The sequence below is a fragment of the Camelimonas lactis genome, from assembly GCF_004342915.1.
Taxonomy (GTDB): domain Bacteria; phylum Pseudomonadota; class Alphaproteobacteria; order Rhizobiales; family Beijerinckiaceae; genus Camelimonas; species Camelimonas lactis.
Genome location: NZ_SLWL01000005.1, coordinates 114,995 through 171,559, shown reverse-complemented (window position 1 = coordinate 171,559; position 56,565 = coordinate 114,995). Strand labels below are relative to the sequence as shown.

Annotated in this window: 52 protein-coding genes (1 of these 52 running past the window's edge); 28 read left to right on the top strand and 24 right to left on the bottom strand. The window is 66.8% G+C overall.

Features of this window, described 5'->3' with window-relative positions:
- Both clpA and EV666_RS08105 read left to right on the top strand, forming a co-directional pair.
- Positions 1-914: the 3' portion of an ATP-dependent Clp protease ATP-binding subunit ClpA gene (gene clpA, locus EV666_RS08110; protein ID WP_132005820.1), read on the top strand. It extends 1,663 nt beyond the left edge of the window; only the last 914 of its 2,577 coding nucleotides appear in the window; the start codon falls outside the window, past its left edge; it ends in the stop codon at positions 912-914.
- Positions 915-1,170: 256 nt separating this feature from the next.
- Positions 1,171-1,368, top strand: a complete 198-nt coding sequence (locus tag EV666_RS08105) for a hypothetical protein (RefSeq protein WP_132005817.1) — start codon at positions 1,171-1,173, stop codon at positions 1,366-1,368.
- Between the two features lie 294 nt (positions 1,369-1,662).
- Here the strand turns inward: EV666_RS08105 and EV666_RS08100 are convergent, their stop codons facing one another.
- From EV666_RS08100 to EV666_RS08090, 3 genes are all read right to left on the bottom strand, one after another.
- A complete protein-coding gene (locus EV666_RS08100; RefSeq protein ID WP_132005814.1) occupies positions 1,663-2,088 on the bottom strand; it encodes an HIT family protein in 426 nt (141 codons plus the stop codon).
- A gap of 113 nt (positions 2,089-2,201) precedes the next feature.
- Positions 2,202-3,398: a GNAT family N-acetyltransferase gene (locus tag EV666_RS08095; protein WP_132005811.1), complete on the bottom strand. Its 1,197-nt coding sequence runs from the start codon at positions 3,396-3,398 to the stop codon at positions 2,202-2,204.
- Positions 3,399-3,403: 5 nt separating this feature from the next.
- The gene (locus tag EV666_RS08090) at positions 3,404-3,874 is read right to left on the bottom strand and encodes a RidA family protein (RefSeq protein ID WP_132005808.1); all 471 of its coding nucleotides are present in this window, start codon (positions 3,872-3,874) and stop codon (positions 3,404-3,406) included.
- Between the two features lie 489 nt (positions 3,875-4,363).
- On the opposite strand from EV666_RS08090, the gene EV666_RS08085 reads away from it, so the two are divergent.
- On the top strand, positions 4,364-5,275 hold the full coding sequence (locus EV666_RS08085; RefSeq protein WP_132005805.1) for a cell envelope integrity EipB family protein: 912 nt from the start codon (positions 4,364-4,366) through the stop codon (positions 5,273-5,275).
- Between the two features lie 155 nt (positions 5,276-5,430).
- On the top strand, positions 5,431-5,805 hold the full coding sequence (locus EV666_RS08080) for a hypothetical protein (protein WP_132005802.1): 375 nt from the start codon (positions 5,431-5,433) through the stop codon (positions 5,803-5,805).
- A 2-nt stretch (positions 5,806-5,807) separates the two neighbouring features.
- Here the strand turns inward: EV666_RS08080 and EV666_RS08075 are convergent, their stop codons facing one another.
- Positions 5,808-7,121 (bottom strand): DNA polymerase IV, encoded by a 1,314-nt coding sequence (locus tag EV666_RS08075; protein WP_132005799.1) that lies wholly within the window; start codon positions 7,119-7,121, stop codon positions 5,808-5,810.
- Between the two features lie 35 nt (positions 7,122-7,156).
- Positions 7,157-7,477, bottom strand: coding sequence for a DUF3572 domain-containing protein (locus tag EV666_RS08070; protein WP_132005796.1), 321 nt, complete (start codon positions 7,475-7,477; stop codon positions 7,157-7,159).
- A 178-nt stretch (positions 7,478-7,655) separates the two neighbouring features.
- Between EV666_RS08070 and EV666_RS08065 the strand changes: the two genes are divergently transcribed.
- A complete protein-coding gene (locus tag EV666_RS08065; RefSeq protein WP_132005793.1) occupies positions 7,656-8,027 on the top strand; it encodes a response regulator in 372 nt (123 codons plus the stop codon).
- Positions 8,028-8,260: 233 nt separating this feature from the next.
- Here the strand turns inward: EV666_RS08065 and EV666_RS08060 are convergent, their stop codons facing one another.
- Positions 8,261-8,686 (bottom strand): lysozyme inhibitor LprI family protein, encoded by a 426-nt coding sequence (locus EV666_RS08060; RefSeq protein WP_165909933.1) that lies wholly within the window; start codon positions 8,684-8,686, stop codon positions 8,261-8,263.
- A 212-nt stretch (positions 8,687-8,898) separates the two neighbouring features.
- Here EV666_RS08060 and EV666_RS08055 point away from each other — a divergent pair, with 212 nt between their 5' ends.
- Positions 8,899-9,114: a hypothetical protein gene (locus EV666_RS08055; RefSeq protein ID WP_132005787.1), complete on the top strand. Its 216-nt coding sequence runs from the start codon at positions 8,899-8,901 to the stop codon at positions 9,112-9,114.
- A gap of 185 nt (positions 9,115-9,299) precedes the next feature.
- Here EV666_RS08055 and EV666_RS08050 read toward each other — a convergent pair whose 3' ends face one another.
- From EV666_RS08050 to EV666_RS08005, 10 genes are all read right to left on the bottom strand, one after another.
- Positions 9,300-9,656 (bottom strand): YARHG domain-containing protein, encoded by a 357-nt coding sequence (locus EV666_RS08050; RefSeq protein ID WP_376885822.1) that lies wholly within the window; start codon positions 9,654-9,656, stop codon positions 9,300-9,302.
- A gap of 332 nt (positions 9,657-9,988) precedes the next feature.
- Positions 9,989-10,156, bottom strand: a complete 168-nt coding sequence (rpmG, locus tag EV666_RS08045) for a 50S ribosomal protein L33 (RefSeq protein ID WP_132005784.1) — start codon at positions 10,154-10,156, stop codon at positions 9,989-9,991.
- 226 nt (positions 10,157-10,382) lie between these two features.
- Entirely contained in the window at positions 10,383-11,585 is a 1,203-nt protein-coding gene (locus EV666_RS08040; RefSeq protein ID WP_245514292.1) for an MFS transporter, read from the bottom strand.
- A complete protein-coding gene (locus EV666_RS08035; RefSeq protein ID WP_132005781.1) occupies positions 11,582-12,337 on the bottom strand; it encodes an NUDIX hydrolase in 756 nt (251 codons plus the stop codon). The genes EV666_RS08040 and EV666_RS08035 overlap by 4 nt, the downstream gene beginning before the upstream one ends.
- A 73-nt stretch (positions 12,338-12,410) precedes the next feature.
- Entirely contained in the window at positions 12,411-12,866 is a 456-nt protein-coding gene (locus EV666_RS08030; RefSeq protein WP_132005778.1) for a DUF983 domain-containing protein, read from the bottom strand.
- A gap of 242 nt (positions 12,867-13,108) precedes the next feature.
- Positions 13,109-15,466, bottom strand: a complete 2,358-nt coding sequence (gene rnr / locus EV666_RS08025; RefSeq protein ID WP_245514301.1) for a ribonuclease R — start codon at positions 15,464-15,466, stop codon at positions 13,109-13,111.
- A 360-nt stretch (positions 15,467-15,826) separates the two neighbouring features.
- Positions 15,827-16,399 carry a hypothetical protein gene (locus EV666_RS08020; protein ID WP_132005775.1) on the bottom strand — a complete coding sequence of 191 codons (573 nt, stop codon included), beginning with the start codon at positions 16,397-16,399 and terminating at the stop codon, positions 15,827-15,829.
- A gap of 61 nt (positions 16,400-16,460) precedes the next feature.
- A complete protein-coding gene (locus tag EV666_RS08015; protein ID WP_165909932.1) occupies positions 16,461-17,447 on the bottom strand; it encodes an aliphatic sulfonate ABC transporter substrate-binding protein in 987 nt (328 codons plus the stop codon).
- Positions 17,448-17,697: 250 nt separating this feature from the next.
- The gene (topA, locus tag EV666_RS08010; protein ID WP_132005769.1) at positions 17,698-20,484 is read right to left on the bottom strand and encodes a type I DNA topoisomerase; all 2,787 of its coding nucleotides are present in this window, start codon (positions 20,482-20,484) and stop codon (positions 17,698-17,700) included.
- Between the two features lie 286 nt (positions 20,485-20,770).
- Positions 20,771-22,492, bottom strand: a complete 1,722-nt coding sequence (locus EV666_RS08005; RefSeq protein WP_132005766.1) for an acyl-CoA dehydrogenase family protein — start codon at positions 22,490-22,492, stop codon at positions 20,771-20,773.
- A gap of 414 nt (positions 22,493-22,906) precedes the next feature.
- Between EV666_RS08005 and EV666_RS08000 the strand changes: the two genes are divergently transcribed.
- The 4 genes from EV666_RS08000 (at position 22,907) to dprA (ending at position 27,302) form a co-directional block, all read left to right on the top strand.
- Positions 22,907-23,857 carry an aspartate carbamoyltransferase catalytic subunit gene (locus EV666_RS08000; RefSeq protein ID WP_132005763.1) on the top strand — a complete coding sequence of 317 codons (951 nt, stop codon included), beginning with the start codon at positions 22,907-22,909 and terminating at the stop codon, positions 23,855-23,857.
- An 82-nt stretch (positions 23,858-23,939) separates the two neighbouring features.
- Positions 23,940-25,226, top strand: a complete 1,287-nt coding sequence (gene pyrC / locus EV666_RS07995) for a dihydroorotase (protein ID WP_132005999.1) — start codon at positions 23,940-23,942, stop codon at positions 25,224-25,226.
- Positions 25,227-25,328: 102 nt separating this feature from the next.
- Positions 25,329-25,952, top strand: a complete 624-nt coding sequence (plsY, locus tag EV666_RS07990; protein WP_132005760.1) for a glycerol-3-phosphate 1-O-acyltransferase PlsY — start codon at positions 25,329-25,331, stop codon at positions 25,950-25,952.
- A 39-nt stretch (positions 25,953-25,991) separates the two neighbouring features.
- Complete coding sequence (gene dprA, locus EV666_RS07985; RefSeq protein ID WP_132005757.1) at positions 25,992-27,302, top strand: DNA-processing protein DprA; 1,311 nt, start codon at positions 25,992-25,994, stop codon at positions 27,300-27,302.
- A gap of 348 nt (positions 27,303-27,650) precedes the next feature.
- Here dprA and EV666_RS07980 read toward each other — a convergent pair whose 3' ends face one another.
- Positions 27,651-27,866 (bottom strand): hypothetical protein, encoded by a 216-nt coding sequence (locus EV666_RS07980; protein WP_132005754.1) that lies wholly within the window; start codon positions 27,864-27,866, stop codon positions 27,651-27,653.
- Positions 27,867-27,970: 104 nt separating this feature from the next.
- On the bottom strand, positions 27,971-28,483 hold the full coding sequence (ruvX, locus tag EV666_RS07975; protein ID WP_132005751.1) for a Holliday junction resolvase RuvX: 513 nt from the start codon (positions 28,481-28,483) through the stop codon (positions 27,971-27,973).
- A gap of 630 nt (positions 28,484-29,113) precedes the next feature.
- On the opposite strand from ruvX, the gene EV666_RS07970 reads away from it, so the two are divergent.
- From EV666_RS07970 to EV666_RS07940, 7 genes are all read left to right on the top strand, one after another.
- Complete coding sequence (locus EV666_RS07970) at positions 29,114-29,812, top strand: metal-dependent hydrolase (RefSeq protein WP_132005748.1); 699 nt, start codon at positions 29,114-29,116, stop codon at positions 29,810-29,812.
- A 301-nt stretch (positions 29,813-30,113) separates the two neighbouring features.
- On the top strand, positions 30,114-30,401 hold the full coding sequence (gene gatC, locus EV666_RS07965) for an Asp-tRNA(Asn)/Glu-tRNA(Gln) amidotransferase subunit GatC (protein WP_132005745.1): 288 nt from the start codon (positions 30,114-30,116) through the stop codon (positions 30,399-30,401).
- A 108-nt stretch (positions 30,402-30,509) separates the two neighbouring features.
- Positions 30,510-31,991: an Asp-tRNA(Asn)/Glu-tRNA(Gln) amidotransferase subunit GatA gene (gene gatA / locus EV666_RS07960; protein WP_132005742.1), complete on the top strand. Its 1,482-nt coding sequence runs from the start codon at positions 30,510-30,512 to the stop codon at positions 31,989-31,991.
- Between the two features lie 46 nt (positions 31,992-32,037).
- Positions 32,038-32,670 (top strand): 7-carboxy-7-deazaguanine synthase, encoded by a 633-nt coding sequence (gene queE / locus EV666_RS07955; protein ID WP_132005739.1) that lies wholly within the window; start codon positions 32,038-32,040, stop codon positions 32,668-32,670.
- Positions 32,670-33,047 carry a 6-pyruvoyl trahydropterin synthase family protein gene (locus tag EV666_RS07950; protein WP_132005736.1) on the top strand — a complete coding sequence of 126 codons (378 nt, stop codon included), beginning with the start codon at positions 32,670-32,672 and terminating at the stop codon, positions 33,045-33,047. The genes queE and EV666_RS07950 overlap by 1 nt, the downstream gene beginning before the upstream one ends.
- A 57-nt stretch (positions 33,048-33,104) precedes the next feature.
- Complete coding sequence (gene gatB / locus EV666_RS07945; protein WP_132005733.1) at positions 33,105-34,589, top strand: Asp-tRNA(Asn)/Glu-tRNA(Gln) amidotransferase subunit GatB; 1,485 nt, start codon at positions 33,105-33,107, stop codon at positions 34,587-34,589.
- A 410-nt stretch (positions 34,590-34,999) separates the two neighbouring features.
- On the top strand, positions 35,000-35,743 hold the full coding sequence (locus EV666_RS07940) for a glutathione S-transferase N-terminal domain-containing protein (RefSeq protein WP_132005730.1): 744 nt from the start codon (positions 35,000-35,002) through the stop codon (positions 35,741-35,743).
- 28 nt (positions 35,744-35,771) lie between these two features.
- On the opposite strand, the gene EV666_RS07935 is transcribed toward EV666_RS07940, so the two are convergent.
- Positions 35,772-36,470 carry a TetR/AcrR family transcriptional regulator gene (locus tag EV666_RS07935; RefSeq protein WP_165909931.1) on the bottom strand — a complete coding sequence of 233 codons (699 nt, stop codon included), beginning with the start codon at positions 36,468-36,470 and terminating at the stop codon, positions 35,772-35,774.
- A gap of 181 nt (positions 36,471-36,651) precedes the next feature.
- Between EV666_RS07935 and EV666_RS07930 the strand changes: the two genes are divergently transcribed.
- Together EV666_RS07930 and EV666_RS07925 are read left to right on the top strand one after the other, a co-directional pair.
- Positions 36,652-37,815: an HlyD family secretion protein gene (locus EV666_RS07930; protein WP_245514291.1), complete on the top strand. Its 1,164-nt coding sequence runs from the start codon at positions 36,652-36,654 to the stop codon at positions 37,813-37,815.
- Between the two features lie 139 nt (positions 37,816-37,954).
- Positions 37,955-39,547: a DHA2 family efflux MFS transporter permease subunit gene (locus EV666_RS07925; protein WP_132005721.1), complete on the top strand. Its 1,593-nt coding sequence runs from the start codon at positions 37,955-37,957 to the stop codon at positions 39,545-39,547.
- 184 nt (positions 39,548-39,731) lie between these two features.
- On the opposite strand, the gene EV666_RS07920 is transcribed toward EV666_RS07925, so the two are convergent.
- Positions 39,732-40,229, bottom strand: coding sequence for a CinA family protein (locus tag EV666_RS07920; RefSeq protein WP_132005718.1), 498 nt, complete (start codon positions 40,227-40,229; stop codon positions 39,732-39,734).
- A gap of 100 nt (positions 40,230-40,329) precedes the next feature.
- The gene (locus tag EV666_RS07915) at positions 40,330-41,589 is read right to left on the bottom strand and encodes a bifunctional 2-C-methyl-D-erythritol 4-phosphate cytidylyltransferase/2-C-methyl-D-erythritol 2,4-cyclodiphosphate synthase (protein WP_132005996.1); all 1,260 of its coding nucleotides are present in this window, start codon (positions 41,587-41,589) and stop codon (positions 40,330-40,332) included.
- A gap of 174 nt (positions 41,590-41,763) precedes the next feature.
- On the opposite strand from EV666_RS07915, the gene dusB reads away from it, so the two are divergent.
- The 7 genes from dusB to hflX all read left to right on the top strand — a co-directional run bounded on the left by dusB (position 41,764) and on the right by hflX (position 52,346).
- Positions 41,764-42,795 carry a tRNA dihydrouridine synthase DusB gene (gene dusB, locus EV666_RS07910; protein ID WP_132005715.1) on the top strand — a complete coding sequence of 344 codons (1,032 nt, stop codon included), beginning with the start codon at positions 41,764-41,766 and terminating at the stop codon, positions 42,793-42,795.
- Entirely contained in the window at positions 42,792-43,949 is a 1,158-nt protein-coding gene (locus tag EV666_RS07905; RefSeq protein ID WP_207906360.1) for a two-component system sensor histidine kinase NtrB, read from the top strand. The genes dusB and EV666_RS07905 overlap by 4 nt, the downstream gene beginning before the upstream one ends.
- Before the next feature lie 4 nt (positions 43,950-43,953).
- Positions 43,954-45,453, top strand: a complete 1,500-nt coding sequence (gene ntrC / locus EV666_RS07900) for a nitrogen regulation protein NR(I) (protein ID WP_132005712.1) — start codon at positions 43,954-43,956, stop codon at positions 45,451-45,453.
- A 310-nt stretch (positions 45,454-45,763) separates the two neighbouring features.
- Entirely contained in the window at positions 45,764-48,019 is a 2,256-nt protein-coding gene (locus EV666_RS07895; RefSeq protein ID WP_245514290.1) for a sensor histidine kinase NtrY-like, read from the top strand.
- The gene (gene ntrX / locus EV666_RS07890) at positions 48,016-49,386 is read left to right on the top strand and encodes a nitrogen assimilation response regulator NtrX (protein ID WP_132005709.1); all 1,371 of its coding nucleotides are present in this window, start codon (positions 48,016-48,018) and stop codon (positions 49,384-49,386) included. The genes EV666_RS07895 and ntrX overlap by 4 nt, the downstream gene beginning before the upstream one ends.
- A 529-nt stretch (positions 49,387-49,915) precedes the next feature.
- A complete protein-coding gene (hfq, locus tag EV666_RS07885; protein WP_132005706.1) occupies positions 49,916-50,167 on the top strand; it encodes an RNA chaperone Hfq in 252 nt (83 codons plus the stop codon).
- A gap of 670 nt (positions 50,168-50,837) precedes the next feature.
- The gene (gene hflX, locus EV666_RS07880; RefSeq protein WP_449252253.1) at positions 50,838-52,346 is read left to right on the top strand and encodes a GTPase HflX; all 1,509 of its coding nucleotides are present in this window, start codon (positions 50,838-50,840) and stop codon (positions 52,344-52,346) included.
- 109 nt (positions 52,347-52,455) lie between these two features.
- On the opposite strand, the gene EV666_RS07875 is transcribed toward hflX, so the two are convergent.
- Both EV666_RS07875 and EV666_RS07870 read right to left on the bottom strand, forming a co-directional pair.
- Complete coding sequence (locus EV666_RS07875; protein WP_132005701.1) at positions 52,456-54,561, bottom strand: M3 family metallopeptidase; 2,106 nt, start codon at positions 54,559-54,561, stop codon at positions 52,456-52,458.
- A gap of 186 nt (positions 54,562-54,747) precedes the next feature.
- Positions 54,748-55,080, bottom strand: coding sequence for a hypothetical protein (locus EV666_RS07870; RefSeq protein WP_132005698.1), 333 nt, complete (start codon positions 55,078-55,080; stop codon positions 54,748-54,750).
- Here EV666_RS07870 and EV666_RS07865 point away from each other — a divergent pair.
- Both EV666_RS07865 and EV666_RS07860 read left to right on the top strand, forming a co-directional pair.
- Positions 55,079-55,282, top strand: a complete 204-nt coding sequence (locus EV666_RS07865; protein WP_132005695.1) for a hypothetical protein — start codon at positions 55,079-55,081, stop codon at positions 55,280-55,282. The genes EV666_RS07870 and EV666_RS07865 overlap by 2 nt on opposite strands.
- Before the next feature lie 173 nt (positions 55,283-55,455).
- Complete coding sequence (locus tag EV666_RS07860) at positions 55,456-55,809, top strand: hypothetical protein (protein ID WP_132005692.1); 354 nt, start codon at positions 55,456-55,458, stop codon at positions 55,807-55,809.
- A gap of 281 nt (positions 55,810-56,090) precedes the next feature.
- Here EV666_RS07860 and EV666_RS07855 read toward each other — a convergent pair whose 3' ends face one another.
- Entirely contained in the window at positions 56,091-56,534 is a 444-nt protein-coding gene (locus EV666_RS07855) for a MarR family winged helix-turn-helix transcriptional regulator (RefSeq protein ID WP_245514288.1), read from the bottom strand.
- Positions 56,535-56,565: the final 31 nt, after the last annotated feature.

The window sequence follows — 56,565 nt, the reverse complement described above, 5'->3', positions numbered from 1 at the left end:
GGTTTGACCAGGGCGGCCTGTTGACCGACGGCGTCGACCAGAACCCCCATTGCGTGCTGCTGCTCGACGAGATCGAGAAGGCGCATCCGGACCTGTTCAACATCCTGTTGCAGGTGATGGATCACGGCAAACTCACCGACCACAACGGCAAGCAGGTCGACTTCCGCAACGTCATCATCATCATGACCACCAATGCGGGCGCCGCCGACATGGCCCGCGCCGCATTCGGGTTCACCCGCGCCCGGCGCGAGGGCGACGACCAGGAAGCCATCAACCGGCTGTTCACGCCGGAATTTCGCAACCGTCTCGACGCCATCATCTCGTTTGGTCATCTGCCGAAGGAGGTTGTGTCGAAGGTGGTCGACAAGTTCATCATGCAGCTGGAAGCCCAGCTTGCGGACCGCAAGGTGGCGATCGAGCTGTCGGATGGCGCGCGGGCCTGGCTGGTGGATCATGGCTATGACGACGCCATGGGCGCGCGGCCGATGGGCCGCCTGATCCAGACCGCCATCAAGACGCCGCTGGCGGATGAGGTGCTGTTTGGCCGGTTGAAGGACGGCGGCGCGGTGCGCGTCGTGGTGAAGCCAGGGGACGACGGCGGACCGGACGTTCTCGGTTTCGAATACCCGCCGCTCAAGCCGGAGCCGCGCAAGGAGCCCGAACAGGAAGTCCAGCCGGAAACGGTGGCGGAGGAGGTGGCGGCCGCAAGCGCCACCGAGCCTGGCGACGACGGCGCGTCCCCGGATAGCGGCGGTGATGACGGTGGTTCGGCGCCAGCCCCGCGCCGCGGCGCCGCGCGCGCCGCCAGGGTCAGCGGCGCGGCTGCCGGCGACAGCAAGGCGGCCGCGCCGCGCCGGCGGGGCCGTGTCGGCTCCAGGGGAACAAAGGCGACGCCGAAGAAGGATGGCGACTGAGCAGGATGCGGCGCTGGCGTAACGCCGGCGCCGACGCCCGGTTTCGGGGCGGGACGTCGCTCCCTTGCGTGAAGTTTTTTGCAGCTTGCATGCGCCAGCCTCTTCCATTTGCCGTCAACCTGCTCCAGGCATGGCGGATGCGAACGGTCGCGCCCTTGCCGTGACCGGTTGGCTTTTGTTGTTTGGCAGGAGGCGTGCTCCACCGTTCAGACTGCGGTCGTGAACGTTACGCTTCGTGTGCAGATCTGTCGGGGGAATGATGGGCGCCTGGAATGAAGCGCGTCGCGAGCGCCGTCGCAGACGCAAGCGGTTCGAAGAAATCCTCGGCTGGATCGTGGCGCCGCCGCTGCTGATCGGCGTCTGGCTGGCCGGAACCTATCTCTACACAGCTTTCGAGGAGCCGATCGGCCAGGTCATCCAGGCGGTGCAGACGATCCTCAACAAATATCATTGACGCGGCCGCGAGCCAGGCGACGGGCCCTGGACTTCGCAGGTCTTATCAGGGCCGCCCTGGCCGCAAGTGTGTCGCAGACATGCAGTCCTGCGTCGGGAATCTGGCGTAAGACATTAATTTAACAGGGTATTTGTTGATTGCTGTGGCCAGGCGGGATGCGCGCCGGGCCATGATGCGCAGGAAAACGCAGAACCTGCGCAAGGCGCATCTTCCCGTGGGAGGGCTGGCGCTTCAGGAGCACGGGGGACGCGCGGCATCCCGCCAGTCAACGCCGCCCGGCCGTCAGGGGCCCTGTCAGCCGTCGAGGGCCTTGCGCAGTTGCGCGGCCTGGGCGGCGAGCAGGTCGGGCTTGGCCACCTCCTGGGCGGCGGGGCGCAGCGGCACGCCGTTCCAGCGCGGCAACACGTGGAAGTGGGTGTGGAACACCACCTGGCCGCCGGCCGCTTCATTGGCCTGCAGGATGGTAATGCCATCGGCCTTGAATGTCTCACGCGCCGCCAGCGCCACCTTCTTGATGGTGCGGGCCACGGCGGCGAGGTCTTCCGGCTCCATGTCCAGAATGTTGCGGGACGGCGCCTTGGGAATCACCAGCACATGGCCATCGGCGCGCGGCATGATGTCCATGAAGGCGTAGGTCAGTTCATCCTCATAGACCTTGTGGCTGGGCAGTTGCCCCTTGAGGATTGCCGCGAAAATGTTCTTGGGATCGTAAGCCGCCATGATGCCCCCAGCAGAAGCGCTCCCGCGTTCATGGCGGGCGCTCCAGGTCGTTGGCTGGCAGATGTGGCAAGCATCGCAGGCCCGGTCAAGCGTATCCGGCTTTTCCGCCGGTTTCAGTCGCCGTGGCGGAAGGGCAGCATGCTCTCCAGTTCCGCCTTTGCGGCGTCCACATAACGGCCTTCACGCTCCAGGAATTCGGCGATCGCCCGCTTCAGACCCGGATGGGCGATGTCGTGGGCAGAGAAGGTGGCGACCGGCCGGTAGCCGCGCGCCAGCTTGTGTTCGCCCTGGGCGCCAGCCTCCACGCGGGCAAGGCCGTGGCTGATGGCGTAATCGATGGCCTGGTAATAGCAGACCTCGAAATGCAGGAAGGGATGGTCCTCGATGCAACCCCAGTGGCGGCCATAGATGGCGTCCGGGCCAAGGAAATTGATGGCCCCGGCGATATAGCGGCCGTCGCGGCGCGCCATCACCAGCAACACCCTGTCGGCCATGCTGGCGGCGATGCGGCGGTAGAAATCCCGCGTGAGGTAGGGACGGCCCCATTTGCGCGACCCGGTGTCCTGGTAAAAGGTGAAAAAGGCCTCCCAGGCATCGGCCGTAATGTCGGCGCCGGTGAGCTGGACGATGGTGACGCCGTCCGCCAGGGCGTCGCGCCGTTCTCGGCGGATCGCCTTGCGCTTGCGCGCCGCCAGACCGCCGAGAAAATCGTCGAAGCTGGCGTACCCCTCATTGAACCAGTGAAACTGCTGATCGCGGCGCAACAAAAAGCCGTTATCGCCGAGCAGGCGCCATTCGTCATGCAACGGAAAGGTGACGTGGACGGATGAGGCCCCCGTCTGGCGTCGCAGGGCCACAAGACCTTTTATCAACGCGGATCGCGCAGCGGGGGCGTGTGTCCCTGGGCGCGCCAGCAGGCGCGGGCCGGTCACCGGCGTGAATGGCGCGCACACCTGCAATTTGGGGTAATAGGCGCCGCCGGCCCGCTCGAACGCATCGGCCCAGCCGTGATCGAAGACATATTCGCCCTGTGAATGGGATTTGAGATAGCAGGGCGCGGCCGCCAGCAGGCTCTGCCCGGCTCCTTCCACCACCAGGTGCAACGGCAGCCAGCCGGTTTCTGCGCTGGCGGAGCCGGATTGCTCCAGCGCATTGAGAAAGGCGTGACTGACGAAGGGATTATCGCCGCCGGCGCAGGCATCCCACGCCGCCGCGTCAATATCCGCCATGGCGGAGGCGACGCGCACCGTGAAGTCGCCGCCGCCGGCGCCGCCGGTCGCTTTCCCGTGTTCCGCTGGCGGTTGGACCATGACAGTCACCGGACCTCGAACATGCCCTCGACCTCCACCACGGCGGACAGCGGCAGCGACGCCACGCCGACGGTGGAGCGGGCGTGCCGGCCGGCGTCGCCAAGCGCTTCCACCATGAAATCGGAGGCGCCGTTCATGACGCCGGCCAGGGCGTCGAAGTCTGGCGCGGCGTTGATAAAGCCGCCGAGGCGCAGGCAGCGCAAAGTCCGGTCGAGGTCGCCGATGCAGGCGCGCAATTGGGCCAGTACGTTAATGGCGCACAGGCGCGCCGCGCTGGCGGCGTCGGCCGCGCTGACGCCGGCGCCGACGCGGCCCACATGTTGCGGGGCAATCTTGCCTTCGGGCCCAAGGCAAAGCTGGCCTGAAATAATGACAAGCGATCCGGCGCGAACAAAGGGCGTGTAATTGGCGATAGGCGCCGCCGGCGCCGGCAGGGTAACGCCGAGCGCCGCAAGACGCTGTTCAACCTTGCTCATGGTCATCTGAAACTCGCTCCATCGGTCACCGGTCCTTTGCCCGGCCTGACGCCTGATCACCATGCGGGCGCGGCTTGCACGCCCCGGGGGCAAGGCGCCGTTTCGGGGGCGCCGAAGCCTGGCGCGGCGGGATCTGGCGGCATGAATCCAGATTATGCCCGGTTTGTATGATTTGCCGTATCGTCAGCTGGTCCGCGCCTGCAGAAGAGCGGGGGCTGGCCGGCGCCGATCCGGTTCTGGCGCCGGGGGGCTTCGGGCGCGCCGGATGTCAGTTTGCGTCAGGAAAACACGTCAGATCAATGGCTGGAGCACGAATCCGCTTCCATATGAACGGGTCCTTGCGCCAGCCTCGCCAGGTGAACGGTTTCCCGCCTTCCGCGCCAGGGGTATACGGGCGCAGGGGCTGCGTTCGACGCAAGGGCCCGGCCCGGGAGACGGGCGCAGGGGACAGTGCGGTCCGGTTCTGGCCATGCCTATCATGGAGCATTCATGAGCACGAAACACGTTGCGGCCATCTCCTCGCGCGCCGCCCGGGCGCCCGGCGTCAGGGCGACCGGTCTGGGATTGCTGGTCCTGGCGCTGGCCGGAAGCGGCGCCTTTGCCGCCGCGCCAGCTGGCGGCGGGGCTCCCATGCCGCTGGCGCCGCATCGGGCTGTTTATGATCTTACCCTCGCCGACAGCAGCGGCAGCCGCGCTGTCACCGGCGTCAGCGGCCGCATTGCCTATGAGTTCTCTGGCGACGCCTGCGCCGGCTACAGCCTGGATTTCCGCCAGCTGGCGATTCTGGAGCGTCAGGAAGGGGAGGCCCAGCAGATCGACATCCGCTCCGCCACCCACGAGGACGCCGATGGCTCCAGCTTCCGTTTCCGCCAGGATACGGCGCGCGGCGATGCGGACGAGCGGGTGCAGGGCGTGGCGAAGCGCAATGGCGCGGCCGACGACGCCGGCATTTCCGTCAACCTGACCAGGCCCGAGCGCAAGACTTTCGAGGCGGCCGGGCCGATCGCCTTTCCCTCGGGGCACCTGCAACGCATCATCGCCGCGGCGCGGGCCGGCGAAAGCACGCTGGCTGTGAAGCTGTATGACGCGGCGGAGGATGGGGCCAAGGTGTTCGACACCTTCGTCGTCATCGGCAAAAAGGCGCCCGCTTCGCCAGACCGGCCGATTGAGGCCGCGGCGCGCAAGGCCGGTCTGGACAAGGTGGACCGCTGGCCGGTCAGCGTGTCCTACTACACGCCCGGTAGTGGCGAACGCACGCCGATCTACGCCATCGCCTTCGATCTTTATGAGAACGGCGTCAGCGGCTCCATGCGCATGAACTACGGCGATTTTTCCATCCGCGGCGAATTGCGCGACCTGGAGCAGCGTGGGACCGGCGCCTGCGCCAATGGCAGGAAGTAGGGGACGGGCCTGGATGACGGCGTTTCGTCAGACGCCGTCGTCGGTTCCGGGAAAAGCGGCCACGCGCCAGCGCGGGGAATGATGCGAAGGGGGCAGGCTCCATTCGACGCCAGGGGATCCTCGTTCAGGAAATTTTCATTCGGGGGAGGCCGTTCTTGGGGGGGCAGATCAGCAAGCCATGCAACGCACTATACGCGGGCGCATCGCTCAATGCGCAAGGCGCCGCCTTTGCGACGGCGCCGGCCGTGGACCGGATGCGCAGGCGCATGGGCGGCCTGTGGGTTGGCGGCCGCCTCCATATCGACAACGCGGCCATCGGTTTTGAAGCCAACGGCCTGAACCGGATGTTGCAGGAGAATATCGCGCCTGTCCGCATTCCTCTCTCCAGCATTGACGCGGTGGAGCTGGAAGGCGGCTGGGTGACGAAGATCGTCGCCGTAAGCCACCAGGGCGGCGTTTTCCGCTTCAGATGTTTTGGGGCGCGGGCGGTGGCGGAGGCCCTGCGCGCCGCGCTTGCCTCGAAACCCTGACCTCAGGGCCGCTTGTGGCGCAGGCTGATGCCGCGAAACACCGCCTTGTCGCCAAAGCGGCTGCGCAGGGCGTCGATGGCGTGCTCGGCGCTGGCGTCGCGGCGCGCCGTCTGGTCGGCGAGGTCGCCCTGGTCCGCATCCTCGCCCGGTTTCAGATCGCTGGCGCCAACGCCGAGCAGCCGCCATGCCTGGCGTCCGCGATGGGCGGCGCATTCCTGTTGCAGCAGGGCATGGGCCGGCTCGTACAACCGCCGGGCAAGCTGGGTGGGCGGAAAGCCGGCGCGGGTGCGGGTGACGAGGCGGAAGTCGGCGGTTTTCAGCTTCAGCGTGACGCCGGCCGTGGCCAGGTTCGCTGCCTTCAGGCGGCTGGACACCTTCTCACACAGCCGCCAGAGCAACGGCTCAAGGGAGGTGAGATCGGCGATGTCCTCCTCCAGCGTGGTTTCCGCCGAGATGGATTTGGTGGGGCGCTCCGGCGTCACCTTGCGATGGTCGACCCCGTGCGCGAGCTGGGAGAGGCGCAGGCCTTCCTTGCCGAACAGGCTGGCGAGGGTTGCCGGCGAGGCGGCGCGCAGGTCCGAGATCAGCCGATAACCCCGGCTTTCCAGGTTTTTGCGCGCCACGGCCCCGACGCCGTGGATCAGGGATACGGGTTTTGGCCCAAGAAACGCCACCGCCTCGGCCTGACCGATGACCGAGAAGCCGCGCGGCTTGTCCAGATCTGACGCCACCTTGGCGAGAAACTTGTTGTAGGACAGGCCAACGGAGACGGTGACGCCGACCTCCGTCTCGATGCGTTGCGCCAGCCGGGCCAGGCTTTCCGCCGGCGAGCCATGGTGCAGCCGTTCGGTGCCGGCGAGGTCCAGAAACGCTTCGTCGATGGACAGGGGCTCCACCAGCGGCGTCAACTCGCGCATCATGGCGCGGATTTGCCGGCCAACGGCGACGTAGCGGGCCATGTCGGGGCGGATCACCACCGCGTCGGGGCACAGCTTCAACGCCTGGAACATCGGCATGGCCGAACGCACGCCCGACATGCGCGCCACATAGCAGGCGGTGGAGACGACGCCGCGCTTGCCGCCGCCAATGATCACCGGCTGGTCGGCCAGCTCTGGCCGGTCGCGTTTCTCCACCGAGGCGTAAAACGCGTCACAGTCGATATGGGCGATGGTCAGCTGGTCCAGTTCCGGGTGCGTAACGACGCGCGGACCGCCGCAGGCGCGGCAACGCCAGCGGCGTCCCGGCGGGGGCGGCGGCGGCGTGCGGCCAAGGCAATCGCGGCAAAGCCCGAATGAAGCTATCGACTGGTGCGGCATGGGCGCATGATAACCGGTGGCGGGCAATGGTCCGGCTACGCGTCCACCGGCCGCTGGCCGGCGTCAGGCATCAGCTTGCGGCAGGCCGGGGCGATGCTGGCCGGATCGACGCCGGCGCTGGCGGCGAAGGCCATCACCATCATCTCATCCTGCAACAGGTGCTCCAGCACCGCGATCAGGAAATCCGGCTTGCCGGCGGCGGCCCGCAGCCCGTCGACCGTCAGGCCGGACAGGGCGAGAAAATCGCCAAGCCGCTCTTCATCTTCGGCCAGAAAACCCAAGGCCTGGATGGCGAGGGCGGCGGGGTCTGGGGCGCCGCGTTTCTGGACCGTGTCTTTTTCGCGCGGAATCAGCATTGTTTGTCTTTCGTTCAGGGTTGAGACCATAGGTTGACGGTGGCCGGGCGTCACTTTGACCAGGCGTCGCTTCGGCCAGGCGTCACTTTGGCCAGGCGTTACTTTGGCCAGGCGTTACTTCGGCCGGGCTTAACCCTGGCCACTTCCGTTCCAGGAACCTCACATTGGATCGTCGCGGATGAGCAAGACCATACTCATTGTCGAGGATAATGAGCTGAACATGAAGCTCTTTGGCGATCTGCTGGAGGCGCATGGCTACCAGACGCTGAAGACCGCCCAGGGCTCCGAGGCCCTGGAGCTGGCGCGCGCCCACAAGCCGGATCTCATTTTGATGGACATCCAGTTGCCGGACGTTTCCGGGCTGGAGGTGACGCGCTGGATCAAGGAAGATCCGGCGTTGAAGCACATCCCTGTCATCGCCGTCACCGCCTTCGCGATGAAGGGGGATGAGGAGCGAATCCGCGAAGGCGGCTGCGAGGGCTATCTGTCCAAGCCGATCTCTGTCGGCAAGTTCCTCGAGGCGGTGCAGAATTACGCCGGGCCAGCCTGAGGCAAGCGTGACCGGGAAGCGCAGGTTCGCGATTCGCCATTGCAATCCGCGCGCGGCGCGTTAGGGTGTGGACAAGCGTGACAGGCGGCGGGACGCTCGCTGCCCCATGCACGGAACAGCCCGGCGATGCTCAGGTCCGCCGCATCTCCTGGACGTCACGGGCTCAGGCCGGGACGGAAGCGATGAGCCTTTGGCCCGCTTTCTCCCGGCCGCTCTTTTTCCAGCAGCTGATTTCAGTTCGATGTGTAGCGCCGGGTCAGTTCACTGGCCCGTTGCAGCGTCAGGCTGAGCACGCAGGCCTGCTGCGCCGGCGTGGCGCCGCTGCCGTTGCTCCATTCAGCGGCGATCAGCTCAAACTTGCAGTTGGCGTCGCGGAACGCCAGCCACGCCCGTTGCGACGCCAGCAGATTGTCCCGCCACGCCGCCCGGTCGGCGGCGCCAAGGCTGGCGTTGTTTTCGACGGTGGCCAGCGCCTTGCGCCAGGCGTCGTTGAGCGCCGCGTCAGCCCGGGGCAGCGCTTTTGCCAGGCAGGCCTGCAATTCGCCGCCGCCAAAACGGTCGCAGGAGGTTGCGGGCGCCCATTGCGCCGCCGCTGCGGAAATCCCTCCGGCGGCCAGCAACATGGCCGCGATGACGCCTGATCCCTGTCTGATACGCATCGGTGTTCTCCCGTTCGCTGCTGACGACCGCGCGATGGCTTGCGACATTCTTCTCAGGTGGAAACCGGCGCGCAGCAAGTCGCGCAACAGATCAAGCGCCTGTCCTGACTTGTCCCCGGAAGCCCGTGATTATCGTAATTCACGGTTAACCGGCCCGTGGCGAAATGATGGCGCGAACGCTTCGATTCGCGCGTATCACCCGGATGAGTATCATGGGCAATGTCGTACAGTTCCGCATGCGGCCGCGGTTCGAAAATCCTGTCATCGACAACGACGAGGACATCGACCTGATGACGGCGCTCGACGTGGCGATCCGCGACTTACGCGACATCGCCGGAATGTGCGACAGGCCCGAGGCCCGCGAACAGGCCAATGCCTGCCTGAGCATGCTGGAGCGGGCCTATGCGGAGGCCGCCCAGGCCTGGTAGGCGCGCGGACTGGGCATTTTCTCGAAAAGTGGACGCCACTTGTCGTCAGGAAACTGCTCCAGTTTTTTCTGGCGAACTCCGATCGATCAGCCGATTCCGGCTGATCGACAAGCGTTAGACCAAAACTTGGAGCGCCGCTGGTGAACCGGATTTCACCGGCCCCCTGCGCCCCGGCTGGCAGCCGCTCAGGGCGCGCAGCCAAGGCGACGCTCGGCGGCGCGGATGTCGTTAATGCGCAGCCGCTGCCGGTGACTGAGCGGCACATCGGCCTCGCTGTCATACTGGCAACCGGCGTTGCCGAAGGTCGCGATGGCGCGCCGGGTTTTGAAGCAATAGCCGGCGCCCTTGTAAATTTCGTTCCGCTCCTCCCAGAGATCGGCGCAGGCGCCGGCCTGAACGCGCAACGCTGGCGGGCGCGCCGCCGCGGCGACGGCGGACGCCACGGCGGGGCCGTTTGCCGGGCCAGCCGACGCAGGCGCAGCCAGCGCCAGCAGGGCGGTCAGGCCCAGTCCCATTGCCGTCGATTTCACCTGCGTCGTCATCTGCCCCTCCGCGCCTGCTGCGTCGCCACGCCGGGAAAGGGCCCGAGCCATTCCCGCATCCGGCGACCGGTCTGTTGACTGGATAGCGCTTCAGCAGCCGGGCGGCGACTGGCCCCAACTTCAGGGCGTTCACAATCCGGCCATCGCCGGGCGAACGTTTCTGCGGCGGTTTCATTGGGGCGGGATGTTTCGGGGAAGGCGTGGGCGAAACACTTTGGCGGGTTGCGGAAACACAATCGCCCCGGCGCACAAAAAAACCGCCCATGGCGGGCGGTTTGTCGGCGACGCGGGAGCGTCGCGGTGGACGTCCGCAGGGGACGCTCGGAGCCGGATCACTTGATCTTGGCTTCCTTGAACTCGACGTGCTTGCGGGCAACCGGGTCGTACTTCTTGATCGCGAACTTGTCCGTCATGGTGCGGGTGTTCTTCTTGGTGACGTAGAAGTAACCGGTGTCGGCGGTGGAGACGAGCTTGATCTTGATCGTGACGGCCTTGGCCATGGTCGAACCTCATCCGGCGGGCTCGATCCCGCGCGCGGCAATATAAAAAGGCCGGCGAAGCCCGGCCAGGAAGATGTGTGGGACATGCCGCATCGGCCGTTGCAAGTCAAGACCCGTTGCGTCGCTCCTGAAACGCCGAAGGTCCAGAATTTGCGTGGAACACGCCAAATTCCTGTCATAACGGGCGTTTTTTCCGGATGATCCCGTGAAATCCGCCCCTCTCCAATCAGCCGCCGCGGCGCAGGGCGAGCCGGCCGATGGCGAAGACGGCGTAAAGCCCGAACAGTCCGGCAATCGCCACCGCGAATCCATGGGGAACGATGCGGTCAAAGCCGAAACCCACCAGCGGCGGCCCCAGCATCATGCCGAGATTGTACAGCACGATGAACGCGGCGTTGGCGCTGGCCAGGTCGGCGCGGTCGGTGAACCGCGCGCCCAGATGCGCCAGGCCAACCGTGTAAAGACCGCCGCCAACGCCGCCCCAGGCCAGCAGCAGGATTTCCAGCCCCCACGGAACCCGCGTCGCCAGCGGCATGCAGGCGGAGGCGACGAGGCCGAACAGGCCGATCAGCAGCAGCAGCCGGCGCCGGTCCATGCGGTCGGAAATCAGGCCGATGGGAATCTGCAACAGCATGCCGCCCAGCGCGACGAAGCTGACCAGGAACGCCGCCTGCTGTTCAGTATAGCCAAGGCGCAGTCCATACAGGGGCAGCAGGCTGAAGCCGCCGGTTTCCACCGCGCCGAAGACGAAAGCGGCGAAGGTGGCGAGGGGCGCCGCCAGAATGAAGAAGCCCACGGAGTGGCTGGAGCTGTGGTCAAGCTCCGGCGTGACGTCGCGGGCGTGCAGCAATGGCGCGAGCCCCAGCGCCATCAGCGCCGCGCCGGTGAGATAGGGGGCCCAGTCGGCGGTTCCGACCAGGCTCAGAATGAATGGCCCGGCGGCGAAGCCGAGGGAGAGAAACGTGGCGTAAACGCCCATCACCAGGCCGCGCCTTGAGGCGGGCGCGGCGGCGTTGATCCAGTATTCCGACAAGACAAACAGGGCGCCGAGCGCCGCGCTGTAAAAGAACCGCAGCACGAACCAGGCTGGCAGCCAGGGCAGGGCGCGGAAGGCCAGCAAGGTCACGGCGGTGACGCCAATGGCGAGGGCGATCATCGCCCGCACGCCCAGCGCCGCGGCCAGGCGCGGCACGAACGGCATCACCAGGATGCTGGCGAAACCGGCCATGGCGGTGTTGAGGCCGATCATGCCGCCGGAGGCGCCCATGCGCTCCATCTCCAGCGACAGCAGCGGGATCGACAGGCTGAGGCCGACGCCGATCAGTGAAACCAGCAGGATGGCGCTGGCGAGGGCGCGCAGATTGAGTGGCTCCGATGGCGCCTCGTCCGCGTCCGGCTTTGCGGGAATTGCTCCTGAAGCGTCTGTCACAGTTCCTCGCGCTGAAATCCGCCCCGCTTCGGATTGTAGAAGGGAACGGGCAGTTCATGGTGAAAGCCAAGGACCGTGCGCTGCTCCAGTTCTTTCAGCACCACCGTGGTGATGGACGGCAGATCGAGCTGGCGCGCTTCTTCAATCTCCACCCAGACAAGTTCCGTCAGTTCGGTGTCGGCGGAGACGACGCCGTCGATGCGCTCGGCGATCTGGCTGGCGTCGACCGCGAAGAACCGGGTGTCGAAGCGTTTGGGACGGCCTGGCGGCGTGATGGCGCGGGCGATGAAGCGCAGCGGCTCCAGGTCCGGCGTCACCCCGTGGCCGGCAAACTCGCTCCATGGCCCCTGGGGCGTGCGTTTTGCCGGCGCGTCAAGCTTGCGACCGAGAAGCAGGCCGGTTTCCTCGAAGGTCTCGCGGATGGCGGCCAGCGCCAGGGCGCGGCCGCGCGAGGCCGCCGGCCGCACGGTGCGGGTCAGCAGCTTTTCGCCGACGACCGGGTGAAGATCGTTCACCGGCGTCATGAAGCGGTCGTTGGTCTCGATGCGGCCGCCGGGGAAGACGAATTTCCCGGGCATGAAACGGTGGCCCTGGTGGCGACGGCCCATCAGCACCTTCGGATGCGCGCCCGTGCGGTCGAGGATGATGAGGGTGGCGGCGTTGCGCGGCCGGATCGTCGGGAACACCGGTTCGTTACGCTCGCTCTCCACCAGCATCTCCTCGTCGGTCATGGTCGTGGCTGCAGCCGTCATGGCGTCTCTCCCTTGTCGCGCGGCCGTTCGTTCCAGGCCTGGCGCCCGGCGCGGCCGCTTTCCGTATTCTGGTTCAGCTGTGGCGGGGGGCCGGGCGCGGCGGCCCGCCGTCCGCCAGATGGGCGCTGTCGTCCCCTTCGCCGAAGCCGTGCATGCGATGCGCCCATTGCAGGCCAATGACCGCGCCCTTCACCGGCTGCATCAGCCAGAGGCCGAGGATGATGGTCAGGGCCGGCCACAGGCTCATGTGCGCCCACACCGGCCATTCCATATATGTCTCGGCCAGCAGAATGCCCGTGCCGACGACGTGGGCGACGATGGTGATGACCAGATAGGGCGGCAGGTCATCGGCGCGATGGTGGCTCAACTCTTCGCCACAGGCGGCGCAGGCCGGGCTTACCTTCAGGAAGCGGCCGAAAATCCGGCCTTCGCCACAGGCCGGACACCGCCCCGCCCAGCCGCGGCGCATGGCCGGAACCAGCTCGCGCGGCGGTTCGCCTGCGTAAGGGGATTGCAATTCAAGGCCCATGGTCACTCCCGCCGGCTTTGCGCGTACGCTGTCCGGACTGTTGTAGTCCCCGTTGCGGCACGGGGAAAGCCTGGCTGGGGGAAGGCAGGGCTGCGCCGATGGCAGGCGCCAGGGCAAGGCGCCAGGGGAAGGCGCCCTGCGACGCTCCCACAAGCTCCCTGTTCCTCGCCCCCGGGAGCCGACGCCTCCAACCCCGGATGAAAGCCGCACGCCGGCGCCCGGAGCGCTGAGTCGCGGGACGCTCAGCGGCTCCTTTCGGGCAGGCTGCAGTCGAGCCTGGCCTGCTTTGCCTTTTTCTGTTCGGCGAGGCGGCCTTTCAGCCCTTTGGGGGCCTTGCCGCCGGATTTGCCCCTGCCGTCCTTCTTCGCGCCGATCTTGCGGCCGGCGAGGCGCGAACGGCCACCGCCGGCCCGGCCCATCAACTCGAAGCGCAGGGCGCCGGCGATGGGCGCGGCCTCGGCCAAGCGCACCTCAACCTGATCGCCGAGGCGCAGGGTGTCGCCGGTGCGGGAGCCGACCAGGGCGTGCAGCGATTCATCGTGCCGGTAGAACTCGTCGCCGATGGTGGCGGCGGGCACGAAGCCGTCGGCGCCGGTGTCGGCCAGGCGCACGAACAGGCCGGCGCGGGTGACGCCGGAAATCTGGCCCTGGAAGGTCGCGCCGATGGCGTCGGCCAGGTGGTGGGCGATCAGCCGGTCGATGGTTTCGCGCTCGGCCGCCATGGCGCGGCGCTCGGCCACCGAGATCTGCGCGGCGATTTCGTTGAGCTGCGAGCGGGTGGTGGCGGCCGGCAGGCCGTCATGGCCCAGCTTGCCGACGGTGATCAGCGCCCGGTGGACGATGAGGTCGGCGTAGCGGCGGATCGGCGAGGTGAAATGGGCGTAGCGGCGCAGGTTGAGGCCGAAATGGCCGCAATTGTCGGCGGAATATTCCGCCTGGGCCTGGGAGCGCAGCACCACTTCGTTGATGAAGGTCTTGTGCCGCGTGCCCTCAACCTGGGCGAGGATGCGGTTGAACAGCTCCGGCCGCACGTTGCCGGTTTTGGGCAGCTTGATGCCGATGGAGGCCATGACTTCGCCAAGGCCACGCATCTTCTCCAGCGAGGGCTCGTCATGGATGCGGTAAAGCAGGGGCGAGCCAGCGCGCTCCAGGGTCTCCGCCGCGCAGACGTTGGCGAGGATCATGAATTCCTCGATCAGCCGGTGGGCGTCGAGGCGCGGCGGGATAATCACCCGGTCGAGCATGCCGTCGGCGTCGAGCAGCAGCTTGCGCTCGGGCAAATCCAGCGCCAGCGGCGAGCGCTTGTCGCGCGCCTCGGCCAGCGCCGCATAGGCCGCCCACAGCGGTTTCAGCACCGGCTCCAGCAGCGGGCCAGTGATGTCGTCGGGCAGGCCGTCGATGGCTGCCTGCGCCTGCTGGTAGGCCAGTTTCGCCGCCGAGCGCATCATCACCCGGTGCACCGAATGGCGCAGCTTGCGGCCGTGGGCGTCGATGACAATGCGCATGGCCAGCGACGGCCGGTCCTCGTGCGGGCGCAGCGAGCACAGATCGTTGGAGATGCGCTCCGGCAGCATCGGCACGACCCGGTCGGGGAAATAGACCGAATTGCCGCGTTCGCGCGCCGTGCGGTCCAGTTCGCCGCCAGGGCGCACGTAAGCCGCCACGTCGGCGATGGCGACGCTGAGCACGAAGCCGCCGGGATTGTTGGGGTCCTCATCCACGGCGGCGTGCACGGCGTCGTCGTGGTCCTTGGCGTCCGCCGGGTCGATGGTGATGAGCGGCAGCTCCCGCCAGTCCTCGCGGCCGCTCATGCCCAGCGGACGGGCCGCTTCCGCCTCGGCCAGCGCCGCGGCGGAGAAAACATGCGGAATGCCATGGGCGTAGATGGCCAGAAGGCTGACCGCCTTCTCCGACGACAGCGAGCCGAGGCGTTCGCGCACCCGGGCGTGCGGCCGGGCGAAGCGGCCGATCTTCGACACGCTGACCGACACCAGGTCGCCGTCTTTCGCCTCGCCGGCGTCGCCGGGGCGGATTTCCAGCGGCTCCCTGCCGAGGCTCTTCTTGTCGACCGGCTCGATCCAGCCGCCGCCTTCCGGCAGGGCGCGGAACACGCCCAGCGTCTGCGGATTGGCGCGGCCGATGATCTTGATGGGACGGCCGGTGTAAGCCGGGCCGCCATCCGGCTCCGGCAGCCTTGAAACACGCAGCAGGGCGCGGTCGCCGACGCCGGGCGTGGGCTGATGACCTTTGGCGGGGCGGCGCGGCAGATTGATGATGATCTGCGGCGGTTCGTCGTCGCTGTTCCACTCGGCCGGGCGGGCGATGAGTTCGCCGTCGTCATCGCGGCCGGTAATGTCGGCCAGCACCACCGGCGGCAGGCCGGCTGCGTCATGCAGGGCGCCGTGGCGACGGTTGATGAGACCGTCCTCCTCCAGCTCCTTCAGCAGCCGTTTCAGCCAGATGCGCTGGTCGCCGCTGATGCCGAAGGCCCGGACGATGTCGCGCTTGGCCACCTTGCCGGGGGCCGAATTGATGAAGGCGACGATGGCCTCGCGCGTCGGCAGTCCCGCCGGCGCATCGCCGTCCGCGGGTTCCGTCAGGCTGTCGGGCAGCGCCGCAGCCTCCGCGAGGCGCTGCGCGGCTTCCTTGCGGGCGGCGCGAGAGCGGGTGGCGCGCGGCGCGGCGCGGGAAGAGGACGGGCGTTTGGAGCCGGGACGGGTCAAGACTTTTCCGGAGCTGGAGCATTTCGAGGAAAGTGGGCCCACTTTTCCTGAAGAAAATGCATCAATACAAAAAGCTGGCGGCGCGCCATGATCATCTGGCGGCCTCAAGGCGCAGTTCCACTGTGGCGCATGCTTCAGCCCGACAACAGGGCGGAAGGCGCGTCCGGGCGGCGCAAGCCCCTGTTTGCCATGAACCTGCGGCAAAAGCGAGACAATCGACGGGCGGCTCCAGGGGGCTCAGGCGGCGTCAGCTGGCCATTCGCCAGGGCGCCCGGCGTGATGAACCGTCACCCGCGCCTCGGCGAGCCGGCGAAACAGCCGCTTGCGGCGCAGGATCGGGGTCCAGTCGTAAAGGAACATTTCGGCGGGGCGCCACAACACCACCCAGCCAATGATCACCAGGCTTTCACTGATCACCCGCGCGAACGGGTTGTCGTAGTTCTGCGCCACCGCCCAGCTCAGGAACATGAACAGGCTGAGCATGACGAAGCCGACGGACAGCGCGATCCGCCCGTCGCGGAACAGGGTTTTCATTTCCCGCGCTTCCCCCGCCTCACGGCTGCGAAACCAGCCTTTGATCGCCTGCTGGAGATCGGCGTCGCGATGCCTGTCAGGGTCGGCGGACTGCAGATGTACGATGATGCGGATCGGCTGGTTATTCGGCAGATCCTGCGCCCAGTCGAGAATATACTGCTCGGCGTCGGGCGCGAGATCGCGTTCACGGAAAGGAAAAGGATCGAGCGTGTTGAACAGCTGCGCGCTGTCTGTCAGCCGCAGGGCGATCGCGCCCGTGTCGCCGGTGTCTTCCATTGCGCTCCCCAACGCCCCGGACCGGCGGACGTTGATCGCGCCAATGCCGCGCGCCGGCGCCTCACGACTGGAATGAAACGTCGAGCAGGGGCGCGACGTCAATCTTTCTTTCGAATACCCCGAAGGCGGTCGCCTGGTCGGCTGCCTGCTGCAATTCGGCGATGAGCGCATCGTCGATCCGGGTGTTGCTGGCGCGGTTGACGTTGAAAGCCCGCAGCAGCACCTCCTCCGGCATGCCGGTCAGGCGGGAATTGTAGGCTGCATAGGTGGGGATATTGCCGTTGATCCAGTCGATGCCCCTGCGCACCCGGTCACGGAACGCGGCCAGCTGCGCGCGCTTGCTCGCGATGGCCGCCTGGGACGCCACCAGCAGCATGATCGACGGCGTCAGCCCCTGGCCGTCGCGCAGCACGCGGGCGCCGGCGCGCAGCACCACCTGGGAGATGAACGGGTCCCAGATCGCCCAGGCGTCGATGCGGCCGCCGCTGAAGGCGGGCAGGGCCTCCGGCGGGGCCATGAAGCGGATATGGACTTCCCCTGGATCGACGCCGGCCTCCTTCAGCGCCGCCTTGATCAGGAATTCGCCCCAGCCGCCACGGGTGCCGGCGACGGTCTTGCCGCGCAGATCGGCGACGCTGCGAATGCTGGAGCTGTCGCGCACGACGATGGCCTGGCCAGCCGCAGCATTGCGCACGGCGGCGATGGCGCGGATGGGCGCGCCGTTGCCGAAGACGGTGAGCACCGAGAAATCGCCGGTGTAGCCCACATCCAGCGCGCCGGCGTTGATGGATTCCAGAATCGGCGCGGCGCTCTGGAATTCGCTCCAGCGCAGGTCGAAGGGCAGGCCGCCGCCGTTGCCGGACGCCTCGATCAACGAGCGCAGGCCGCCTTTCTGGTTGCCGATGTTGAGCTGGGCGCTGGCTGCCGCCTGCGCCGGTCCGCTCCGGGCGGCGAGGCCGGCGCCGAGGGCCAGCGCGCCGGGGACCAGGCGCAGGAAGGCGCGACGGTCGGTGACGACAGGAGAACGGGGCGGGGAAAAATCAGACAAGGGAACCTCCGGGCAAAGCAGGCTTCCCCAGTGGGCACACGGCCCGTTCTCTGGTCAATTGCATGAAATCAAAAGAAAAAATGATTTTATACGCCACCGGCCCGGTGGGCGGTCGTCGTCGCCGGGGCGCGGTTGGCCGATCAAATTTTCTCCACCCGCCCTGGGGACAACGCAAGGGGGCTGAGGAGCGATCCAGACACATCAGGTCCGGCGCATGAGGCCATGCGCCGGCGCCCAGCATGTCGTTACGTCATGCGTCCCAGGGCGGCGTATCATCGCCGGCGTCATCAACCGGGGGCGCAGCTTTCTTGGCGGCGGTTTTCCTGGTCGTGGTTTTCGCCGTCGCGGTTTTTGTCGTCGTCTTGCTGGCGGCGGTCTTTCGGGCGGCGGGTTTCTTCACGGGCGCGCCGTCGTCGCCTTCGGTATCCGCGGCGGCCTTTTTTGCGGTCTTCGCCGCCGGTTTGGCCGCGGCCTTCTTCGTGGTTTTGGCGGCGGTTTTCCGCGCCGGTTTCTTGCCGCCGCCGGCCTCGCGCTTCTTCTTCAGCAGCTCCACCGCTTCCTCGAACGTCACCGCTTCCTGGGTCATGGTCCGGGGCAGGGTGGCGTTGGTGGTTCCGTCGGTGACATAGGGGCCGTAACGGCCGGCCTTGACGACGATTGCCTTGCTGCTTTCCGGATCAGTTCCCAGTTCACGGCCCGGATCGGCCGCGCCGCCGCGCCGGCCGCCGCCCTGCTCCTTGGCGATGATCAGGTCGATGGCGCGGTTGCCGCCTATCTCCAGCACGTCATCGTCGCGGCCGATATTGGCGTAGACCTTGCCGTGCTGGACATAGGGACCGAAGCGGCCGATGCCGGCGAGGATGGGCTCGCCGGTTTCAGGATGCTTCGCCACCTCGCGCGGCAGCGACAGCAGCGCCAGGGCCTTTTCCAGGTCGACCGAGCCGGGGCTGGTTCCCTTGGGCAGGCTCTGGCGTTTCGGCTTCTCGCCTTCGCCAAGCTGGGCGTAGGCGCCGAAGCGGCCGTCGCGGACGGTCACTTCAAGGCCGGTGGCCGGATCGGTTCCGAGGCTGCGCACGCCGGGGCGGCCCTCGTCGCCGCCAGCCTCCTGGTCCGCGCCCTGGGCCAGCTGACGCGTGTAACGGCATTCCGGGTAATTGGAACAGCCGATGAACGAGCCGAAGCGGCCGAGCTTCAGCGACAGCTGGCCGGTTCCGCACGAGGGGCAGACGCGTGGATCGACGCCGTCCTCCCGTTTCGGAAAGATGTGGGGTCCCAGATATTCGTTGAGGGCGTCGATCACCTCGGTGGTGCGCAGCCCCTTGGCGCCGTCGATGGCGACGATGAAATCACGCCAGAAATCGTTGAGCACCGCCTTCCAGTCGATCTCATGATTGGAGACGCGGTCGAGCTGCTCCTCCAGATCGGCGGTGAAATCGTATTCCACATAGCGGCGGAAGAAGTTTTCGAGGAAGGCGACGACGATGCGGCCGCGATCGTCCGGCGCCAGACGCTTCTTCTCGATGCGCACATAGTCGCGGTCCTTCAGCACCTGCAGCACCGAGGCGTAGGTGGAAGGGCGGCCAATGCCAAGTTCTTCCATGCGCTTGACGAGGCTGGCCTCGGAATAGCGCGGCGGCGGCTCGGTGAAGTGCTGGCTGGCGTCAATGCTGCGCTTCTTCAGCGCTTCGCCCTGGCTCATCGGCGGCAGACGACGGTTGTCCTCCTCATCGTCGCCGTCGTCACGGCCTTCCTGATACAGTTTCAGGAAGCCATCGAACTTCACCACCTGGCCAGTGGCGCGCAACTCAAGGTTCCGGCCGCCGGCCCTGGCGCCGATATCAACCGTGGTGCGCTCCAGCAGCGCCGACTCCATCTGGCTGGCGATGGTGCGGGTCCAGATCAGCTCGTAGAGGCGGGCCTGCTCGGCGTCGACATGACGGGCGACTTCGGACGGCTTGCGGCTGAGATCGGTGGGGCGGATGGCTTCGTGCGCTTCCTGGGCGTTCTTGGCCTTGGCCGAATATTTGCGCGGAGCGGACGGCACGTAGGCATCGCCATACATCTGGCCGATGACCTTGCGGGTCTGGGCGATAGCCTCCGGGGCCATGTCGACGCCATCGGTTCGCATATAGGTGATGAGGCCGACAGTCTCGCCGCCGATTTCCACGCCTTCATACAGCTTCTGGGCGGCGCGCATGGTGGCGGCCGGGGCGAGGCCGAGCTTGCGCGAGGCTTCCTGCTGCAGGGTGGAGGTGGTGAACGGCGGCCATGGATGGCGCTTCGCCGGCTTCGCCTCCACCGAGGCGACGGTGAACTGCGCCTTGTCCAGATCGGCCCTGAACGCCTCCGCTTCCGCACCGGAGCCAATGTCGAGGCGGGTGATCTTCTTGCCGTCGGCGCCGACCAGACGGGCTTCGAACGGCGCGTCCTTCGCCGTCGACAGGTGGGCGACCAGCGACCAGTACTCGCGGCTGACGAAGGTTTCGATCTCGCGCTCACGGTCACAGACGAGGCGCAGGGCCACCGACTGGACGCGGCCGGCGGAACGGGCGCCGGGCAGCTTGCGCCACAGCACCGGCGACAGGTTGAAGCCAACCAGATAATCAAGGGCGCGGCGGGCCAGATAGGCGTCGACCAGCGCCTGATCGATGGCGCGCGGCGCCGCCATGGCCGCCTGGATGGAATCGCGGGTGATGGCGTTGAAGGTCACGCGCTCCACGTCCACGCCCTTCAGAACCTTTTTCTGGTTCAGGGCCTCCAGCACGTGCCAGGAGATGGCCTCGCCCTCGCGATCCGGGTCGGTGGCGAGAATGAGCTTGTCGGCGCCTTTCACCGCTCTGGCGATGTCCGACAGGCGTTTGGCGCCGCGGTCCTCCAGCTCCCACACCATGGCGAAGTCATGCTCCGGATCGACGGAGCCGTCTTTCGCCGGCAGGTCGCGGATATGGCCGAACGACGCCAGGACCTCATAGTCCTTGCCCAGATATTTGTTGATTGTCTTCGCTTTCGCCGGAGACTCGACGACGACGACTTTCATGGGCTGCCACTGTCCATTGCGGTGAGGGGGCCGGCGGACAACCCGCGAAGCGGGCCGGTTTACCGGCGTGAACGCGCCGGAACGGCGTTGGGCCATTCGTCGGCGCGGGCGGAATATGGGCGTCGCGCAGCCCACCGGCAATCAAGGATAACAGGCCAGGCGGCGGACATGGTTTCAGGGTCCGGATGAATGGGTCAAAGCCGGCGACCTGTCAAATCGCCGGACAAATCGCGCATCCGGCCGCGTTCGGGCCGGAGCGCGGGTTTGCGCCCCGCTGGCGTCGCCGTCAGATCAGCGGCAGGGCGCGCTCCAGCAGCCTGGGGGCGAGGTGGCCGACGTCATTGGCGCCATAGATGCGACGCGGCGTCGCCAGGCGCGTGCGCGCCCAGGCTTCGGCGACAGCGGCCGGGGCGGAGCGGCGCAAGGCGGCGGCGGTCGCAAGGCCGGCCAGGCGATCGGCGGCGAAACGGGCCCGCCATTCCGGGTTGTCGCCGCGCAGGGCGTCGCCCAGATCCTTCGCCGCTTCCGCCACGCCCGGCATGCCCCCGGCTTCCTCCGCCAGCTGGCCGGCCACGGCGACCATCTCATCGGCCTCGCGGCTGGCGGCGCGCAACACGTCGAGGGCCATGATATTGCCGGGGCCCTCCCAGATGGCGTTCAGGGGCGCTTCGCGGTAGAGCCGCGCCATCGGGCCTTCCTCCACGTAGCCGTTGCCGCCCAGGCACTCCAGCGCCTCATAGATGAAGCCAGGCGCTGTCTTGCAGACAAAAAACTTGGCGGCCGGCGTCACCACCCGGGCGAACGCCGCCTCGGCCGGATCGGAGCCGGCGGCGTCAAAGCTGGCGGCGAGGCGCAGGGTGAGGGCGGTGATCGCCTCCATTTCCAGCGCCAGATCGGCCAGCACGAGGGTCATGGCCGGCTGGTCCACCAGCTTTCTGCCGAAGGCCATGCGGTGGCGGGCGTGGTGAATGGCCTGGGCCAGGGCCATGCGCATCAGGCCGTTGGAGCCGCTGACGCAATCGAGCCGGGTGTACTGCACCATGCTGATGATGGTGCGCACGCCGCGCCCCTCGTCGCCCAGCCGCCAGCCGAAGGCGGCGACGAACTCCACCTCCGACGAGGCGTTGGAGCGATTGCCCAGCTTGTCCTTCAGCCGCTGGAAGCGCAGGCCGTTGACCGATCCGTCCGGACGGAAGCGGGGCACGAGGAAGCAGGTGAGGCCCCCGGGGGCCTGGGCGAGCACCAGGAAGGCGTCGCACATGGGCGCCGACATGAACCATTTGTGGCCGGTGATCTCGTATTCGTCGTCCTGAACCGGAGCGGCCGTGGTGGTGTTGGCGCGCACGTCGGCGCCGCCCTGTTTCTCGGTCATGCCCATGCCGAGATTGACGCTGCGCTTTTCCCAGAACGGCAGGAAACGCGGATCGTACTGGCGTGAGCGCACGAAGGGCAGCCACTGGCTCAGGCGTTCCGGCGCGACGGCGAGGCTGGCCAGCGAGGCGTGGGTCATGGTCAGCGGGCAGACATGACCGGCCTCGACGCCCGAAATGACGCTGAGCCGGGCCGAGCGGGCCACATGGCCGCGCCCCTGGAAACTGTTCGCGCCGGGGAGGTTTTTCCCGGGGCCCGTCTTGCCAGCGCCGTTCCTGGCGGGGGCCTGGGGGGCAGCGCTGCTTTCGCCCATCCGGTCCCAGGTGGACGCGTGCAGGCCGGCCTCCATGCTGGCGGCCATCAATGCGTGCCAGGCGGGGTGAAACTCCACCTGATCGGCGCGCTCGCCCCGGGCGTTATGGGTGCGCAGCTTTGGCGGATTTTCGTTGGCGAGGCGGCCAAGCTCAAAGCGCTCCGCCGCGCCCCAGGCCTCGCCGAAGGAGAGCAACCCTTCCTGCACGGGATCGACGCCGTTGGCGGTCAGGGCGTCAAGCAGCGGCTGGTCGAGCGTCACCAGGTTGACGTCGACAAAGGGTGGGGCCTGGTTGAAAACCCGGTGCGTATCATATGCCGACATGCGATGCCCCTTGCCCCCCTTCAGCCGGTTTCCAACGGCCCGTTATTCGCGTATTTTTTATAAAGCATAGTGTGGCGGAGGCCGGGCGCAACCCGAAGCGGGATTTAAAGACAGGAAGGGCGGCTGGCCTGGAGTCGTCAAAAACAGGGCCGGCGCTGGCGTCTTTTCAAAAACGGGCGGGTCCGAAATCCGTGCGGATGACGGGATGGCGGCCATTCCGGCGACGATCGCGCCGGCGCGCCTGTTGACGGCGCCTGGTCGCGGCGGAAATGATGCGCTGTCCCGGATGGGTTTCTTTCCCCAGCCGCCCATGGCCCGGAGCCGGCTTTTCCGCCGTATCCTGCCGTGTCGCCTGTCCGGTTTTTCCCGGTTTCTTGCGGATGATCCCGATTCCCCATATAGGCGGGCCCCAGCATGAGCGCGTCCCCATCCCTCCCGGCATTTCCGCACCGTCACCTGCTCGGCATCGAAGGGCTGACGGCGGCCGAACTGACCACGCTTCTCGACATGGCCGATGAGGCCGTGGCGGTGAGCCGCCAGGTCGAGAAAAAGCGCGCGACCCTGCGGGGCCGCACGCAGATCAACCTGTTCTTCGAGCCCTCGACCCGGACACAGTCGTCATTCGAGATCGCCGGCAAGCGTCTCGGGGCCGACGTGATGAACATGTCGGTGGCCTCCTCTTCGGTGAAGAAGGGCGAGACGCTGATCGACACGGCGATGACCCTCAACGCCATGCGGCCGGACATCATCGTCGTCCGCCACGCCCAGGCGGGGGCGGTGCAACTGCTCTCGCAGAAAGTGGCGTGCTCGGTGGTCAACGCCGGTGACGGCGCGCACGAGCACCCAACCCAGGCGCTGCTCGACGCCCTGACCATCCGCCGCAACAAGGGGCGGATCGAGGGGCTGATCGTGGCGGTGTGCGGGGATATCCTGCACTCGCGCGTCGCCCGCTCGAATATTCTCGCCCTGCAATGCCTTGGCGCCCGGGTGCGCTGCGTGGCGCCGACGACGCTGCTGCCGCCGGCGATCGAGCGCTTCGGCGTGGAGGCGCACACCGACATGAAGTCGGGCCTGAAGGACGCCGACATCATCATGATGCTGCGCCTGCAGCGCGAGCGGATGAGCGGCTCGTTCATTCCTTCCAGCAAGGAATATTTCCGTTACTGGGGCCTGGACGAGGAAAAGCTGGCCTTCGCCAGGCCCGACGCGCTGGTGATGCATCCGGGGCCGATGAATCGCGGCGTGGAGATTTCCAGCGAAGTCGCCGACGGCGGCCGTTCGCTGATCCGCGAACAGGTGGAGATGGGCGTCGCCGTGCGCATGGCGGTGCTCGAGGCGGTGGCGCAGCACCTGCCGGATTACTGACTGGCTGCATCGTAAACAGACCCGCGGCGACACGGTGGCCAGGAGCCCGCTGATGACCAATACGCTGACGACCAACCCGCTGATGAGCGTCCGGACGCTCGTCAACGCTGACCTGCTCGATCCGGCCACTGGCCGCCGGCAGCGCGGCGCGGTGCTGATCCGCGACGGCCTGATCGCCGACGTGGTTCGCGGCGCGGCGCCGGCGAGCCCGGAGGGGGCGGACGTCATCGACTGTCAGGGCGCTCTGGTGGCCCCGGGGGTCGTCGACATGCGCGCCTTCCTTGGCGAGCCGGGGGCCGAGTATCGCGAGACGCTGAAAACCGCCAGCCGCGCCGCCGCCGCCGGCGGCATAACCACCCTGGTGTCGACGCCGGAAACCAGCCCGCCGGTGGACAGCGCCGCGACGGTGGATTTCATCCGCCGCCGGGCGCGCGACAACGCCATCGTCCACGTCGCCCCCGCCGCGGCGCTGACGCGGGGTCTGGAGGGGCTGGAGCTGGCGGAATACGGCCTGTTGCTCGAAGCTGGCGCCGTCGCCTTCACCGACGGGATGCGCTCCATCGCCAATGCCCGCGTCATGCAGCGGGCCATGGCCTATGCGCGCAATTTCGATGCGCTGGTGATGCACCACACCGAGGACGCCGATCTCACCGGCGATGGCGTGGCCACGCCGGGCGAGCTGGCCAGCCGCATGGGGCTGACCGCCGCGCCGCGCGAGGCTGAAACCATCATGCTGGAGCGCGACCTGCGCCTGGTGCGGATGACCGGCGGGCGTTATCACGCGGCGATGATCACCCACGCCCAGTCGGTGGAGCTGATCCGCCAGGCCAAGGACGAAGGCCTGCCGGTGACCTGCGGCGTCTCGATCAATCATCTGGCGCTGAACGAGCATGACATCAGCGGCTACCGCACCTTCTTCAAGCTGCGGCCGCCGCTGCGCCCGGAGGAAGACCGGCTGGCGCTGCTGGAGGCGCTGGAGGACGGCGTCATCGACGTCATCGTGTCCGACCACAATCCCCAGGACGTGGAGGCCAAGCGCCTGCCGTTCGGCGAGGCGGCGGCGGGCGCCATCGGCCTGGAGACGCTGCTGCCGGTGGCGCTGCGACTGGCCAACGCCGGCTCCGTAAGCCTGGCCCGGGTTCTCGACGCCCTGACCACGCGGCCGGCGGGCCTGCTCGGCCTGCCATGCGGCCGGCTAGCGAAAGGCGCGGCGGCGGACCTCATCGTGGCTGACACGGACCGCGCCTGGATCTACGAGCGCGAGGCGATCCGCTCCCGCTCGAAGAACACGCCGTTCGAAGGCGGCCGCATGGAAGGCCGGGTGCTGCGCACCCTGGTCAGCGGCGTCGATGCGCACGTCGCGGACTGATCCGCCCCGGGTTACCCCCCAAGACGCACCTCAGGCGCACCTCAGACACACGCCACGTATTTGCAGCATGGCGCCGGTTGCGCCGAAGGCCGGGAGATCGGGATGAACGCATGGCTCGACGGCGCGCCGGTGGGCGCCCATGGCTGGCAACTGGCCGCGGCGGCGCTGGCGGTTGGCTATCTGCTCGGCTCAATTCCGTTCGGCATGATCTTCACCCGCCTGTTCGGGGCGGGCGATTTGCGCAAGATCGGCTCCGGCAACATTGGCGCGACCAATGTGCTGCGCACCGGCCGCAAGGGGCTGGCGGCGGCGACGCTGCTCTGCGATGCGCTGAAGGGCACGCTGGCGGTGCTGCTGGCGGCGCCGTTTGGCCTGCTGCCGGCGCTGGCGGCGGCGCTGGGCGCCTTTCTTGGCCATCTGTTTCCCGTCTGGCTGAAGTTTCGCGGCGGCAAGGGCGTCGCCACCTTCCTCGGTTGCCTGATCGGGCTGGAGCCGCTGGCGGCGCTGGCCTTCGCCGTGGTCTGGCTGGTTGTCGCCTTCACCACCCGTTACTCGTCGCTGGCGGCGCTGGTCGCGGCGGCGGCGGCGCCCATTGTGCTGTTCCTGCTTGGCGCGCCGGGGACTGCGTGGCTGTTTATTCTGCTTGCCTTATTGTTGTGGCAACGTCACCATGACAATATCCGCAGGTTGATGAGCGGCAGGGAGAGCCGGATTGGCAGTAAATAACGCCTGTCTCGACTTCAGAAATATTTCAGGGGCCGGCTGATGGGGTCGCCGCCGCGCCTGCTTGACGACCAGACGCGATTTGACTGGTTGCGGTTGCTGCGCACGGATGGCGTTGGACCCCGGACTTTCTTCAAGCTTTTCGCCCGATATGGCAGCGCTGGCGCGGCGCTGGAGGCGTTGCCGTCGCTGGGCGCCCGCCGCGGCCGGGCGGTGGCGCCGCTGTCCCGCGACCTGATCGCCCGGGAGCTGGACGCGGCGGAGCGGATGGGCGTGCGTTTTGTCGCCAGGGGGGAGGCCGGCTATCCGCCGGCCCTGCGGGTTATCGACAGCGCGCCGCCGATGCTGGCGATCCGGGGGCAGGCGGCGACGCTGGATTTGCCCTGCGTGGCCATCGTGGGGTCGCGCAATGCCTCCGCCAGCGGCATGCGTTTTGCTGAAACGCTGGCCGGCGAGATTGGCGGCGCCGGCTATGGCGTGGTTTCCGGGCTTGCCCGCGGCGTCGATGCGCGCGCCCACGGCGCCAGCCTGCTTACGGGCACGGTCGCCGTGCTGGCGGGCGGCCATGATCGCATCTATCCGCGCGAGCACGACAGGTTGCTGGACGCCATCCTCGAGCGCGGCGCGGTGGTCAGCGAAATGCCCATGGGATGGACGCCGCGCGGCCGGGATTTTCCCCGGAGAAACCGCATCGTATCCGGCATGTCCCTCGGCGTGGTCGTGGTTGAGGCGGCGCTGCGCTCTGGCTCCCTGATCACGGCGCGTTTCGCGGCGGAGCAGGGCCGGGAGGTATTCGCCGTCCCCGGTTCGCCCATGGATCCGCGCGCCGCCGGGACCAACAGGTTGTTGCGCGATGGAGCGACGATCTGTTGCGCCGCGGCGGATGTGCTTGATGTGCTGGCGCCGATGCGTGGCCACGAGCGCTTCGATATGGATCCCGGCCCCGGATTGCTTGAGGCGCCGCCGGACGTGGAGGAGGCGCTCTGGGATGAACTCGGGGCGGATTTCCTTGACGATGACGGGAGCGGGGAAACCATGCGGCCGGCCTCGGCGCCATTATCCTGGGCGTTCGAGGAGGAGGCGTCCGTGTTCGACAGGGCCGGTCAGGCCGCTGACGATGTGGGCGGGCCGGCGGTTATCCGCGAAGCTCCCGTTGGCGGCGAGCTGGACGCAGGCGATTCAGCCGTGACCGCCGTGGCGCGGTTACTCGGCCCATCGCCCCTGACCGTGGATGATCTGATCCGTCTTTCGGGGCTGAGCGCCGGGGATGTGAATGTGGCGCTTGTCGAGCTTGATCTGGCGGGCAGGCTGGAGCGCCATGGCGCCCAGGCTATTTCGTTGGCGGCGCGCTAATCGCTGGCCAGGGCGCCGGGAGCTGTTGCGTGGAAAATCGTCGCCATTTTCTGTGAAGGCATACGTCAGCGCGTGGTCTTTCGGTGTGGACAGATATCCCCATGAATATGCGCCGGGCCGGAGATTTTCGGCTGTTCCGGGCCAGGGAAGCGGCGTCGGCCGGAGGCTGATTCACGATCGTGGGTCTGACGCCATCACGTTTCGATGCGCCGTCATGGGGATTCTTTCCCGCGATCTTCCCGCAGGGGCTTATTGTTAGAGCTATCAATTTGGGGGGAACATCTGCTGCCGCCGTCCCGGAAGCTGGCCGCGTTCAGGGGGCAGCGAAAGGAGCCGCATTCCGTCGCGTCAGTCGCGAAAACCGTCCTGGGAGGATCGCGCCTGCTCCTGCGCTTCCATATTGGCCATTGTCAGGAAATAGGCCAGAAGATCCAGCTGCTTGTGTCTGGCGAGATGGTACAGCTCAAGGGTGATCTGCTCGATATACTGGGCGATATCCGTGGAAGATGGCTCCGGCACGGGTATGAGGGGATGCGCGCCGAAATCAGTGGGAGGCCGGTTCATGCTTCACCATGTCATCGTTATGGGTGACGGGACCCAGCTTGGACATGGCAGTTAGAAAATCACCGCCAAATCGTTATTGCAATCATTAGTTGCGGGTAGGTGTTTTAGTTGGCGCCGGGATCTGACGTCGCGCCAATCTGGGCCAGGCGATCAAGAGCGCCCTGCAAGATGTATGAAGCCGCCAGCTTGTCAACAACTTCTCCTCGTCTGGCGCGCGATGCGTCCGCATCTATCAGCATTCTCGTAACGGCGGCAGTACTGAGCCGTTCATCCCAGGTCGCCATCGGAATGTCTGTCAGTTTTGCAAGGTTTCGCATGAAAGCGGCGGTGGCCTGGGTGCGCGGGCCTTCGCTTCCATCCATGTTGAGGGGCCAGCCAAACACCAGACCGCCGACATTGAATTTGCTGACGACCTCGAGGATGCGCGCGGCGTCGGGCGTGAACTTCTTGCGCTGGATGGTTTCCAGCGAGGTTGCGACGGTGAGGTTAACGTCGGAGAGGGCAAGTCCAATGGTTTTCGTGCCGAGATCGAGCCCGAGCAGGCGCGCGCCCGGGGGCAGGGACAGGAACCGCCTCAGGCTTTCGGGCGCCGTCGGGTCCTGATGGGAATTCGTCATGGCCATGTCTCCTGATCTGACGGCGCCTGTCGGTCACTGTATCTGAGGCACGCGGGCGCGGCTGCCCGCTGTTCCTGGAAATCGCAGCCAGCATCTGGCGCGCCCGGGCGCAACTGTCCAGCAGCGCCGGCGGCCAGATCGCGCCGCCCGGGGGGATTTGTCCGCGTATGTCGGGCGCATTCCCCGGGCGTGGACCTGATGCGACCAGGTGCTACCTTGGGTTGTAACCTGGCAGTGATCCTGACGCGGCGCTGCTGGCGGTCAACGGAACAGTCTGTTCGCGCCGGCCCGCGCGGGGGTGATTTCGGGCGGCTCTTGCCGTAAACCTCCCTGAGGGCGCCATCCGGAAGTCGCGCGGCTGGTTGGGGGACAGGGAGAGGGCGCGGGTTACCCCGTCCGATCCGGTTCGATGTGCTCCCAGGCAAACGCGCCCGCTTCGCCGGAAGATCCGTCAGGCGCAAGGTCCATGTACACAAGCCGGATTTTGTCCGGTCTTGTCTGGTTCGACGCGTTTTCCCGACGCAAAGCGGCGGCCGCCGGCTGGAAAACGCCATATCTATTTGTTTAAACGCATTTTCTTCACGAAAAGTGGAATTCACTTTTCCCGAAAATGCCCTAGGGGAGAAACAGATGCAGATCACCTGGTATGGTCATTCGGCGTTTCGTCTGGATTTCGGCGGCCGCGCCGTCCTGATCGATCCGTTCTTCACTGGCAATCCGTCGTTCGACGGCGACATCAGCGCCATCGAGAAGGGCGTCACCCATATTCTCGTCACCCACGGCCACGGCGACCATGTGGGCGACACGGTCGACATCGCCAAACGCACCGGCGCGACGGTCGTCACCAATTATGACCTGTGCATGCACCTGGCGACCCAGGGGCTGGAGAAGTTTGAGCCGATGAACACCGGCGGCACCGTCGATGTGGGCGGCTTCCGCGTCACCCTGGTGCGCGCCGATCATTCGGCCGGCATGATCGAGGCCGGCGTCGACCGGCCGCTCGGCAACCCCAACGGCATCATCGTCCGCGCCGAAGGCGAGCCGACGGTTTACGCCATGGGCGACACCGACGTGTTCTCGGACATGGCGTTGATCAATGAACTGTATGCGCCGGAGATCGCGTTCGTTCCGATCGGCGACCGCTTCACCATGGGCGCGGAACACGCCGCTTTCGCCGTGCGCAAGTTCTTCAGCCTGAAGGCGGTGGTTCCGTGCCACTACGCCACCTTCCCGCTGCTTGATCAGGACGCCCGCAAGTTCGTCGACGCCATGGAAGGCGCGCCGACCCGCGTCATCCTGCCGACGAAGAACGAGGCCTTCACGGTGTGACGTCAGGCGCAGCTGTTGCGTTTCCGCCGGCGTAGCTGGCGGCATGGCCGGACGGACCGGAACGGGTCTGTCCGGCTTTTTGTACTTCGCGCCTTGTCGCCCGGGCTGGCGCATGGGCCGCAATTGTTGCAGCGCTGGCGCCCTGGGTGCTATAGCCCCGACATTCGTCCGGCGGCGCGCCAGAGGCAAGCCCCCGGGCAGTCCGAACCCCACAATTCCTGGCGTTGCTCCGCTGTTGCGCTGGCGGAGCGGTTATCGTCAGTGTTGGTCCAGACCAACGCCAGAACCCAACGGAGGCGGCATGTCCGTCGATGCGACCACTGTCCGACGTATCGCCCATCTGTCCCGCATCGCGGTGAGCGACGCGGACGTTCCGCACCTTGAGGATGAGCTGAACTCCATTCTGGCGTTCGTGGAGCAGCTTGGCCAGATCGACGTCTCCGGCGTCGAGCCGCTGACCTCGGCCATGGCCATGACCATGCGCCTGCGGGCGGATGAAGTCACCGACGGCGGTTATGCGGCGAAGGTCGTGGCCAATGCGCCGGTGAGCGAGGACAATTTCTTCCTGGTTCCCAAGGTGGTCGAGTAACCGCGGCGCGTTCCGCCGCCCACCGCCCGCCTGTCGTTCCCCGCCTGCCGCGCGGGCGTCTGGCCTGGCCCACGTTTGCAAGTTTGCCCCCGAGTTTGAAAGACGCACATGTCTGATCTGACCGATCTCACCCTGGCCGAGGCGCGTGACGGACTGCGGGCGAAGCAGTTCTCCGCAGTCGAACTGACCCGCGCCCATGTTCAGGCGATGGAGCAGGCGCGCGCTCTCAACGCCTATGTGCTGGAGACGCCGGAAAAGGCGCTCGCCATGGCGGCGGCCAGCGACGCCCGCATCGCCGCAGGAGAAGCTGGCCCGCTCGAAGGACTGCCGGTTGGCGTCAAGGATCTGTTCTGCACCGAGGGCGTGCGCACCACCGCATGCAGCAGGATTCTGGGCGAATTCATTCCCGGCTATGAATCGACCGTGACCGCGAAGCTGTGGGCCGACGGCGCCGTGATGCTGGGCAAACTCAGCAATGACGAGTTCGCCATGGGCTCGTCGAACGAAACCTCGTGTTTCGGTCCGGTGATCTCGCCGTGGCGGCGGGACGGTTCTGACGCCGCCATCGTGCCGGGCGGCTCATCCGGCGGCTCTTCGGCCGCCGTCGCCGCCAAGCTGTGCCTCGCGGCCACCGCCACCGACACCGGCGGCTCGATCCGCCAGCCGGCGGCCTACACCGGCACGGTGGGAATCAAGCCGACTTACGGCCGTTGCTCGCGCTGGGGCATCATCGCCTACGCGTCGTCGCTGGACCAGGCCGGGCCGATCGCCCGCACGGTGCAGGACGCGGCGATCATGCTGAAGTCGATGACGGGCCTCGACCTGAAGGACACCACGTCGTTTGACGCGCCGGTCCCGGACTTTGAGGCCGCGGTGAAGCGCGGGGTCAAGGGCCTGACCATTGGCATTCCGAAGGAATACCGCGCGCCGGGCATGTCGGCGGAAATCGACGCCTTGTGGGAGCGCGGCGCCCAGTGGCTGCGCGACGCCGGCGCCAATGTGGTCGAGGTGTCGCTGCCGCACACCCAATACGCCCTGGCGGCCTATTACATCATCGCCCCGGCGGAGGCGTCCTCGAACCTCGCCCGTTACGACGGCGTGCGCTACGGCGTGCGCGTTGACGGCAAGGACATCGCCAGCATGTACGAGAACACCCGCGCCGCCGGTTTCGGCCGCGAGGTGAAGCGCCGCATCATGACCGGCACCTATGTGCTGTCGGCCGGTTATTACGACGCCTATTACGTGCGGGCCCAGAAGGTGCGGGCGCTGATCAAGCGCGATTTCGACGCGGCCTTCGCCAATGGCGTCGACGCCATCCTGACGCCAACGACGCCTTCCGCCGCCTTTGGTCTTGGCGAGAAGATCGCCGCCGATCCGGTGGAGATGTATCTGAGCGATATCTTCACCGTGACGGTGAACCTGGCGGGCCTGCCGGGCATTTCCGTGCCGGCGGGGCTGGACGCGCAGGGGCTGCCGCTGGGGCTGCAACTGATCGGCAAGCCGTTCGACGAGGAAACCCTGTTCGCGGCGGGCGAGGTGATCGAGCAGGCGGCGGGCCGTTTCGCGCCGGCCGCATCCTGGTGGCGCTGACAGGCGCGTTCGTCAGCGGGGAGCCCGGCTGGGCTGGAGCATGGCCATGACCTATGCGGTCAAGGAAATCTTCAAGACATTGCAGGGCGAAGGCGCCCAGGCTGGCAGCGCCGCCGTATTCTGTCGCTTCGCCGGCTGCAATCTCTGGACCGGCCGTGAAGAAGACCGCCACAAGGCGGTCTGCCAGTTCTGCGACACCGACTTCGTCGGCATGGACGGCGAGGGCGGCGGACGGTTCGCATCGCCAGCGGCGCTGCTGGACGCCATCGAGGCGGCCTGGGGCCCGGGGCGCGTCAACCGGCTGATCGTTTTCACCGGCGGCGAGCCGCTGTTGCAACTGGACGCGCCGGCGCTGGCCGAGGCGCATCGCCGTGGTTTCCGCTGCGCGGTGGAGACCAATGGCACCATCGCCGCGCCGGAAGGCCTCGACTGGATCTGCGTCAGCCCGAAGGCCGGCGCGGACCTCGCGCAGCGGCGCGGCCATGAGCTGAAACTGGTGTTCCCGCAGCCAACCCTGATGCCGGATGCGGTGGCCGACCTTGATTTCGCTCATTTTTTTCTGCAACCGATGGACGGTCCCGATCGGGCCGCCAACACCGCCGCCGCCGTGCAATGGTGCATGGACCACCCGCAGTGGCGGCTGAGCGTGCAGACACACAAGGTAATCGGTATTCCGTGATGTTCGAGCTGTCGAAACAGTTCCGCTTCGAGGCGGCCCACACCCTGCACCGGGCGGCGGAAACGCGCGAGGTGGAGAGTAGCCGGCGCATCCATGGCCATTCCTACCGGGCCGAGGTGACGGTGCGCGGCCGTCCTGATCCGGCGACCGGCATGATTATCGACCTGACCCTGTTCGAGCGGGCCATGGAGACGGCGCGCGACGGGCTGGATCACCGCTTTCTTGACGAGGTGCCGGACCTTGGGCCGGCCACCATGGAAAATCTTGCCCTGTGGATCTGGCGCAAGCTGCATCCGGCCTGTCCTGGCCTCGCGGCGGTGACGGTCCACCGCGACTCCAATGGCGAGAAATGCACCTATTTTGGCGAGGCGGCCTGAGCGCCCCCACCCCTGTCTGGACGTGAGGCGGCGAGAGACCGCCGGAAGGATGACCCGATGAATGCTCCCGTGCGCATGCCAAAACTGATCAAGGGCGCCACCGGCGACTGGGAAGTGGTGATTGGCATGGAGGTGCACGCCCAGGTGTCCTCCAACGCCAAGCTGTTCTCTGGCGCCTCCACCGAATTTGGCGGTGACCCGAACGATCACGTGTCGCTGGTGGACGCGGCGATGCCAGGCATGCTGCCGGTCATCAATGAGGAGTGCGTCAGGCAGGCCATTCGCACGGGCCTTGGCCTCAAGGCGCAGATCAATCTGCGCTCGGTGTTCGACCGCAAGAACTATTTCTATCCGGACCTGCCGCAGGGCTACCAGATCAGCCAGTTCAAGGACCCGATCGTCGGCGAGGGCGTGCTGACCATCGACCTCGAAAACGGCGCCCAGGTCGAGGTGGGCATCGAGCGCCTGCATCTGGAGCAGGACGCCGGCAAGTCGCTGCACGACCAGCACCCGACCATGAGCTTCGTCGACCTGAACCGCTCGGGCGTCGCCCTGATGGAGATCGTCTCCAGGCCGGACCTGCGCAGTTCCGAGGAGGCGAAGGCCTATGTGACCAAGCTGCGCTCGATCCTGCGTTATCTGGGCACCTGTGACGGCGACATGGAAAAAGGCTCGCTGCGGGCCGACGTCAATGTCTCGGTGCGGCGCCCCGGCGAGGGCCTTGGCACCCGCTGCGAGATCAAGAACGTCAATTCCATCCGCTTCATCGGCCAGGCCATCGAGTATGAGGCCCGCCGCCAGATCGGTATCCTGGAGGATGGCGGCGTCATCGACCAGGAAACCCGCCTGTTCGATCCGGGCAAGGGTGAAACCCGTTCGATGCGCTCAAAGGAAGAGGCGCACGACTACCGTTATTTCCCCGATCCAGACCTGCTGCCGCTGGTGTTCCCGCAGGAGCTGGTGGACGATCTCGCCGCGCATCTGCCGGAGCTGCCGGATGAGAAAAAGGCGCGGTTCATCAACGTTCTCGGCCTGCCGGCTTACGACGCCGGCCTGCTGGTGGCGGACAAGGACACGGCGGATTATTTCGAGGCGGCGCTGAACGCCGGCGGCGGCAAGCGCGACGCCAAGGCAGTGGCCAACTGGATCATGGGCGACATTTCCGCTTACGCCAATTCTGTCAGCAAGGCGGTGTCACAAACCTTCATCACGCCGGAGCAGGTGGCGGGCATCGTCGATCTGATCGGCGAAGGCGTCATTTCCGGCAAGATCGCCAAGGATGTGCTGGCGATCATGGTCGAGGAGCAGGGCGGTGATCCGCGCGCCATCGTCGAAGCGCGCGGCATGAAGCAGGTCACCGACACGGGCGCCATCGAAAAGGCCGTGGACGAGATCATCGCCGCCAACCCCGACAAGGTCGCCCAGGCGCAGGCCAAGCCAACCCTGGCTGGCTGGTTCGTCGGCCAGGTCATGAAAGCGACGGGGGGCAAGGCCAATCCGCAGGCGGTGAACGAACTGGTGAAGGCCAGGCTCGGCCTCTGAGTCAAAGAGGGCGCCGCCGGTCCGGCGGCGCGTTTCCGCCGGGAGCCCGGATGCGAAAACGTCCGGGCTTTTTTGTGTTTGCACGCCTTTGTGTTTGCTCGCCTGGTGATGGCGAGCTCCTGGGCCGCCGGCCAATTGCCTTCCTCACGCCGATTTGATTATGCTGCCGGGGCCTGGAGGGGCTCCGTCGTGTTCCGGAGCCAACCAGGGAACATGGTTTGTGGATGGGGATCTGGCCGCTGACCGGGGGCTGGCCAGTTCCTTGTCAACCTGTATTGTTCTGGACAGACTGGCTGTCCTGCCCCAGCCGTCTGCCCGGCGCGAACCTGGCGACGGAAGGCGACGTGTTCGCGGGGCACAGGGACAAGAACCGGTGGATCCGGCCTTCAGGCCGGCCTGGGGAGACATTGATGGCGGAAGCCCAAACCGCGCCGATCGAACTGTTTTACTGGCCAACGCCCAATGGCTGGAAAATCTCGATCATGCTTGAGGAATGTGGCCTTCCTTATGTGGTCCGGCCGGTCAATATCGCCAAGGGCGACCAGTTCAGGCCGGAATTCCTCGCCATCTCCCCGAACAACCGCATGCCGGCGATCATCGATCCTGAAGGGCCGGGCGGCCAGCCGATTTCTGTTTTTGAATCGGGCGCCATTCTCCAGTATCTCGGTCGCAAGACCGGCCTGTTTTACCCGGCGGATGAACGCCAGCGGGTCGCTGTTGACGAGTGGTTGTTCTGGCAGGTGGCCGGGCTTGGCCCCATGGCCGGGCAGGCGCACCATTTCCGCATCTACGCGCCAGAAAAGTTCGCTTACGCCATTGAGCGCTATACCCGCGAGGTCGGCCGTCTTTATGGGGTGATGGACCGGCGGCTGGCCGACCGGGAATGGCTGGGCGACGCCTATTCAATCGCCGACATGGCGACCTATGGCTGGGCCCGCCTGTGGGAGCGTCAGGGGCAGGACATTACGGCGTTTCCCCATGTGCAACGCTGGCTGAAGCAGATGGAAGCCCGGCCGGCGGTGCAGCGCGGCCTCGCGGTCCGCGCCGACGACCGGGACAAGACCAATCTGGCCGCCGATCCCGCGGCGCAAAAAATCCTTTTTGGCCTGGGACTTCCCGGTGTCGCCGGCAAGCCCGCCGGGTCGGAAAGGTAGCCGGGCCGCCCCTGGCCGGTTGGTGGCGTCAGGCGCCGGGGCGGTAGCGCCCCATGAACATGTCGAGCGCCGAGACGATGGTCTTCTGGATGGAGGTGTCCGAGGTGTCGGACGGCGCGCCAAAGAACAGCGGTTTGACGATGGCCCCCTGGCACAGCTCATAAAATTGAGCGGCCGCCAGGGCGGTGTCCGGAATATCCAGCTGGCCCCGCGCCGTGCATTCATCAAGATAGCCGGAGAGGTGGTTGATCCCGTGTTCCGGGCCCGCCTCATAAAAGATCTGGCCCAGCGCCGGCAGCTTGATTGACGCGGCGATCACCATGCGCACCATGGCGATATGCTCCGGCTCCAGCATGCGGCGGATAAAGCTGACGCCATAGGCGTGCAGGACGGCGCGTATATCCGGGTTGTTGCGGTCCAGAATGGCCTGCTGTTCCGCCGCCGCCTGCAGGTCCGCCCGCACCAGATCGGCGAAAAGCCCTTCCTTGCTGGTGAAGTAAACGTACAGGGTGCCTTTCGACACGCCAGCGGCGCGGGCGACGCCGTCCATGCTGGCCGCATCGAACCCCTGGGAACGAAAAACCTGGCGCGCGCCGGCGAGGATCTGGTCACGCTTGCCGTCTGGCGCCAACGGCGCCGCCGTCACGGCGCGCGCGCCGGCGTCGGTCTCGCCCCTGGCGCGGGACTGATCTGCTGGCAGTGCATGCCCTGGTGCAGGCGAGGTCATTTTTTGCATACCTTAACTCGCGGGTCGCCTTGACCTGGCGGAAATCTGGCGGCTGCCGGAACTGCTGTGAGTTCGGCGCCGTTATCCGTTTCATCCATTGACTGAACGGTTCGGTCAAAATAATCAACTGTTCTCTGTCGGGACAAGGCGCCAGATGGCGAAGAGCGCCTGGAGATGTTTGATGAGCAGGCAGGACAATGCTGGCGGTATGGGCGGCGGCGCCCCGGTGGGGGCGCGCCAGGACGTGACGGCGGCCCATGCGACCGATCACGCCACGGCGCAGCCGCGCCGGAGCCGGAAGAAAGTCATCCTGGGTGGTCTGGCGGTCGCGGCTGTTGCGGGCGTCGTCTGGGCTGGCGCTTACTGGTGGACCACCGGCCGTTTCATGGTCTCGACCGACGACGCTTACGTGCGGGCCGACATCACCCTGCTGGCCGCCAAGGTTTCCGGCTATGTGACCGAGGTTCTGGTGGACAATAACCAGGACGTGAAGGTGGGCGACGTCATCGCCCGTATCGACTCGGGCGACTACCGCCTGGCGCTCGAATCGGCGCGGGGCAAGGAAAAGACCCAGCTGGCGGCGCTCGACCGCATCTCGCACCAGATTGACGCCGCCCGCGCCGCCGTCGCCCAGGCGCAGGCGCAGATTCCCGCCGCCGAGGCGGACGTCATCCGCACCCACGCCGAGCTGGAGCGCCAGAACAAGCTGGCCCAACGCGACTTCGCCAGCCAGCAGAAGCTGGAGCTGGCGCGCGCCGACCAGGCCCGGGCCGACAGCTCGCTGATGGCGGCCAAGGCGGCTCTGGCGTCCGCCAACGCCAATGTCGCGGTGCTGATCGCGCAGAAGGGCGAGGCCGAGGCCGTGCTCAACGAATACCGCATCGCCACCAGCAAGGCGGAGCGCGACCTGTCGTTCACCGAGGTGCGTTCGCCCATCAACGGCGTGGTGGGCAACAAGGCGGTGCAGACGGGCCAGTATGTCCAGCCGGGCCAGCGCCTCGCCGCGCTGGTGCCGCTCGACGAGGTCTATATCGACGCCAATTTCAAGGAAACGCAGATCTCCAGGCTGAAGCCCGGGCAGAAGGTGGAAATCACCGTCGACGCTTATCCGGACCGGCATTTCACCGCCACGGTGGAAAGCCTGTCGCCGGCGTCTGGCGCGCTGTTCAGCCTGCTGCCGCCGGATAACGCCACCGGCAACTTCACCAAGATCGTGCAGCGCATGCCGGTGCGGCTCTCCATCGAACGGGAAGAGGCGGCGGAGCATGTGCTGCGCCCGGGCCTCTCCGTGGTGGCGACGGTGGACGCGCGCACCGGGCCGAAGGCGCAGGCGAAAGCGCCCTGATCAGGCCAGAGCCGTTCGCGGGGCGGGCGCCGGAGGCGGCGCGCGGACCGTTGTTTGAAAAAGCGCAGCAGCGCGAGGACGACATGCCGGCCAGGCCCCTGGGATGATCCCGGCCCCGGACGGTCAGGGGATCACGGTCATGACAGCCGCCGCCACCGCATCCGGGATCGCCGGCGCCGTTCCGGCGACGCCGGTCGCGCCGCCACTCGACAAGCGCCGGTTCATCGCCTTCATCGCGATGGTGTTCGGCATGTTCATGGCGATTCTGGATATTCAGATCGTTTCCGCGTCCTTGCCGCAGATCCAGGCTGGCCTCAGCGCCAGCGCCGACGAAATCCCCTGGGTACAGACCAGCTATCTGATCGCCGAAGTGATCATGATTCCGCTGTCGGGCTTCCTGTCGCGGGCGCTGTCGACGCGGGTGCTCTTCACCATATCCGCCGCGGGCTTCACCTTCATGAGCCTGATGTGCGCCACGGCCACGACGATCGAGCAGATGATCGTCTACCGGGCGCTGCAGGGGTTCATCGGCGGCGGCATGATCCCCACGGTGTTCGCGGCGGCGTTCACGGTGTTTCCGCCGGAAAAACGTCCGATCGTCTCGCCGATCATCGGCCTTGTCGCCACCATGGCGCCGACCATCGGCCCCACCGTCGGCGGCTATCTCACCGACATCTTCTCCTGGCACTGGCTGTTCCTGATCAACATCGTGCCCGGGATCGTGGTGACCATACTCTCGGTCACGCTGATCGACTTCGACGAACCGGATTTCGCGCTGCTGCGGCGCTTCGACTGGACCGGGCTGATCACGATGGCCCTGTTTCTGGGCAGTCTTGAGTTCGTGCTTGAAGAAGGTCCGATAAAGGACTGGTTTTCCGACGAATATATCGTTGTTTTCACCGCCGTGGCCATCGTCGCCTCGGGGCTGTTCTTCTGGCGAACGCTCACGGTGGACGAGCCCGTCGTCAATCTGCGCGCTTTCACCAACCGCAATTTCGCGGCCGGGTCGCTGTTCAGCTTCGTCATGGGCATCGGCCTGTACGGGCTGACCTATCTTTACCCCATCTACCTCGCCCGCATCCGCGGCTATTCGCCGTTGCAGATTGGCGAAACCATGTTCGTCACCGGCGCGGCGATGTTTCTGTCGGCGCCCTTCATCGGCAGGCTCTCCGCGATAATGGACCAGCGCGTGCTGATCGGCATCGGCTTCGGCGCGTTCGCCCTGGGCACATGGATGGTGACGGGCATCACCGCCGACTGGGATTTCTGGGAGCTGTTCATTCCACAAATCCTGCGCGGCGTCGGCATCATGGCCTGCATGGTGCCGGTGAATAACATCGCCCTCGGCACCCTGCCGCCCGATGAGGTGAAAAACGCCTCGGGCCTGTTTAACCTGACGCGAAACCTCGGCGGCGCCGTGGGCCTGGCGCTGATCAACACCGTGCTGAACAACCGCATGGACCTGCATCTGCAACGCCTGGCCGAACAGGTGACCTGGTCGCGCGATGTGGCGCTGGAGCGGCTTTCCGCCCTGACCGGCGCGATGGCGGCGCGGGGATCGGACGCGGACATGGCGGCGCTGAAACAGATGGCGCAGCTGGTGCGACGCGAAGCGACGGTGATGGCTTTCGCCGACGTCTTCTACCTGCTGAGCTTCCTGTTCGTCGCGCTGATTTTCCTGACGCCGTTCATCAACAAGCCGGACGCCGGCGTTCAGGTGGACGCCCACTGAAACGCCGGTCATCGGGCGCGCGCCGATGCATCGGCCGCTTTCCCGCATGAGCGCGGGTTACGCGGGGCTTGCCGGAAGCGCGTGGCAAGGCCGCCACGAGTCATGCCCGGCAAAGCCCCCCGCCGGCAGGCAGCGCCCCGCTGGCGGGCAAAACCATAAAAGGCGCCGCCCGGCGGAGGGCGGCTTACTCTTCCGCCATCTGGCGAAGCAGATCAAACGCCTGCAACACCGACGCCGCGCGGATCGCCTCGCGGCCGATCTCGCCGAACTGGCGCTCCACATGCAGCGTCTCGCGGCCTTCGCGGGCGGCGGCGAAATGCACCAGGCCCACCGGCTTGTCCTCACTGCCGCCGCCAGGGCCGGCAATGCCGGTGATGGCGACGGTGACGTTGGCCGGGCAGCGCGACAGGGCGCCGATGGCCATGGCCCGCGCCGCCTGTTCGCTGACCGCGCCGAAACGCTCCAGCAGCTCCTTCGGCACGCCGACCATCTCGTGCTTGGCGCGATTGGAATAGGTGACGTAGCCGCGGTCGATGACGTCCGATGCGCCCGGTATGCCGGTGAGCGCGGCGGCGACAAGACCGCCGGTGCAGGATTCGACAGTGGCGAGCGTCAGCCGGTAGCGGCGGTAAAAAGCCAGCAAATCTTCAGCCTGCCGTTCGATGTCCGGCGCGATGATCATGGCGCTTTCCCCGTTGATGTGAGCATGAGGTCAGGGCGAAACGTTCGCGGCCCGCATGGTTGCGCTGGCGAGAACGCCGACGCGGAGCGGGCGTTTTACGTCACTTCGCCGGCTCGGGGTGTTCCCCGGATGCGATGCGCCCGTCCGTGTCGCCGGATGAGCCCGGGCCTGGCAGCCGGACGGAGGCGACAGCCTGGGCGGCGATGCCCTCGCGGCGACCGGTGAAGCCCAGCCGCTCGGAGGTGGTCGCCTTGATCGAAACAGCAGTTTCGCCGACCCCGACTATTTCCGCAATCCGCGCGCGGATGGCGGCGCGGTGCGGCCCGATTTTCGGGTATTCGCAAACGATCACGACGTCGAGATGATCAATGACCCCGCCGCGCGCCCGCACCAGCCGCACCGCATGCGCCAGGAACCGGTCCGACGCGGCGCCTGCCCATTGCGGGTCGCTGGGCGGGAAATGCGTTCCGATGTCGCCGTCGCCGATGGTTCCGAGCAGGGCGTCGGTGAGGGCGTGCAACACCACGTCGCCGTCGGAATGGGCGGTGACCGCAAGGTCGCTGGGGATGCGCACGCCGCCCAGCCAGATGTGGTCGCCAGGCGTGAAGGCGTGCACGTCATAGCCGATGCCAGTGCGGCTGATGAGGCTGGCGGCGGGGGCTTGCATGACAGGCGCCCTGAAATCGTGTGGATGGGTGATCTTGCTGTTGGCCGCCTCGCCCTCGAACACATGCACGGGCAGGCCGGCCCATTCGGCGATCGCCGCGTCGTCGGTGAATTCCGCCGGTTCGCCAAGGGCGCGTCGGTGGGCGTCGAGAATGGCGGCGAAGCGGAAGGCCTGCGGCGTCTGGATGGCGCGCAGGGCCGGACGCGGCAGGGTCGCGGTGACCTGGCCGCAGGCGTCGACCGCTTTGATGGTGTCCGACACGGCGAGCCCCGGCACAGCGGAGCCATGGGTCCTGGCGGCGGTGATGGCGCGCCGGATCAGGCTGGCGCTGGCCCAGGGGCGGGCGGCGTCGTGGATCAGCACATGGTCCGGCGGCGCCGTCATCGACGCCAGCGCCTCCAGGCCGTGGCGCACCGAGGCCTGGCGGCTGGCGCCGCCATCCACAGACATCAGCCGGCCGGAATATTCAGCGCCAAGGCCGGCCACGGCGGCGTCGAACAGGCCGCGATCTTCCGCCCGCACAACCACGACAACGCGGCGGATGGCCGGCAAGGCGAGAAAACTGCGCAGGCTGCGCAGCAGCACCGGCTCGCCGTCGAGATCGCGATACTGCTTGGGCGCGCCGGCTCCAGCCCGTTCGCCGCGACCGGCGGCGACAATAATGGCGTCCACGGCGCCCTGATCCGCGTCCATGTCCGCCTCGTTGCGCGCCCGCCGGGCAGTCGCTGCGTTTTGACCTGTCATGAATGGCTCCACCTCACGCGCCCCTTTAGTGCATCTTGTGGCGGAGGGGAAATGGCGCGGCGACAGGCGCGGGCGTCGCCGGCTCTGGCGCTGGCGGCGTCGCGCCGGTAAAAGACATGGATCATGAACGACCAGGCGAGGCGTGGTTTTCACGCCATTGACAAACTGCGGACCGGCGGCGGCGCGGCGCTGGCCCCGATGTCCGGCGTGACGGACGTGGGATTCCGGCGGCTCGCCGGACGCTTTGGCGCGTCGCTGGTGGTTTCGGAAATGGTGGCCTGCCGGTCATTCGCCCATGGCGACGCGGAGGCGTCAACCCGCGCCGAAGGCGCCGGCGTCGACGTGCATGTGGTGCAGCTCGCTGGCTGCGAGGCGCACTGGATGGGCGAGGGCGCGCGTGTCGCCGAGGCGGCCGGCGCTCACATTATTGACATCAACATGGGCTGCCCGGCCCGCAGCGTCACGGGCGGCCAGTCCGGTTCGGCACTGATGCGCGACCTGGATCATGCGCTGACGCTGGTGGAGGCCACGGTCGCGGCCGTGACGGTTCCTGTCACCCTGAAGATGCGGCTGGGCTGGGACGACGCCACGCGCAACGCGCCTGAGCTCGCCCGGCGGGCGGCGGCGGCCGGCGTCGCCATGGTGACGGTGCACGGTCGCACCCGTCAGCAATTCTACAAGGGAAGCGCCGACTGGCGCGCGGTCAGGGCGGTGCGCGAGGCGATCGCCCTGCCGCTGATGGTCAACGGCGACATCGCCAGCGCCGCCGATGCGCGCGCGGCGCTGGCGCAATCCGGGGCGGACGCGGTGATGGTTGGCCGCGCGGCGCTGGGGCAGCCGTGGCTGGTGGGCGAGATCGCCGCCAGCCTGACTGGCGACATCCGCCGGACGCCTGAGCATGCGGAGCAGGTGGCCGCCATGTGCGAGCATTATGAGTGCATGCTCGGTCTCTATGGCGTTGACGTGGGCGTGCGCCATGCGCGCAAGCACCTGGCCGCCTTCGCCGCGCACGCCGGCGCGCCCTCCGAACTGCGCGCCGCCCTGACCGCCGCCCGCCAGCCACACGAGGTGTTGCGCATGCTGCGGGCGATTCCGGACCGCGCTTCCCGAAACATCGCTCCCCAGACCTCCGCCAGGCAGGACTTCGCAGCATGAGCAAAACGTCAGGCGCTGATCACATCCCGGACCCCGGGGAGGCGCCTGGCGCCAGCGCGGTTCCTGACGCGGGGGACATCCTCAATGTCATGCCGGCGCCCATCATGACCGTAGGCCCCGGAAATCGGGTGCTTTACGTCAACGTGGCCGCCGAGGACTTCTTCGAGCAGAGCCGCGCCGTGTTGCAGCGGCGCACGCTCGATCAGGTGTTCCCGTTCGGTTCGCCGGTGCTGGCCATCGTCGAGGAAGCGCGCCAGCGCAAAACCAGCGTCAACAGCTACGGCGTCGCCATCGAGCGTCCCTGGACGGCCCGGGTGCGGGTGAGCGACATTTTCGCCGCGCCGATGCCGGAGAATGATGAAAATATCATCATTGTGCTGCAGGAGCGGACAATTGCTGAAAAACTGGACAGGCAACTGACCACGCGCAGCGCAGGCCGCTCCATGAGCGTGCTGGGATCGATGCTGGCGCATGAAATCAAGAACCCGCTGTCCGGCATTCGCGGCGCGGCGCAGCTGCTTGAGCAGTCAGCCAGCGAAGAGGACCAGGAGTTGACCCGGCTCATCTGCGACGAGGCCGATCGCATCGTCAAGCTGGTCGAACGGATGGAGTTTTTCAGCGACGAGCATCCGGCCGGGCGCGAGCCGGTGAACATTCATGGCGTGCTCGACCACGTGCGCAAGCTGGCGCTGAGCGGCTTTGCCCGCCACATCCGCATCAACTGTCATTATGATCCATCGCTGCCGCCGGTCCACGCCAACCGCGACCAGCTGATCCAGGTATTTCTCAACCTTGTGAAGAACGCCGCCGAGGCCATCGGCCCGGACGCGCAGGACGGCGAAATCAACCTGACCACGGCGTTTCGCGCCGGCATTCACATCCAGACGCCGGGATCACGGCAGAAAACCAGCCTGCCGCTGGAATTTTGCGTCACCGACAATGGCCCCGGCGTGCCGCCCGACATGCTGCCAGACCTGTTCGATCCCTTTGTCACCACCAAGATGCAGGGAAGTGGCCTGGGTCTTGCATTGGTGGCGAGGATCATCGGCGACCATGGCGGCGTCGTTGAATGTGAATCGGTGGCGCACAGGACGGTGTTTCGCGTTCTGATGCCCATGTACTCGGCCCATGACGGCCGGGGGACGGAGGCTTGAACCCATGGCTCGCGGACAAATCCTGCTCGCTGACGACGACGCCGCAATCAGGACGGTGCTGAACCAGGCGCTGACGCGGGCGGGCTACGAGGTGCGCGCCACCGGCCAGGCCTCGACCCTGTGGCGCTGGGTGGAGCAGGGCGACGGCGACCTCATCATCACCGACGTGGTGATGCCGGACGAGAACGCCCTCGACGTGCTGCCGCGCATCAAGAAGCTGCGGCCGGACATGCCGATCATCGTCATGAGCGCCCAGAACACGTTCATGACGGCGGTGCGCGCCTCCGAACGCGGCGCCTACGAATATCTGCCCAAGCCCTTCGACCTGAAGGAACTGGTGGCGATCGTCGGCCGGGCCATATCGCGGCCGCGTGGCGAGGGCCTGGCGGCCCAGACCCAGGACGGGGACGACATTCCGCTGATCGGCCGCTCGGCCGCCATGCAGGAAATCTACCGCGTGCTGGCGCGGTTGATGGCCACGGATCTCACGGTGATGATCACTGGCGAGTCCGGGACGGGCAAGGAGCTGGTGGCGCGGGCGCTGCACGACTATGGCAAACGCAAGGGCGGCCCGTTCGTCGCCGTCAACATGGCGGCGATCCCGCGCGACCTGATCGAGGCCGAACTGTTTGGCCACGAGAAGGGCGCCTTCACCGGCGCCGCCCAGCGCAGCGCCGGCCGCTTCGAGCAGGCGGAGGGCGGCACGCTGTTCCTCGACGAGATCGGCGACATGCCGATGGAGGCGCAGACCCGCCTGCTCCGGGTGTTGCAGCAGGGCGAGTACACCACCGTCGGCGGCCGCACGCCGATCCGCGCCAATGTCCGCATCGTCGCCGCCACCAACAAGGATCTGCGCGGCTCGATCCAGTCCGGCCATTTTCGCGAGGACCTGTACTTTCGCCTGAATGTGGTGCCGCTGCGCCTGCCGCCGCTGCGCGAGCGTCTTGAGGACATTCCCGACCTGATGCGCCACTTCTTCTCCCTGGTGGAGAAGGAGGGGCTGCCGCGCAAGCAGATCGACGCCGAGGCCATGGACCGCCTGAAGCGTTATCGCTGGCCGGGCAACGTGCGGGAACTGGAAAATCTGGTGCGGCGTCTGGCGGCGCTCTATCCGCAGGACGTCATCACCGCGCCGATCATCCAGGCGGAGCTGGAGCCGACGCCGGCTGCGGCGGCGGCGGCCGCGCCTGAGGCGCAGCACCGGCAGGCGCCGGCCCTGTCCGCGCCCCCCATCACCGCGAAAGCCGGCGGGGATAACCTTTCCGCTTCGGTGGAGCAGCACCTGGCCAATTATTTTTCCGGCTTCCGGGACGGTTTGCCGCCGCCCGGCCTCTATCACCGCATCCTGCGCGAGGTGGAGGGGCCGCTGATCGGCGCGGCGTTATCCGCCACGCGCGGCAACCAGATCAAGGCGGCGGAGTTGCTGGGGCTCAATCGCAATACCCTGCGCAAGAAGATCCGCGATCTCGATCTGCAACTCGTTCGCTCGGCGCGGGTTCGCTAGGTCCTGGCGCGGGAAGGGCGGTAGCCAGGGGGCTGGCGGCCAGACCCGGCCGCCGCGCGTGGTGGATTGACCCCGAAACGGCCAGTTACGGGCCATATGGTGGGGGCGACGGTTCCCGTCGCCTCCAGAATGTCGTATTTCAACAACACTGTGACGATTGTGCCGACACGCTGATTCCGCTGGCCGTATGGGCGGGACGTGAGGCTGTCTGTCCTGCCCCGACGCGGAGGCTTCGGGAAAATGGCTGCCGCACCGTGCTTGCCGGTTTCCGGCAACCGGTCGCGGAGCGGGTGTTGCTGAAGGGGCGTGCTTGAGCATCGACAATACGGCGCACAATGACATTGCCGCCGCGCGTGGATCAGATCCGGGACAGCGCGTATCCGGCGTGCTCGGCGTCATCCTGGTCGTCTGCGCGCTGACCTGCGCTTTCTCCACCTTCCTTGTGCTCGCCGGCATGACGCCCATCCTGCCCACCCATGTGGTGGTGGCGTGGATGCTCGGCGTCAACGCGCTGCTGGTGGTGGCGCTGCTGGTGGTCGTGCTGGCGCAGACTGTCAGCCTGTGGCGGGCGCGGCGGCGCGGCGCGGCGGGCGCCGGCCTGCATGTGCACATCGTCAGCCTGTTCTGTTTCGTCGCCGCCGTGCCGGTGATCCTCGTCGCGGTGGTGGCCTCGATCACCCTGGAGCGCGGGCTGGATCCCTGGTTCATCAGCTCGATCAAGGCGCTGATGTCCAACACGGTGGAGATCGCCAAGGAATATCGCGACGCCCAGTGCCGCACCGTGGTGCGTGAGGCCAATCTGATGGCCGGCGACCTGAACCGCGCAAGGGTGCTTTACGACGCCGACCGGAAGCTGTTTCACGATTTCCTGCAATCACGCTCGGCGTTTCTCGGCTTTCCGATCACCATTCTGATGACGGTGGACGGCTCGGTGGTGGAGCGTTTCGACAGCGGCCAGATTCTCAATGTGCCGCTGCCGACGCGCGAGGACCTGCAGAACGCCAGTGACAGCGACGCGACCTGCCTCATTCCCGGCAACCGCAATGTCTTTGGCGCGGTGCAGAAAGTGCCGGAGCTGAACGGCATGGTGCTGTTCGTCGCCCGCACCGTCGACCCCAAGGCCGTCGCCTTCCTGCCCATGGCCGAGGCGGGCGTGGCCTATTATCAGGTGCTGGAGGAAAAGAAGCTCGGCATCCAGATCGCTTTCGCCTCGATGTTCGCGCTGGTGGCGCTGATCGTGCTGCTGTCGGCGCTGTGGTTCGGCATGAGCTTCGCCAACCGGCTGGTGACGCCGGTGCGCCGGCTGATTCACGCCGCGGACCAGGTGGCCAGCGGCAACTATTACGTTCAGGTGCCGGCCCAGAAGTCCGGCGACGATCTCGGCCACCTTGGCGAAACCTTCAACAAGATGACCGGGCAGCTGCGTCGCCAGCATGACGGGCTGGTTTCCGCCACCGAGGTGATGGACCGCCGCCGCCGCTTCATGGAGGCGGTGCTGGCGGGCGTGTCGCCGGGCGTGGTCGGCGTTGACGCCGCCGGCGTCATCACCATCGTCAACCCGTCAGCCGAGACGCTGCTGCGCGCCGGCGCGGACGAACTGGTTGGCCGGCCGATCCGCGAGGCGCTGCCCGAGGTGAGCGGGCTGTTGCAGGAGGTGGGCGAGGGGCGCCGGCTGGTCCAGCGCCAGATCGCCATCGACCGTGACCAGCACGAACGCATGCTGAACGTGCGCGTGACGTCAGAGCAGGGCGATGTCAGCAGCGGCGGCGTGGTGGTGACGCTGGATGACATCACCGATCTGGTCAACGCCCAGCGCACCTCAGCCTGGGCGGATGTGGCGCGGCGCATCGCTCACGAAATCAAGAACCCGCTGACGCCGATCCAGCTTTCAGCCGAGCGCATCCGCCGGAAATATGGCAAGGTGATCGTGAGCGATCGCGAAGTCTTTGACCAATGCACGGCGACGATCATTCGCCAGGTCGATGATCTGAAGCAGATGGTCGATGAATTTTCGTCGTTCGCCCGCATGCCGGCCCCAACGATTGATGAGGATGATATCGCTTCCACCATCCGCGAGGTCGTGTTCCTCATGCGGGTCGGCAATCCGGACATCACATTTGTCGAGGACATGCCGGCGGGGCCGCTGCGCGTGCGCTATGATCGGCGGCTGGTCTCGCAGGCGGTGCAGAATATTGTCAAGAACGCTACGGAAGGCATCAAGGGGATGGCTGACCCCGAAGATCGCGCGGCTGGCAAGGTTGAAATTTCGCTGCGCGAGGAGGGCGGAAAGATCGTGATCGATGTCACGGACAATGGCGTGGGCTTCCCCCGGGAGCACCGCAACCGGCTGCTTGAGCCATACCAGACGTCGCGCGAGGGCGGCACCGGCCTTGGCCTGCCGATCGTCCTGAAGATTTTTGAGGAGCATGGCGGCGGGCTCGAATTGCTCGACGCTCCCGCGGTCGCCGAAGGCGGCCACGGCGCCCGCGTGCGGTTGTGGTTCCCTTTTCCGGGAGCCGGCGCCCGCGCCAGTGAGACAGCACAAACAGGGAGCCGGACAATATGAGCGCCGACATTCTCGTCGTAGACGATGAAGGCGATATCCGCGATCTGGTGGCGGGCCTTCTGGAGGACGAAGGCTATCGTTGCCGCACGGCGGCGAATTCCGATGAGGCGCTGGCGCTGCTCGAAGCGCGGCGCCCCTCGCTGGTGTTTCTGGATATCTGGATTCAGGGCAGCCGCCTCGATGGCCTGCAACTGCTCGACATCATCAAGGAACAACACCCCGAATTGCCGGTGGTGATGATCTCGGGCCATGGCAATATCGAAACCGCCGTCACCGCCATCAAGCGCGGCGCCTATGACTTCATCGAGAAGCCCTTCAAGGCGGACCGCCTGATCCTCGTCGCCGACCGGGCGCTGGAAGCCTCGCGGCTGAAGCGCGAGGTGAAGGAATTGCGCTCCCATTCGGTGCAGGCCAGCCGGATTGTCGGCAAGTCGGCGCCGGTCAACCATCTGCGACAGGTGGTTGAGCGGGTTGCGCCCACCAACGCCCGCGTCATGATTCTGGGCGCGCCCGGCGTCGGCAAGGAGCTGGCGGCCCGGACGCTGCACCAGCTTTCCGGCCGCGCCTCGGGGCCGTTCGTGGTGGTGAACTCCGCCACCATCACGCCCGAGAACATGGAGAGCGAACTGTTCGGCGTCGAGGGGCAGGAAGGACGCGGCCGCCGCGTCGGCGCCCTGGAAGAGGCGCACGGCGGCACGCTGTATTTCGACGAGATCGCCGACATGCCGATGGAGACGCAGGGGCGCATCCTGCGGGTTCTGGTGGACCAGAACTTCCAGCGCGTCGGCGGCGCGACCCGGGTCAATGTCGACGTGCGGATCATCTCCTCGTCCAGTCGCGATCTCAACGCGGAGATCGCCGCCGGCCGCCTGCGGGAGGACCTTTATCACCGGCTGGGCGTGGTGCCGATTCGCGTGCCCTCACTGGCCGAACGGCGGGAAGACGTGCCGGAGCTGATCGGCTTCTTCATGGAGCAGATTTCCGCCACGACGGGTCTGCCGAAGCGGGTGATCGCCGAAGACGCCATGGCGGTGTTGCAGTCGCATGACTGGCCAGGCAACGTGCGCCAGCTGCGCAACAATGTGGAGCGCCTGATGATCCTGGCCGGCGGCGACGCCGGAACGGAGGTGGACGCCTCGATGCTGCCGGCGGAAATCGGCTCGCTGGTGCCGAGCACGCCCAATGGCGCTGGCGGCGAAAAACTGATGGGTCTGGCGCTGCGCGAAGCGCGCGAGATCTTCGAGCGAGAGTATCTTACCGCCCAGATCAACCGCTTCTCGGGCAATATCTCGCGCACCGCCGAGTTCATTGGCATGGAGCGTTCGGCCCTTCACCGCAAGCTCAAGTCGCTGGGCATCGGATCGTGAGCCGGGTCGCGTGGGCGCCAGCAACGCCTGGATCATCACGCAGGCTGGCGTGCTGGTGATCCGCCCGCCGGACGGCGGCGCCTTGCGCGGGGTTACCCGGGGGACGCTGCTGCGCCTCGCGCAGGACGCTGCTGCGCCTGGCGCAGGACCTGGGGCTGGCGGTGGAGGAGCGGCCGTTCAGCCGCGCTGAAGCGCTGGCGGCGCGAGGCTTTTGTTAACGCCGCGACGACCCTGGTGGCCCCGGTGGTCCGCATCGACGGCGCGCCGGTTGGCGACGGCGCGCCCGGCCAGTTAACGCTGGAGCTGCGCCGGCGGCTGCACCGCGTGGCGGAGATGACGCCACGATCCCCAAATGGCATTGGACGGGAGGCGTTTCCCCCGCATAATTCTTGCATAACCCTTGCAATTCAATATGTTCCCCTGTGTAATCACCGCACCGGTCGAGCCTTCTCCGCAAGCTGATCTGCGGGGCAACAATAAGCTGTAGTCCGTTGCATGGCCGGTTGCGACGCACTCACGAGGTAAAACAATGGCGGGCGATCGCGCGCAAAACCTCCAGGACACTTTTCTTAACCACGTTCGCAAGAGCAAAATTCCGCTGACCATTTTTCTGGTCAATGGCGTGAAATTGCAGGGCGTCGTGACGTGGTTCGACAATTTCTGCGTCCTGCTGCGCAGGGACGGGCATTCCCAGCTTGTCTACAAGCACGCCATTTCAACGATCATGCCCGGCCATCCCGTCCAGCTGTTTGAGCCGGCGGACGAGGCCGACAAGGGCTGAGGCCTTTCCAGGCGATGAGGGGGGCATCGTCTGGCGGACTTGGGCGCCGTCTGGCCTGTCTCCGGGGGCTTGCGGAGGGACGGCTGGCTTCGTCATGGCGACATGATGGGCGAGGTGCGGGTCTGTGCGTCGCTTGGGCCCGCAGATCGCTGCCGGATGTCCCCAGCCGCTGCTGATCTGACTGGAAAAGCATCCGCCGCCGTGTGGCGCAATCCGGTGCGCGCGCCGGATTGCACGCGGACTTTGTCCGTGCCGCGCGCAACATCGCGCGCTGCCGGGTCGGAGGCGGCGTGACGGGCGGACATTTGCTTCGACAATCGGTGCGCGGCGGCGGCCGTTCGCCCAGGCTTCGGTCAAATATGGATGCGATCACGATCCGGGCATCAACGGGGCGGTCAAATCCGCCTGCCAAATCCGCCAGCCTTGTGGACGCGCCCTGCTCCAGCGAGCGGCGCCGATGTTGCTTCAGGCGTCATATCTGCCGTCGCATTGTCATTTTGGGGTGATGCGCGGGCGTTTACATTCCCCTCCATAACCCCCATCTGACAGCGGAAGCGCCCGGGATTGCCGGGGATCGTTCATCGGCGGCGTTACTGTTCGCGTCTGCGCCGCAGACGCCGGCGTTGTTAAACCGGAACCGCACAAACCAGGGAGTTCAGCCACGACCGAGCTGACGAAAGACCCGGACGCCAGGGCGTTCGAGGCAGAAAAAATCATCGCCGCCCAGGCGCGGACCCTCGTGATCGGCCCCTATCAGAGCGACCGGGCGCGGCTGGCGCGGGCCGCCGCCGCCCAGGGGCAGCCAGGGGCCTCATCCATCGGCGTGGTGTTGCGCGAAAACGCCGCCCGTCTGGAGGAGGCTGTGGGCCTTGCGGCGGCGATCGACCTGACGATCGTGGCGTCGATGATCGCCACCGTGTCCGAGGTGCGGCCCGCCACCTGGTTTGGCAAGGGCAAAATTGCCGAACTGGCGCAGATTATCGCCGATGAGCACATCAGCCTTGTGGTGATGGACTGCGCCCTGTCGCCGGTGCAGCAGCGCAATCTGGAGCGGGAGTTGCGCTGCAAGGTCATCGACCGCACCGGGTTGATTCTGGAAATTTTTGGTCGCCGCGCCCACACGCGTGAGGGCGCGCTGCAGGTTGAGCTGGCGCATCTGGAATACCAGCGCAGCCGTCTGGTGCGGTCATGGACCCACCTTGAGCGGCAGCGCGGCGGCTTCGGCTTCCTCGGAGGTCCGGGCGAAACCCAGATCGAGGCGGACCGCCGGCAGATTCGCGACCGCATGGCGCGCATCCAGCGCGATCTTGACCAGGTGCGCCGCACCCGCAGCTTGCACCGTCAGAATCGCAAGCGGGCGCCGTGGCCAACCGTCGCCCTCGTTGGCTACACCAACGCCGGCAAGTCGACCCTGTTCAACCGGCTGACCCGGGCCCAGGTGATGGCCGAGGACATGTTGTTCGCCACGCTGGACCCAACGGCGCGCCTGGTTGAACTGCCGCGCGGCGCCCGGGCGATTCTCTCCGACACGGTCGGCTTCATTTCCGAACTGCCAACCATGCTGGTGGCGGCGTTCCGCGCCACGCTGGAGGATGTGATCGAGGCCGACATCATCCTGCACGTGCGCGACATTTCCCACGAGGACAGCGCCGCGCAGGCCGCCGATGTGACCGCCATCATGGCCGAACTCGGCGTTGGGGCGCAGGAAACCGCCCGTATCATCGAGGTGTGGAACAAGGCCGATCTGCTGTCGCCGGACGAGCGCCAGCGTCTCGAAACCCTGGCGGCGAACCAGCCGGAGGCCGAGCGCCCCGTGCTGGTCTCTGGCGAAACCGGCGAGGGCGTGGACCGTCTGCTGGCGGCGATCGAAGACCGCATGGCCGGCCGCCGGGCGGTCTACCGCATCACCCTCGACCCGTCCCGCGGGGCCGACATCAGCTGGCTGCATGAGGAAGCGGAGGTGTTGGACCGGCGGATGGACGAGGACGGCCAGATGGTGATGGCGGTGCGCATCGCCGCCGAGAAAGAGCCGCGCCTGCTGCGCCGCATCAATAATGCCCGCCTCATTCGCGGTGCGGCTGCCCCTGCGCCGCGCCATGAGGGTGAGGCCAGCGCCAGCGAGGAGGAGGTCCGGCGCAAGGGCGACCTTAAACCCTGGCGCGGCGGGCAGTCCGCCTGAGGCGCTATCGCGCAGCCGTTGGCGATGCCCCTGGCGCGGCGGTTTGATATTGAAAAACGCGGCGCTGTTGAAGCGCCGCGTTTTCTTTACCGGCTTGCCTGCCGGGCGTTCACGCCGCCTGATCCAGCCCGCGCTTGGCCAGCAGGGCCTGCGGGTCGGCCTCACGCTCCCTGAAACCCAGCCAGGCCTCGCGCGGGTCGCGCAAGTTTCCGGCGGCGTAGACGAAATCGTGCAGGCGCCGCGCCAGCGCCGGATCGAAGATGTCGCCGCTGTCGCGGAAGGCGGCGAAGCCGTCGGCGTCCAGCACCTCCGACCACAGATAGCTGTAATAGGCGGAGGAATAGCCGTCGCCGGCGAACACGTGCAGGAAGTGCCCGGGCCGGTGGCGCATGATAATGGCGCGGGGCATGCCAATGTCGTCCAGCGTCTGGCGCTCGAAGGCGTCAATGTCAAAACCTTCGAAGTCCGTCCGCTGGTGCAGGCGCAGGTCGACCAGGGCCGAGGCGGCGTATTCCACGGTGGCGAACCCCTGGCCCTCGTTGCGGCTATCGAGCAGGCGGCGCAGCATTGGCTCCGGCATCGGCTCGCCCGTGCGCCAGTGGGTGGCGAAGGTTTGCAGCACCTGGGGCTGCTCCAGCCAGTGCTCGTAAAGCTGTGAGGGAAACTCGACGAAGTCACGCGCCACGCTGGTTCCGGCGAGCGACGGATACGTGACGTTGGATAGCATGCCGTGCAGGGCGTGGCCGAACTCGTGGAACAGGGTGCGGGCGTCGTCGAAGGACAACAGGGCGGGTTGCCCATCCGCTGGCCGGGCGAAATTCATGACATTGACCACAACCGGCCGCACCTCGCCGTCGAGGTTTTGCTGGCTGCGGAACGAGCTCATCCAGGCGCCGCTGCGTTTGGAAGGGCGGTTAAAATAGTCGCCATAGAAAATGGCGACGTGTTTGCCGTTGCCATCCGTGACCTCGAAGGCTCGCACGTCGTCGCGCCAGCGCGGCAGGTCGCTGCGCTCGCGGAAAGTCAGGCCGAACAGGCGGCGCGCCACATCGAACGCCGCCGCGATCATCCGCTCAAGCTGGAGATAGGGCTTGAGCCCGGTTTCGTCGAAATCCGCTTCGTTGCGGCGACGGCGGGCGGCATAATGGCGCCAGTCCCACGGCTCCAGCTCGCCATTGTGGCCATCGGCGATAAACAGGTCCTGCAACGCCTGCTGATCGGCGAGGGCGCGGGCGCGCGCCGGCTCCCACACGGCGTGCAGCAGCCCGGCCACCGCCTCCGGGGTTTTGGCCATCGCGTCATCCAGGCGGAAGGCGGCGAAACTGTCATAGCCGAGCAGCCGGGCTTTCTCCGCCCGCAACGCCATGGTTTCGGCGATAATGGCCCGATTGTCGTGGGCGTCGCCATTGGCGCCGCGCGCGGCGAAGGCGCGAAAAGCGCGCGCGCGCAGGTCGCGCCGGGTGGAGAACTGCAAAAACGGCTCCAGCAGCGACCGCGACAGGGTGATGACGTAACGGCCCGGCTGGCCCCGTTCGTTGGCGGCCTGGGCGGCGGCGTTGCGCAGATCCTCAGGCAGCCCGTCGAGATCGCCTTCATCCAGCGCCATCTCCCAGGCGCTTTCGTCGGCCAGCACATTTTGGGCGAAACTGGCGCCGAGGGTGGCGAGGCGGGCGGCGATATCCGACAGGCGGGCCATGGTTTCTGGCGGCAGGCCAGCGCCGGCGCGGCGGAAGGCGGTCTTCTCGCGCTCCAGCAGGCGCGCCTGTTCCGGCGTCAGGCCGGTTTCCGGCACGGCCTGGATGCGGGCGAACAGCGCCGGGTCAAGGGCAATGGCGTTGTAATGGCGCGCCAGCACCGGGGCCATGTCGCGCTCGATCGCTTGAAGCTCTGGCGACGTATCGGCGCTGGACAGGTTGAAGAACAGGCCTGACACGCGGGTCAGCGTCGCGCCGGCCCGCTCCATGGCGGCGATGACGTTATCGAAGGTCGCCGGCCCCGGATTGTTGGCGATGGCGGCAATTTCGGCGTCATGCTCCGCCAGCGCCACGTCGAATGCCTCGCGAAAATCCGCGGGCGTGAAGGCGCCGAACGGCGGGACCCCATGAGGCGTTGTCCAGGGGCGCAGCAGCGGGTTGGCGCTGCTGGACGGCGACGCGGCCGCATGGCCCGCTGCATGACCGCTGGCGTCGCGGACGGCGGAATGGGGTCTGTTCATCACGGTTTCCTGAAACGGGCCTGGCAGGTGGGGCCGGAGTTGGCGGGGCGAAGGCAGGGTACGGGAAACATGGGAGGTTGCGCCAGTTCACGCATCACCCAGCGCCGCGCGCACGGAAAGGCCCGGCAACGGGCCGGGCGCAAATATTCGTTTCAGCCCCGGCCGCCGAATTGCCAGGGCGAACGCCTAGCCGCGCGCGCCCCAGGGACGCGTCCAGCGGGTGACGGTGATGTGACGGCCAAGCAGCAGGCGGCCGACAAGCGCCATGATGAGCGCCAGGGCCAGAAATGCGAGCACCAGCGGAACCAGAATCACCAAAGCCGCCAGAACCGCCATGGCGATCAGCAGCTTCCGGCCAAAGGAGGCCGCATTGACGCCCCAGACCGGTTCGGCCCCCGGAGGAGCGACGTGGATATTGTCGCCGACAATCTCGCCTTCCAGTATCACGCCGGAATCATCGTTTCGCCAGGGCGACCCCCTTCCGGTGGAATTGCCGTCATGGTTGTCGAAATCGCGCATGTTCCTTCCTTTGCCAACCGGCGACAGCCTGTCGCGCGCCAGTTGGACCTACATCGTCAAAGTGGTGATTGTCGGGCCAGGCTGCAATGGATGCGAGGTGGTTCGCCTGTTTCGCAGGCCACTGGTGGATTTTGCCCGGCAACCCCAATCCCGCTCGATTTCAGCGCCAGGTTTCCTCCTGGGGTATTTCCGCGTGATGTGATGCGAAAGGACGACGGGGCCCATACGGAAGTTCGTGCGGCCACTGTATCCTGCGGATATGAAACTTGAGGCAGCGCGCATCGATGGCGCGCATCGATTCAGGATAAAGCGTTCCTGATGCAGGGCGGGGCCGCCAGGGCGGGCTGCCTTGCCGCAGCAACGCCGGGGAGAAGCATGATGAAGTCCACATACCGGGTTTGGGGTGGCGGTCTGGCGGGGCGTCGCATCAGTCTTGGCGCCCTTGCGATGGCGTCGGTTCTGGCTTCGCCCGCCGTGGCGGGAGCATGGAGCGGCAGCGCGGCCATGGGGGCTGCCGGCGTCGCCCCACCCACGCATCTGGCCCAGTTTGTTTGCGACACAAGCGGTTGCGGAACCGGCTCCGGACGCGCGGGGCCCCCTGGCGGATATATGGGCCGGCCCTATTACGGCAAAAACGCCGAGGAGCGGCGGGCGCTCGAAGAGCGGGACCGCCTGCGCCGTGAACGGGCGGAACGGAACGGAGGCAGCCAGAACAGCAGGGGCCGCTAGCGCCGGGACTGTTCAGGTTCAGCGGGTTAACGGAATTGATCTGCTCCCTGGAGCCGGCGGACGTCTCCACAGAGCCGGACGCGGAGCGGCCATCGCCAGATGCTGGCGGGGCGTTTGCGCCGCGAAACCTTTCCCACTGCCAGTGTCGTTTTCATGGAGCATTCCGGACGCACATCATCCCGCTGCGTTCTGATGTGAATGGGCGCCGTCCGGCGCCCTGACGTGACCGGGCTTTCCGGCCTGGCTTTACTTTCGGCCTGGCTTTACTTTCCGGCCCGGGTTTACTGGGGCGCCCCAAACCTGGCCAGCAGACGGACAAGGGTTTCGTAATTGTTGGGTCCGCCGAACTCCTCCAGGCAGGCCAGGCGGTGCGTCGCCACCAGATCAAGCGCGCCGGCGAGGGCGCGCTCGCCTTGCGGGGTCAGGTGCATGGCGTGCGAGCGACGGTCGCTGGCCGCCGGGCGTCGCTCGACCAGTTTGCGTTCCTCCAGCTGGTCCAGCAGCCGCACCAGCCGGGCGCGCTCGATGCCCAGAGCGCTCGCAAGCGCAATCTGGGACAGTCCAGGATTGTGATGAATGATCACCAGCACTGAGTACTGCGCCGGGCGCAGGTCAAGGGGCGTCATGGTGCGAATGAAATCCTGGAATACCCACAATTGCGCGCGGCGCAGCACGTAACCAAGGTCGTTTCCAAGCGGGCCATAGTCAATCGTTGACTCTTGCACGTTAAAATCTCTTGAAACTGCGGTCATGATG

Bases quoted from the DNA above. Each gene is read 5' to 3' on its own strand.
- EV666_RS08105 (WP_132005817.1), top strand. From the start codon at position 1,171: ATGATGGGCGCCTGGAATGAAGCGCGTCGCGAGCGCCGTCGCAGACGC.
- EV666_RS08100 (WP_132005814.1), bottom strand. From the start codon at position 2,088: ATGGCGGCTTACGATCCCAAGAACATTTTCGCGGCAATCCTCAAGGGG.
- EV666_RS08095 (WP_132005811.1), bottom strand. From the start codon at position 3,398: ATGGTCCAACCGCCAGCGGAACACGGGAAAGCGACCGGCGGCGCCGGC.
- EV666_RS08090 (WP_132005808.1), bottom strand. From the start codon at position 3,874: ATGAGCAAGGTTGAACAGCGTCTTGCGGCGCTCGGCGTTACCCTGCCG.
- EV666_RS08085 (WP_132005805.1), top strand. From the start codon at position 4,364: ATGAGCACGAAACACGTTGCGGCCATCTCCTCGCGCGCCGCCCGGGCG.
- EV666_RS08075 (WP_132005799.1), bottom strand. From the start codon at position 7,121: ATGCCGCACCAGTCGATAGCTTCATTCGGGCTTTGCCGCGATTGCCTT.
- EV666_RS08070 (WP_132005796.1), bottom strand. From the start codon at position 7,477: ATGCTGATTCCGCGCGAAAAAGACACGGTCCAGAAACGCGGCGCCCCA.
- EV666_RS08065 (WP_132005793.1), top strand. From the start codon at position 7,656: ATGAGCAAGACCATACTCATTGTCGAGGATAATGAGCTGAACATGAAG.
- EV666_RS08060 (WP_165909933.1), bottom strand. From the start codon at position 8,686: ATGCGTATCAGACAGGGATCAGGCGTCATCGCGGCCATGTTGCTGGCC.
- EV666_RS08055 (WP_132005787.1), top strand. From the start codon at position 8,899: ATGGGCAATGTCGTACAGTTCCGCATGCGGCCGCGGTTCGAAAATCCT.
- EV666_RS08050 (WP_376885822.1), bottom strand. From the start codon at position 9,656: ATGACGACGCAGGTGAAATCGACGGCAATGGGACTGGGCCTGACCGCC.
- rpmG (WP_132005784.1), bottom strand. From the start codon at position 10,156: ATGGCCAAGGCCGTCACGATCAAGATCAAGCTCGTCTCCACCGCCGAC.
- EV666_RS08035 (WP_132005781.1), bottom strand. From the start codon at position 12,337: ATGACGGCTGCAGCCACGACCATGACCGACGAGGAGATGCTGGTGGAG.
- EV666_RS08030 (WP_132005778.1), bottom strand. From the start codon at position 12,866: ATGGGCCTTGAATTGCAATCCCCTTACGCAGGCGAACCGCCGCGCGAG.
- EV666_RS08020 (WP_132005775.1), bottom strand. From the start codon at position 16,399: ATGGAAGACACCGGCGACACGGGCGCGATCGCCCTGCGGCTGACAGAC.
- topA (WP_132005769.1), bottom strand. From the start codon at position 20,484: ATGAAAGTCGTCGTCGTCGAGTCTCCGGCGAAAGCGAAGACAATCAAC.
- EV666_RS08005 (WP_132005766.1), bottom strand. From the start codon at position 22,492: ATGTCGGCATATGATACGCACCGGGTTTTCAACCAGGCCCCACCCTTT.
- EV666_RS08000 (WP_132005763.1), top strand. From the start codon at position 22,907: ATGAGCGCGTCCCCATCCCTCCCGGCATTTCCGCACCGTCACCTGCTC.
- pyrC (WP_132005999.1), top strand. From the start codon at position 23,940: ATGAGCGTCCGGACGCTCGTCAACGCTGACCTGCTCGATCCGGCCACT.
- plsY (WP_132005760.1), top strand. From the start codon at position 25,329: ATGAACGCATGGCTCGACGGCGCGCCGGTGGGCGCCCATGGCTGGCAA.
- dprA (WP_132005757.1), top strand. From the start codon at position 25,992: ATGGGGTCGCCGCCGCGCCTGCTTGACGACCAGACGCGATTTGACTGG.
- EV666_RS07980 (WP_132005754.1), bottom strand. From the start codon at position 27,866: ATGAACCGGCCTCCCACTGATTTCGGCGCGCATCCCCTCATACCCGTG.
- ruvX (WP_132005751.1), bottom strand. From the start codon at position 28,483: ATGACGAATTCCCATCAGGACCCGACGGCGCCCGAAAGCCTGAGGCGG.
- EV666_RS07970 (WP_132005748.1), top strand. From the start codon at position 29,114: ATGCAGATCACCTGGTATGGTCATTCGGCGTTTCGTCTGGATTTCGGC.
- gatC (WP_132005745.1), top strand. From the start codon at position 30,114: ATGTCCGTCGATGCGACCACTGTCCGACGTATCGCCCATCTGTCCCGC.
- gatA (WP_132005742.1), top strand. From the start codon at position 30,510: ATGTCTGATCTGACCGATCTCACCCTGGCCGAGGCGCGTGACGGACTG.
- queE (WP_132005739.1), top strand. From the start codon at position 32,038: ATGACCTATGCGGTCAAGGAAATCTTCAAGACATTGCAGGGCGAAGGC.
- EV666_RS07950 (WP_132005736.1), top strand. From the start codon at position 32,670: ATGTTCGAGCTGTCGAAACAGTTCCGCTTCGAGGCGGCCCACACCCTG.
- gatB (WP_132005733.1), top strand. From the start codon at position 33,105: ATGAATGCTCCCGTGCGCATGCCAAAACTGATCAAGGGCGCCACCGGC.
- EV666_RS07940 (WP_132005730.1), top strand. From the start codon at position 35,000: ATGGCGGAAGCCCAAACCGCGCCGATCGAACTGTTTTACTGGCCAACG.
- EV666_RS07935 (WP_165909931.1), bottom strand. From the start codon at position 36,470: ATGACCTCGCCTGCACCAGGGCATGCACTGCCAGCAGATCAGTCCCGC.
- EV666_RS07930 (WP_245514291.1), top strand. From the start codon at position 36,652: ATGAGCAGGCAGGACAATGCTGGCGGTATGGGCGGCGGCGCCCCGGTG.
- EV666_RS07925 (WP_132005721.1), top strand. From the start codon at position 37,955: ATGACAGCCGCCGCCACCGCATCCGGGATCGCCGGCGCCGTTCCGGCG.
- EV666_RS07920 (WP_132005718.1), bottom strand. From the start codon at position 40,229: ATGATCATCGCGCCGGACATCGAACGGCAGGCTGAAGATTTGCTGGCT.
- EV666_RS07915 (WP_132005996.1), bottom strand. From the start codon at position 41,589: ATGGACGCGGATCAGGGCGCCGTGGACGCCATTATTGTCGCCGCCGGT.
- dusB (WP_132005715.1), top strand. From the start codon at position 41,764: ATGAACGACCAGGCGAGGCGTGGTTTTCACGCCATTGACAAACTGCGG.
- EV666_RS07905 (WP_207906360.1), top strand. From the start codon at position 42,792: ATGAGCAAAACGTCAGGCGCTGATCACATCCCGGACCCCGGGGAGGCG.
- ntrC (WP_132005712.1), top strand. From the start codon at position 43,954: ATGGCTCGCGGACAAATCCTGCTCGCTGACGACGACGCCGCAATCAGG.
- ntrX (WP_132005709.1), top strand. From the start codon at position 48,016: ATGAGCGCCGACATTCTCGTCGTAGACGATGAAGGCGATATCCGCGAT.
- hfq (WP_132005706.1), top strand. From the start codon at position 49,916: ATGGCGGGCGATCGCGCGCAAAACCTCCAGGACACTTTTCTTAACCAC.
- EV666_RS07875 (WP_132005701.1), bottom strand. From the start codon at position 54,561: ATGAACAGACCCCATTCCGCCGTCCGCGACGCCAGCGGTCATGCAGCG.
- EV666_RS07865 (WP_132005695.1), top strand. From the start codon at position 55,079: ATGTTCCTTCCTTTGCCAACCGGCGACAGCCTGTCGCGCGCCAGTTGG.
- EV666_RS07870 (WP_132005698.1), bottom strand. From the start codon at position 55,080: ATGCGCGATTTCGACAACCATGACGGCAATTCCACCGGAAGGGGGTCG.
- EV666_RS07860 (WP_132005692.1), top strand. From the start codon at position 55,456: ATGATGAAGTCCACATACCGGGTTTGGGGTGGCGGTCTGGCGGGGCGT.